Origin of the sequence: Pseudescherichia sp., from assembly GCF_031998825.1 — a bacterium.
In the GTDB taxonomy this organism is placed as follows: domain Bacteria; phylum Pseudomonadota; class Gammaproteobacteria; order Enterobacterales; family Enterobacteriaceae; genus Pseudescherichia.
Genome location: NZ_DAMACX010000001.1, coordinates 96,032 through 144,225, shown reverse-complemented (window position 1 = coordinate 144,225; position 48,194 = coordinate 96,032). Strand labels below are relative to the sequence as shown.

The window sequence follows — 48,194 nt, the reverse complement described above, 5'->3', positions numbered from 1 at the left end:
CGCAACCCGCCGATCCGCGAGCGTAAATCTATTCCTACCGCCTGGCTGAAAATCACCCTCTATGAAGGGCGTAACCGCCAGGTCAGACGCATGACCGCACACGTTGGTTTTCCCACGCTGCGCCTAATCCGTTACGCTATGGGGAATTACACGCTGGAAAATCTCGCTAACGGTGAGTGGCGAGATATTGCTGAATAAGGAAGAGAGTATGTTTAAACCGCACGTAACCGTTGCCTGCGTAGTGCATGCCCAGGGCAAGTTTCTCGTGGTTGAAGAGACCATTAACGACAAGGCGCTTTGGAACCAGCCTGCCGGACACCTGGAAGCAAATGAAACGCTGGTACAGGCCGCCGCACGCGAGCTGTGGGAAGAGACCGGCATCGATGCCGTACCCCAGCACTTTATCCGCATGCACCAGTGGATTGCCCCGGATAATACTCCCTTCCTGCGCTTTCTGTTTGCTATCGAGCTTAACGAAACGTGCGCTACCTGGCCTAACGATGGCGATATCGATCGCTGTCTGTGGGTCAGCGCCGATGAGATTTTAACCGCCTCCAACCTGCGCTCGCCGCTGGTGGCGGAGAGTATCCGCTGCTACCAGAGCGGACAGCGCTATCCTCTGGCGCTGATCGGCGAATTTAACTGGCCTTTTACAAGTGATGCCTGAGGCGCGCTTGCGTGATAGAATACGCCGCCTTGAAGTTTAATGTCGCGAGTATTCTATGTCTGAAAGCCCAAAAAAAGTGATCGTCGGGATGTCCGGCGGTGTCGACTCTTCCGTCTCTGCCTACCTGCTGCAACAGCAGGGCTATAAGGTGGAAGGCCTGTTCATGAAGAACTGGGAAGAGGATGACGGCGAGGAATACTGCACCGCCGCCGCCGATCTTGCCGATGCGCAAGCGGTGTGCGACAAGCTCGGCATTGAGCTGCACACCGTTAACTTTGCCGCAGAGTACTGGGATAACGTCTTTGAGCACTTCCTCGAAGAGTACAAGGCCGGACGCACGCCAAACCCGGATATCCTCTGCAACAAAGAGATCAAATTCAAAGCCTTCCTCGAGTTCGCCGCCGAAGATCTCGGCGCGGACTACATCGCCACCGGCCACTACGTGCGCCGGGCGGACGTTGACGGCAAAAGCCGCCTGCTGCGCGGGCTGGACGGCAACAAAGACCAGAGCTACTTCCTCTATACCCTCGGCCACGAGCAGATCGCCCAGAGCCTCTTCCCGGTCGGCGAGCTGGAGAAGCCCGAGGTGCGTAAAATTGCTGAAGAGCTGGGTCTGATTACCGCCAAGAAGAAAGACTCCACCGGGATCTGCTTTATCGGCGAGCGTAAATTCCGCGAGTTCCTGGGGCGCTACCTGCCTGCCCAGCCGGGTAAAATCATCACCGTTGACGGCGACGAGATTGGCGAGCACCAGGGGCTGATGTATCACACCCTCGGCCAGCGTAAAGGCCTTGGCATTGGCGGCACCAAAGAGGGCAGCGAAGATCCGTGGTACGTGGTCGATAAAGACGTTGAAAATAATATCCTGATCGTCGCTCAGGGTCACGATCACCCGCGTCTGATGTCAGTGGGCCTGATTGCCCAGCAGCTGCACTGGGTCGATCGCGAAACCTTTACCGGCACGCTGCACTGCACGGTGAAAACGCGCTATCGCCAGACCGATATTCCCTGCACGGTCACCGCGCTGGATGACGAGCGTATCGAGGTTCGTTTTGACGAGCCGGTGGCGGCCGTCACGCCGGGCCAGTCCGCTGTCTTCTACAGCGGTGAGGTTTGCCTGGGCGGCGGCATTATTGAGCAGCGTCTGCCGCTGCCGGTTTAACGTAGACATTCTCCCCGTTGCATGTAAGGCGGCGGGGAAACAAGGAGTGAGTGTGGCGAAGAACTATTATGATATCACCATCGCGCTGGCAGGGATCTGCCAGTCGGCCCGCCTGGTGCAGCAGCTGGCGCACCAGGGCACCTGCGATTCCGACGCGCTGCATGTCTCGCTGAACAGCGTGATTGACCAGAACCCGGACTCAACGCTGGCGGTATTTGGCGGGAGTGAAGCTAACCTGCGCATGGGGCTTGAAACTCTGCTCGGCGTGCTCAACGCCAGCAGCCGCCAGGGGCTGAACGCCGAGCTGACCCGCTACACCTTAAGCCTGATGGTGCTGGAGCGTAAGCTCGCCGCAGGTAAAGGCGCAATGAATGAGCTGGGAAGCCGCATCGCCGGGCTACAGCGCCAGCTTGAGCACTTCGACCTGCACTCCGACACCCTGCTAAGCGCGATGGCCGCGATCTATGTTGATGTCATAAGCCCCCTGGGTCCGCGTATTCAGGTAACCGGCACCCCGGCGGTGCTGCAAAGCGCCCAGGTGCAGGCTAAAGTTCGCGCCTCGCTGCTCGCTGGCATCCGCGCCGCCGTGCTCTGGCACCAGGTCGGCGGTGGCCGTCTGCAGCTGATGTTTTCCCGTAATCGTCTGTCCACGCAGGCGAAACAAATTCTTGCCCATTGTTAACGTCCCGGAGTTTTGTCTTATGGAATTATCCTCACTGACCGCCGTTTCCCCTGTCGATGGACGCTACGGCGATAAAGTCAGCGCGCTGCGCGAGATCTTCAGCGAATACGGCCTGCTGAAGTTTCGTGTTCAGGTAGAAGTACGCTGGCTGCAAAAGCTGGCGGCACATGCAGCTATCAAGGAAGTTCCTGCTTTTGCTGCCGACGCAAACGGTTACCTCGATAAGATTGTTGCGGAATTCAGCGAAGAAGACGCCGCGCGTATCAAAACTATTGAGCGCACCACCAACCATGACGTGAAAGCGGTCGAGTATTTTCTGAAAGAGAAAGTAGCCGACGTTCCGGCCCTGCACGCGGTCTCTGAGTTCATTCACTTTGCCTGCACCTCAGAAGATATCAACAACCTCTCCCACGCCCTGATGCTGCATACCGCGCGGGAAGAGGTGGTTCTGCCCTACTGGCGCAAGATTATCGATGCGGTAAAAGATCTGGCGGTGCAGTATCGCGATATCCCCCTGCTCTCCCGCACTCACGGCCAGCCGGCCACGCCGTCAACCATGGGTAAAGAGATGGCCAACGTGGCCTACCGCATGGAGCGTCAGTTCCGCCAGCTCGCCCAGGTGGAGATCCTCGGTAAAATCAACGGCGCGGTAGGTAACTATAACGCCCACATCGCGGCCTACCCGAAAGTGGACTGGCACCAGTTCAGCGAGGAGTTTGTCACCTCTCTGGGCATCCAGTGGAACCCGTACACCACCCAGATTGAACCGCACGACTATATTGCCGAGCTGTTTGACTGCATGGCACGCTTTAACACCATTCTGATCGACTTCGACCGCGACGTCTGGGGCTACATCGCCCTGAACCACTTCAAGCAGAAGACGATCGCCGGTGAGATTGGCTCCTCGACTATGCCGCACAAGGTTAACCCGATTGACTTCGAAAACTCCGAAGGCAACCTGGGCCTCTCTAACGCGGTGCTGCAGCACCTGGCGGCTAAGCTGCCGGTCTCCCGCTGGCAGCGCGACCTCACCGACTCCACGGTGCTGCGTAACCTCGGCGTCGGCATCGGCTACGCGCTGATCGCCTACCAGTCGACGCTGAAAGGCGTGAGCAAGCTGGAAGTGAACCGCGATCGTCTGCTCGACGAGCTGGATCACAACTGGGAAGTGCTGGCGGAGCCGATCCAGACGGTGATGCGCCGCTACGGTATCGAAAAGCCGTACGAGAAACTGAAAGAGCTGACTCGCGGCAAACGCGTCGACGCTGAAGGTATGAAGCAGTTTATCGATAGCCTTGCGCTGCCGGAAGAGGAGAAAACCCGCCTCAAAGCCATGACCCCTGCCAACTATATCGGTCGGGCCATTACCATGGTTGATGAGCTGAAATAATCTCCTGGCTTTTAGCCTGCTCTCGCAATGGGAGCAGGCTGCTTCCCGCTGGTTTACTCTCTGTTGATTCCGATCGCCTCATAATCACGAATTCGCGTTAAACTATTCACAATAAGAATACATGGGAGTTCGGACAATGCGCGTACTCGTCGTAGAGGACAACCCTTTGCTGCGCCACCACCTGAAAGTGCAGCTTCAGGAGCTGGGACATCAGGTTGACGCCGCCGAAGATGCAAAGGAAGCGGATTACTATTTAAATGAACACCTTCCCGATATCGCCATTGTCGATCTCGGCCTGCCGGATGAGGATGGACTGTCGCTGATCCGCCGCTGGCGCAGCCATGATGTTACCCTCCCCGTGCTGGTGCTCACCGCCCGCGAAGGGTGGCAGGATAAGGTCGAGGTGCTGAGCGCCGGGGCCGATGATTACGTCACCAAACCGTTCCATATTGAAGAGGTGGCCGCCCGTATGCAGGCCCTGATGCGCCGCAACGGGGGCCACGCCTCACAGGTTATCTCTATGCCACCTTTTCAGGTCGATCTTTCGCGCCGGGAGCTCTCTATCAATGACGAGGTGATCAAGCTGACCGCTTTCGAGTACACCATTATGGAGACGCTGATCCGCAACAGCGGCAAGGTTGTCAGCAAAGATGCCCTGATGCTACAGCTCTATCCGGACGCCGAGCTGCGTGAGAGCCATACCATCGACGTACTGATGGGCCGCCTGCGGAAAAAGATCCAGGCGCAGTATCCTCATGACGTGATTAATACCGTGCGCGGCCAGGGCTATCTGTTCGAACTGCATTCATGAAAAAGCTCCGGCGGCACCTGCTGCCGCTCTCCCTGCGGGTCCGCTTTCTGCTTGCCACCGCCGCCGTGGTGCTGGTGCTCTCCCTTTCCTACGGCCTGGTGGCGCTGGTGGGCTACAGCGTCAGCTTTGACAAGACTACCTTTCGCCTGCTGCGCGGTGAGAGCAATCTCTTCTATACCCTGTCGAGGTGGGATAACCAGCGCTTCAGCATTGAGCTGCCGGAAAATCTGAATCTGCACGGCCCTACCGTGGCGCTGATCTATGACCAGCAGGGTCAGCTGCTGTGGTCCCAGCGCAGCGTGCCGTGGCTGGTGCAGCGCATCCGCCCCGAGTGGTTAAAAGTCGACGGTTTTCATGAGATTGAGGCCGATGCCGACGCCACCAGCGTCTTAATCAGCGGCGATCCCTCAGCGCAGAAAGCCCTTAGCGATCTACGTGCCAACGATCACGATAGTGAAACCACCCACTCGGTGGCGGTGAACTATTACCCCGCAACGGCCCACATGCCACCGATGACTATCGTGGTGATCGACACCGTGCCCGACGAGCTCAAGCAGGCGCATCAAGTGTGGAACTGGTTTATCTACGTGGTGATCGCCAACCTGCTGCTGGTTATTCCCCTGCTGTGGATGGCGGCGCGCTGGAGCCTGCGTCCTATCGAAGCGCTGGCAAGAGAGGTACGCGAGCTGGAGGATCACCACCGCGAGCGCCTGAATCCGGAGACCTCCCGCGAGCTGGTCAGTCTGGTACGTAACCTCAATCGCCTGGTGAAAAGCGAACGTGAGCGCTACGATAAGTACCGCACTACCCTCACCGATCTCACCCATAGCCTGAAAACCCCGCTGGCGGTGCTGCAAAGCACGCTGCGATCGCTGCGCAGCAACAGATTAAGCGTTAGCGACGCCGAGCCGGTGATGCTGGAGCAGATCAGCCGTATCTCCCAGCAGATTGGCTACTATCTGCATCGAGCCAGCATGCGCGGCGGCAGCATCATGCTCAGTCGCGAACTGCATCCGGTTGCAGCGCTGCTGGATAGCCTGACCTCAGCGCTGAATAAGGTCTATCAGCGTAAAGGGGTGGCCATCACCCTCGATATCTCCCCGGAGATCAGCTTTGTCGGCGAGAAAAATGATTTAATGGAGGTGATGGGTAACCTGCTGGATAACGCCTGCAAATACTGCCTGGAGTTTGTTGAGGTGTCCGCCCGGCAGTCCGACGATCGGCTGCATATTATCATTGACGATGATGGCCCCGGTATTCCGGTCAGCCTGCGGGAGACCATTTTCGACCGCGGTCAACGGGCCGATACCCTGCGACCCGGCCAGGGCGTAGGCTTAGCCGTCGCCCGCGAGATCGTGGAGCAGTACGGGGGAGAGATCGTTGCTGGCGAAAGTCCGCTCGGCGGCGCACGGATGGAAGCGATTTTCGCCCGTCAGCAGGAGAGCGCCGGGGATAATTAACGAATTAAACACCCAGGCGTGTTGCCATCCGTTATAATCCGAGTCAGACACAAGACCAGGAAACTTATATGGAATACCAACTAACACTCGACTGGGCCGATTTTATTCAGCGTTACTGGCAAAAACGCCCGGTGGTGCTGAAACGAGGCATCGCCAACTTTATCGATCCCCTCTCGCCGGACGAGCTGGCTGGGTTGGCGATGGAGAGCGAAGTCGACAGCCGCCTGGTCAGTCATCAGGATGGTAAATGGAACGTCAGCCACGGCCCCTTTGAAAGCTACGATCACCTGGGTGAAACCAACTGGTCGCTGCTGGTGCAGGCGGTGGATCACTGGCACGAGCAGAGCGCCGCGCTGATGCGTCCCTTCCGGGCGCTGCCAGACTGGCGTATTGACGATCTGATGATCTCTTTCTCCGTACCGGGGGGCGGCGTAGGCCCGCATCTCGATCAGTACGACGTGTTTATCATTCAGGGTACCGGCCGTCGCCGCTGGCGCGTGGGCGATAAGGTGCCGATGAAGCAGCACTGCCCACACCCGGATCTGCTACAGGTCGATCCTTTTGAGGCGATCATTGATGAAGAGCTGGAGCCGGGTGATATCCTCTATATTCCCCCTGCCTTCCCGCACGAGGGCTACTCTCTTGAAAACTCAATGAACTACTCGGTGGGCTTCCGCGCACCAAGCGGTCGGGAGATGATCAGCGGTTTCGCGGACTATGTATTGCAGCGCGAGTTGGGCAGCCACCGCTATAGCGATCCGGACGTGCCGTCGCGGGAGCACCCGGCGGATATTCTGCCCCAGGAGCTGGATAAGCTGCGCGGCATGATGCTTGAGCTGATTAACCAGCCAGCGCAGTTCCAGCAGTGGTTTGGTGAGTTTATCTCCCAGTCGCGTCACGAGCTGGACGTCTCTCCGCCGGAGCCGCCCTATCAGCCGGATGAGATCTACGACGCGCTGAAGCAGGGTGACAAGCTGGTACGCCTTGGTGGTCTTCGCGTGCTGCGCGTCGGCGAGGAGGTATTTGTCAACGGTGAGAAGATCGACTCTCCGCACCGCCCGGCCCTTGCCGCGCTGGCAAACCACATTGTGCTGACAGCAGACACGCTTGGCGACGCGCTGGATGACCCGTCGTTCCTCGCCATGCTCGCCGCGCTGGTCAACAGCGGCTACTGGTTCTTCGAGGATTAAACCAGTTAGCACTGTACCACCGTAGGCCGGGCAAACGCAGTGCCGCCCGGCGTTGCGGTGCCAACGCATCCTCGCCCGATGACGCAAAGCTTGCCGGGCCTACAAAGTCTGGCATGTATGATTAACGCCGCTCTCCGGCGGTGAAATCGGTATAATCCCCGGCCCACTCCAGCGGATACAAGCCGTTTTGCACGTCTCGATGGAAGGTTGAATAGGGCCAATCCTGCACTCGCTTTACCCAGCCATGCTTAACCGGGTTGATATAGATGTAATCCATATGCCGCCGGTAATCCTCTTCATTGCGCAGGGTATGCTCCCAAAATCGGGGCTGCCAGATACCCTTCGTTTGCAGCGTCCGGGTGAAATGCTTTTTGATGTCGCGCCAGCGGCCCGAGTAATCACTGTCTTCAGCCGGCAGCGTCCAGATACAGTGCATATGTTCGGGCAAAACAACCCAGCCGTTAATCATAAATGGCTTACGGCGCTTCACCTGCGCCGTTGCCGAACGCAATGCATCAACGTGCCTGACCAGCAGATCGCTATAGCGGTTGCGCAGATTAACGGTGAAAAACCAGCTCCCGCCAGGAACGTAATGACGACGATAGTGTGACAAGCGCTATTAACCCCGTTTGGCGGTCAGCTCTGCAATCCGCACGATCACGCGCACCGCTTTCTCCATCCCTTCCAGGGTCACAAACTCATGCTTGCCGTGGTAGTTGTAGCCGCCGGTAAAGATATTCGGGCACGGCAGCCCCATAAAGGAGAGTTGAGCGCCATCGGTACCGCCGCGAATCGGCTTGAGCTGGGGTTCAATATCGCAGTCGCGCATCGCCTGCTGGGCGATGTCGATAATATGCGGATGCTCAGCCACCTTCTCGTGCATGTTGTAGTAGCTGTCCTCGATCGTCAGTTCGATATAGCAGTCCGGATGCAGGCCCTTGCCAACCTTTTTGGCAATCTCCATGATCTTGCGTTTGCGCGCCTCGAAGTTTTTTCGGTCGAAATCACGGATGATGTAGTGCATCTCTGCGCGATCCACCGCCCCTTTGATGCTGGTCAGGTGATAAAAACCTTCGTAGCCTTCCGTGGTCTCTGGACTTTCATCGGCAGGGACCAGGGCATGAATGCGCGTCGCAAGGGTCAGGGCGTTAACCATTACCCCTTTCGCCGTGCCGGGGTGCACGTTATTGCCGACGATTTTGATGGTCACCGAGGCCGCGTTGAAGTTCTCAAACTCCAGCTCGCCCACGCCGCCGCCGTCCACGGTATAGGCCCACTGTGCACCAAATGCCGCTACGTCGAAGTGCTTCGCCCCTTTCCCTACCTCTTCATCCGGGGTAAAGGCCACGCGGATCTCGCCGTGGGGCACGTTCTGCTCAATTAGCACTGCCAGCGCGGTCATGATCTCCGCCACGCCAGCTTTGTCATCCGCGCCGAGCAGGGTTTTGCCATCGGTCGTGATCAGCGTCTGCCCCAGCAGCTGATGGAGTACCGGGAACATCACCGGAGAGAGGATCTCATCGCCTACGCCCAGGGCGATATCGCCCCCGCGGTAGTTCTCGACGATCTGTGGATTGACGTTCTTGCCGGTAAAATCCGGGGAGGTATCGACGTGGGAGATAAAGCCAATGGTGGGAATATCGCCCTCTACGTTGGCGGGGAGCGTCGCCATCACCGTGCCTTTGTCACTCAGCGTCACGTTGACGAGGCCCATCTCGTTAAGCCGATCGCGAAGCAGCTCTAATAGCTTCCACTGTCCCTCTGTGCTTGGAACCTGTCTGACACCCGGTTTCGACTGGGTATCCAACGAAACATAGTGTAAAAAACGCTCAAGTAATTTTTCCATGCGGCCACCCTCACTTTTTGTCACGTCATTATCAAGAAGCGCGACAGGATATGTATTGCGTCAGGTCACTTTTAACTTGTAAACCCTGTATTTTATTACACCCTTAATAGTGGCTGAGATATTACCTGGCTGGGTAAGAAATAAGAACAAGGTTTGGCGATTTCAGTGGTTTGCCGTAGAATGCCAGGCCTTATTAATGTGCCAAAACCCAAGGTGGTTACTCACAAACCCCGCATCGGTAAGCCAGCCGCTGCGTCTACATGGGACAGAGTCAAAAATTGAATACACAATTACGTTCGCTTTCACCGCTGGTACAAATGGCGGGAATTCGAAAAAGTTTTGATGGGAAAACCGTTATCTCCGATCTTAATCTCACCATCAATAACGGCGAATTCCTGACGCTGCTTGGCCCCTCTGGCTGCGGTAAGACCACCGTCCTGCGCCTGATTGCAGGCCTGGAGAGCGTCGACACCGGCCGTATCACCCTCGATAGCGATGATATAACGAACGTTCCGGCAGAACATCGCCATGTTAACACCGTCTTTCAAAGCTACGCCCTCTTCCCGCACATGACGGTATTTGAAAACGTCGCCTTTGGCCTACGCATGCAGAAGACCCCGGCGGATCAGATTGCTCCTCGCGTTACCGATGCCCTGCGGATGGTGCAGCTAGAAGAGTTTGCCCAGCGTAAGCCGCACCAGCTCTCCGGCGGCCAGCAGCAGCGCGTTGCCATCGCCCGGGCGGTGGTCAACAAGCCGCGCATGCTGCTGCTGGACGAGTCCCTCTCGGCCCTCGACTACAAGCTGCGCAAGCAGATGCAGAACGAGCTGAAGGCGCTGCAGCGCAAGCTCGGCATCACCTTTGTCTTTGTCACCCACGATCAGGAGGAGGCACTGACCATGTCCGATCGCATCGTGGTGATGCAGAATGGTAAAATCGAGCAGGACGGCACCCCGCGTGAGATTTACGAGGAGCCGAAGAATCTATTCGTCGCCAGCTTTATCGGTGAGATCAACATCTTTAGCGCGACGGTGATCGAGCGCCTGGATGCACAGCGCGTGCGGGCCAGCGTCGAAGGCCGCGAGTGCAATATCTATGTCAATTTTGCCGTCACGCCAGGCCAGAAGCTGAACGTGCTGCTGCGTCCCGAAGATCTACGCGTCGATGAGATCAACGACGACAATGAGATCGAAGGCCTGATTGGCTACGTGCGCGAGCGTAACTACAAGGGCATGACCCTGGAGTCGGTGGTCGAGCTGGAGAACGGCAAGATTGTGATGGTCAGCGAGTTCTTTAACGAAGACGATCCTGACTTCGACCACTCGCTGGATCAGAAGATGGCGATCAACTGGGTAGAGAGCTGGGAGGTCGTACTGGCTGATGAAGAGCACAAGTAAATTCCAGAACGTGGTGATCGCCACTATCGTCGGTTGGCTTGTGCTGTTTGTCTTTCTGCCCAACCTGATGATTGTGGTGACCAGCTTTTTGACCCGCGACGACGTCTCCTTCGTTAAGCTGGTCTTTACGCTGGACAACTACACGCGACTGCTCGACCCGCTCTATTTTGAGGTGCTGCTGCACTCTCTCAATATGGCGCTGATTGCCACCCTCGCCTGTCTGGCGCTGGGCTATCCGTTCGCCTGGTTCCTGGCGAAGCTGCCGCAGAAGGTGCGCCCGCTGCTGCTCTTCCTGCTGATCGTGCCGTTCTGGACCAACTCGCTGATCCGCATTTATGGCCTGAAGCTTTTTCTTAGCACCAAGGGCTACCTCAATGCCTTCCTGCTTGAGCTGGGAGTTATCGATACCCCACTGCGCATTATGTTTACCCCCAGCGCGGTCATCATCGGTCTGGTCTATATTCTGCTGCCCTTTATGGTGATGCCGCTCTACTCCAGCATTGAAAAACTGGACAAGCCGCTGCTGGAGGCGGCGCGGGATCTCGGCGCGAGCAAGCTGCAAACCTTTATTCGCATCATCCTGCCGCTGACCATGCCGGGCATTATCGCCGGCTGCCTGCTGGTAATGCTTCCGGCGATGGGGCTGTTCTACGTCTCGGATCTGATGGGCGGTGCAAAAAATCTGCTGATCGGCAACGTGATTAAGAGCCAGTTCCTCAACATTCGCGACTGGCCGTTCGGCGCGGCGACTAGCATCACCCTGACGGTGGTGATGGGTCTGATGCTGCTGGTCTACTGGCGCGCGATGCGCCTGCTGAACAAAAAGGTGGAGCTGGAGTAATGGGTCGACTGCTACGCGGCGGTTTTATGACCGCTATCTACGCTTATCTCTATATTCCGATCGTTATTCTGATCGTCAACTCCTTTAACCAGGCGCGCTTTGGCATCAACTGGCAGGGCTTTACTACCCAGTGGTATAGCCTGCTGATGAACAACGACAGCCTGTTACAGGCAGCACAGCACTCGCTGACCATGGCGGTGCTGTCGGCGACCTTCGCCACGCTAATTGGCTCCCTGACCGCGGTGGCGCTCTACCGCTACCGTTTCCGCGGCAAGCCGTTCGTCAGCGGAATGCTGTTCGTCGTGATGATGTCCCCGGATATCGTCATGGCGATCTCGCTGCTGGTGCTGTTTATGCTGCTCGGCATCCAGCTGGGCTTCTGGTCGCTGCTCTTCTCGCATATCACCTTCTGCCTGCCCTTTGTGGTCGTGACGGTCTATTCCCGGCTGAAAGGCTTTGACGTGCGCATGCTGGAGGCGGCGAAGGATCTGGGGGCCAGCGAAATCACTATCCTGCGCAAGATCATTCTGCCGCTGGCGATGCCCGCCGTGGCCGCCGGCTGGGTACTGAGCTTTACCCTGTCGATGGATGACGTCGTTGTCTCGTCGTTCGTGACCGGGCCAGGGTATGAAATTCTACCGTTGAAGATCTACTCGATGGTGAAAGTCGGCGTATCACCCGAGGTGAACGCGCTGGCGACCATTCTGTTGGTACTCTCGCTGGGTCTGGTCATTGCCAGCCAGCTTATTGGCCGCGATAAAACCAGGGGCCTGAAGACAGGCTCCGCAATCAGGGGACGTTAAAATGAAAAACTGGTCACGCCACCTGCTCGCCGCAGGAGCCCTGGCGCTCAGCGTGAGTGCCGCCCATGCCGAGGATAATAAGACCCTCTACTTCTATAACTGGACCGAGTATGTGCCGCCAGGCCTGCTGGAGCAGTTTACCAGGGAGACCGGCATCAAGGTGATCTATTCGACCTATGAGTCGAACGAGACCATGTATGCCAAGCTCAAAACCTATAAGGACGGTGCTTACGATCTGGTTGTGCCCTCCACCTACTTTGTTGATAAGATGCGCAAAGAGGGGATGATCCAGAAGATCGATAAGAGCAAGCTGACCAACTTCAGCAATCTTGATCCCGAGGTGCTGAACAAGCCGTTCGATCCGAGCAACGACTACTCTATCCCCTATATCTGGGGCGCGACGGCAATCGGAGTCAACAGCGAAGCGATCGATCCGAAAAGCATTACCCGCTGGGCCGATCTGTGGAAGCCGGAGTATAAGAGCAGCCTGGTGCTGACCGACGATGCCCGAGAAGTGTTCCAGATGGCGCTGCGCAAGCTGGGCTACTCCGGTAACACCACCGACCCAAAAGAGATTGAGGCGGCCTACCACGAGCTGCAAAAGCTGATGCCAAACGTCGCAGCCTTCAACTCCGATAATCCGGCCAACCCCTACATGGAGGGTGAGGTAAACCTGGGGATGGTCTGGAACGGCTCTGCCTATGTGGCGCGCCAGAACGGTACGCCGCTGACGGTGGTGTGGCCTGAAGAGGGCGGCATCTTCTGGATGGATAGTCTGGCGATCCCGGCCAACGCGAAAAACGTTGATGGTGCGCTTAAGCTAATCAACTTCCTGCTGCGCCCGGACGTGGCAAAACAGGTAGCGGAGACTATTGGCTATCCGACGCCTAACCTCGCGGCGCGCAAGCTGCTCACCCCGGCGGTAGCCAACGATAAGTCGCTCTATCCGGATGCCGAGACCGTCAGTAAAGGCGAGTGGCAGAATGATGTTGGCCAGGCCAGCGCCATCTATGAGAGCTACTACCAGAAGCTAAAGGCGGGTCGTTAAGCCTGAAATGCCCGGCGCGTACTCTGTGCCGGGCTTTATCGCATTACAGCATCTGCCGGATCTGGTTTTCTAGCTTGATCTGATCTCTGGCAAAGAGGCGGATCCCCTCGGCCAGCTTATCAACCGCCATCGGATCCTGATGGTGCTGCCACAGGAACTCGGCCTGGGTCATTGGGCTGGGGCGCGTTTCGCTGACGCAGCCCGGCTCCAGCGCCCGGCTCAGCGGTGCATTGCAGGCCGCCAGCTCGTCGAGCAGTGCCGGAGAGATAGTCAGGCGGTCGCAGCCCGCCAGAGCCTGGACCTGCTCAATACGACGGAAGCTGGCCCCCATCACCACCGTCTCGTAGCCGTGGGCCTTATAGTATTGATAAATAGCCTGCACCGACTTAACTCCCGGATCGCTGTGCGCCGCATACTCATCCTGTGGCTCATGCTGCTGATACCAGTCATAGATGCGACCGACGAAAGGTGAAATCAGATAGACTCCCGCCTCCGCACAGGCCCGCGCCTGGGCAAAGGAGAAGAGCAGCGTCAGGTTACAGTTAATGCCGGTTCGCTCCAGCTCCTCGGCGGCGCGGATCCCCTCCCAGGTTGCCGCCAGCTTGATCAAAATACGCGATGGATCGACACCGTTCTGCTGATAGAGTTGGATCAGCTTGCGCGCCCGGGAGACGCACATCCCACGGTCCCAGGCAAAGCGGGCGTCCACCTCGGTGGAGATACGCCCCGGCACGTGACGCAGCACCTCGGTGCCAATATCCACCGCCACCTGGTCGCAGGCGTTAATCAGCTGGGTGTCGCTGTTACCGCCCTGACGGCGGGCTTTGCCGATGGCATCGGCAATCAGCCCCTGGTACTGGGGCAGCTGCGCCGCCTTCAGCACCAGCGACGGGTTAGTGGTCGCATCCTGTGGCGCAAATCTTTTAATCGAGTCGATGTCGCCGGTATCCGCCACGACGACCGTAAACTGTTTTAAGGCTTCTAGCTGGTTCATACCTTTTCCCCACTGTGGCGCAAAATGTCAGTCTCTGGCATGCTGGTTCTGGTAATAATCGATACGTTCCACCTTCGCGGCCGATCCGCCCCCTTCATATTCCGAATCCAGCCAGGCCTGAACGATCTTTTTACCCAGCTCCGGGCCAATCACTCGCGCGCCAAGGGTAATAACCTGTGCGTTATTGCTTTTGCGGGCGCGCTCGGCAGAGAAAGTGTCGTGGCACTGGGCCGCCCGTACGCCGGGAACTTTATTTGCCACAATGCTCATGCCAATCCCGGTACCGCAAATTAAAATGGCGCGATCGTGTTCGCCCTGTTTCACCGCCATTGCCACCTGATGAGCAACGTCGGGATAGTAGTCGGCGTCCTGACGTTTATCGCTGCTGTAATCTGCAACGGTCATCCCCTGCTCGGCTAAATAATTTACGATGGCATCGCGAAATGCATAGGCGGCATCATCCGCGCCAATAGCGATAGTTTTCATAACGTTTCCTTAAATTGCGATAATAAAAAGAGAAGCTGACGTTAGCTATAAAAAGCGATTCGATCTCCAGGACAAATAGTCTGCGGTCGCTGGCCACAAAGATGTACCGTACCGGGTAACTCTGGACGCTTCGCACCATCAAAACTTAATGTAATATGACCCAGCTGTTTTAAATTTGCCGTTGCGACGCTGCCTACGGCGCTAATACGATAGTCAATGTTATCTATTTTCACCGTCTGGCCGGGGAGCAGAACACCATTAAATTTACCCGGTCGATGCACGGCACAATAGTCGGCAATATCCTCGGGGACCGGCTCAGCAAATAAAATCAGCTTATTCTCTTGCAGATATCCGGCGACAAATTTACCCACCGACACCACCTCAAGCTGATAAAAGGGTAATGACATGCTATTTATTCCCCTTTGTCACCTGGGAAGCGAGCGGGAGCGTGGCCTCTTTTCTCTCCGGCACGGCTTCCGGCTGCGGTGTACGGGCCTTCAGCCGCTTATCAAACCAGGCCACCAGCACCGGGGCGGTAAGCATGGTGATAATGCTGGCGGTGGCCAACTGGGCAGTGGCCGCATCGACATAGATGGCTAAAGAGGGATCGGCCTGGGCCACCATCGCCGGGGTCAGCGCCGAGCTGGCGGCGGTGGTGCCCAGCGCGGCCCCCAGCGCGGTTTTCTTCTTCAGGAACAGGTTATAGAGGAAGTAGAAGATAATCCCGCTCACGGCAGAGATAACGCCGAGCACAATCCCGGACAGACCGGCGGTAAACACGGTATCAATACTGGAATTAGCCCCAATGGCGAACGACATAATAATAATGATCAGCGGCTGGGCGGCGGCGCAAAGCTGCTTAAAGCGCTCGTCAAGGTTGCCCCACAGCATGCCGATCAGCAGCGGAATAAGCATCGACATCAGGGCGGCAAAGGGAATATTCGCCAGGCCGCTGACCCCCAGCACCATCATAGTGACGAAGGGACCATCTTTGATACAGAACACTGAGATGGCACCGGCATCGCTGGCGTCGCCGTAGTTGCTGCACAGCGCAATATAGAGCGAGCTATTGGAGCTGGTGAGGCAGGCGACAAACGCCAGGGTAGAGATACCGAGGAAGCCTGCCGGGCCAAACCACGATCCCATCACCCACACGGCCAACGCCCCGGCGATGCACTTCAGGATCAGCAGCACCGCGCCCTTGTAGAGTGGCAGCCCAGCCTGGCGAATATTAATCGAGGTGCCGCAAATAAGCAGAAATATGCCCATCATCGCGCTGGATCCGACTTTAAACAGCGCGGTGGTCGGCCCGCCGATGGTTAACGCCTGTGGAACGAAAGTATTAAGTAGAATAGCGGCAACGAGCGGAATAATAATCAGTCCGCCAGGGACCTTATTCATCTTTTCAAGAATATTAATATTCATAGGGTTACTCGCACACGGATACAGAAGGTTTATATGTTACGACGCAACGGTATTGGCCAACCCATTACGTCGTGCCTTACGATCGTTTTTTTATTATTTTTGTAATGCTTCTTTATAAATATGTTCAACGATGGTGCTAATAATATCTTCCGGGCCGGTTAAACCACCTTTGCCAACGCATACCAGGCCCGCATAGTCGCCGCCGATAATTCTCACCATATCGGTTTGCGGAATAACGTAGTCGATCATCTCGATTCCCGTGGCCCCCAGCTCTTTCAGGACGTTAACCATGGTATCGCCGCCGGTCATGTACAGACCTTTGATCTCCTGCGGTGCACAGTTGAGTACCTCCTTCACCACGCTGCCCAGACCACAGTTGATATTCTCTGCCGCCTGGCCGTGGGGCAGATCGAAGCGCTTCTCCTCCTCCTTAAGATCCAGCAGCCTGCCGGTGAGGGCGGACTCAAAGACAAACAGCGCGTTGCGGTGGCCGGTCACGCACTCCCTGGCCTGGCGTACGATGCGGCTTACCTCAATCTCTGCCGCGTTCTGCCTGTCGACCAGCAGTTCGGCATCAACAGGGATATGACAAACGCGATCGTCATTGGCGATCAGGTGGCCGAGCTGCCTTTTAGTTACCGGCGTGGCGCTGCCTGCAACTATCACGATCGAACCCTGCTGCTCGTCGCGGGTAAGTGGGCGCTGGGAGACACGCTTCTGCTCGCGCATCAGGCCGCGATGCACCGCCAGCCGTTCAGTGAAGGGGCCGGGATCGACTGCCAACACGTTCCAGTTCAGGGAAACTACCGCCCGGGCAATAGCATCGACGTCGTCAAGGGTGATGGCATCGACCACGATCACCCGGGAGCCGTCCTGCTCCCGGCTCCGCAGCGCCTGCTGAACGGAGGTCTCGCCTTTCATCACCTGGGCCAGATCGATATGGCCCACCTGATGTCGGGTCTGGGCAGCCAGCAGGCCGGGCACCCAGGACTCAGTCACCGGCGTGCGCACGTCGCGGGCCACGTCGGTGCAGGAGAGCGCCACCGAGTCAATCACCGAGTAGCCGCCCACCAGAATGCGGCGGGACTGTGGCATCGCCGGGACAACCACCGCCACCGTCTTCTGGGGCAGCAGATCGAGCATGGCGTCGATCTCATAGCCGATCCCGCCGCGCAGGGTGGTATCGATGCGCTTGGTAAAGTACTGCGCCCCGCGCGCCTTCAGCTCCGTCACCGCGGCGCTAACGCGCTGCTGCGCCTCGGCTTTCGGCAGCGGGCGGCTGTCGCTGCTCACTACCATTGCCGGATACTCAACGTCGTTGCGTGCAAAGGAGTCGGTATCAAAGAAGGCCGCCGTCTTCAGGCCGCTGCGGGCCAGCAGAACGCCGACCGTGGTCGCCCCGGTGAGATCGTCGGCGACGATCCCCAGCTTGCCGCCCTCGCCTGCCGGATAGACCATCTCGATGCAGGCCGGGGTCACGCCGGAGACGTAGATCGCCTCGTGAATATACTCCGCCAGCGGCCCGCTTTTACCCGTCGGAAGCAGGTTGATGGTGGGAATGCCGCGCTTCGGATAGAGACCGCAGCGCAGGGTGCCGCCGCAGTCGATAACCATAATCCCGATCTCATCTTCCGCCGGTTCGCCGTGCTTAAAGACGTCTACCGAAGGCCAGCCGGTCAGCTCGCTCAGCCTGTCAACAACCGGGGGACGGATCCCGCCGGTGATATAGGCAATCTTCTTCGGCTGCGAAATCTCGACGGTAAGCGGACCACCCCACCCCTTACTGCCTTTGCTGATTAACAGATGTTTATCCATCTCTCTGCCTCTCGTTGCCCGGTTGCCCGGAGGTTTACTGTTGTTTCATTTTCCAGTAACGCGCGGCGACCACCGTGGATTCGAGCATACTCACCGTCCCGGCTTTGCCGGTGCCGGCGATATCAAACGCCGTACCGTGGTCAACCGAGCTGCGCATAAACGGCAGACCGAAGGTGATGGTAATGGAGCGCTCAAAGTCGAGGGTTTTACAGGCGATATGGCCCTGATCGTGGTACAGGGAGAGGATCGCGTCATATTTACCCTGTTTCCCGAGGTGGAAAACGGAGTCAGCCGGGATTGGACCGACGGCGTTGATACCCATCTCCTGAGCCGCTTTTACTGCCGGGATCAGGTTGTCGGCCTCTTCATGCCCAAACAGGCCGTTGTCCGAGCCGTGCGGGTTGAGGGCGGCAACGGCAATGAGCGGGTTTTTGATGTTCAGGGCGTTGAACTCGTGGTGGATCTGCTGGACGCAGGCCAGGACGCGCTCTTTGTTGGCGTAATCGCAGGCATCTTTTAGCGCCATATGACGGCTAACAAAGAAGACGCGCAGCTTCTGCACGTGGAACATAGTCAGGCCGTAGTCGGAGCGGGTCTCAACCTGGTAGATTTCGGTGTGGCCTGGTAGCTTACAGCCCGCCAGCTTGATGGCCTCTTTATGGATTGGTGCGGTAGAGACCACATCGATCGCTCCGGCCATGCCCAGCTCGATAGACTTCATCACGTAGTCCAGCGACATCTGGCCCGCCAGCTGCTGGACCTTGCCCCACTCGATGCTCTCATAGTCGTAGTCACCGGTCTCCAGCACGTCGAGAGTCCCCCACTGGAATTTGGCCTGATCCGGATGAGCGATCTTATTGATCGGGAAGTCACAGCCCTGGATCTTCATGGCGCGCTCAATGATAGGTACAGAGCCAATCAGGAAAGGTTTGCACTCTTCATAGAGGTCTTTATCCATTAAGGTGGCAACGGTGATTTCCGGACCAATCCCGGCAGGATCGCCAATGGTAACGGCAACAACAGGTTTTTTCTCTACGGACATCTTTAACCTCGCATGACAGGGAAAGCGGTTAACGTTCATATGTTCAGGTACAAATCATATGAACATAACGTTAACTGATGTTTCGGAAGTTAATAGTGATGTCCGTCACAGATTGTTTTCTGCGCAATGAATCAACGCAAAAGTGTGATCTAACATATGTTCATAGTATGAGTATATGTTCATTTGCAGTAAAAAGGCGCATAACATGACAACTATCAAGCTGATTGCTAAGGAGATAGCCCATGTCCGTTAAACCCATCATGATCGGTACCAGTTGGAAAATGAACAAGCCTCTTTCAGAGGCGATGGCCTACTGCGATACGCTGGCGACGCAGCTGCAAGCGGTGCTGCACCCGGCGATCCAGCCCTTTTTTATCCCGCCTTTTACCGCAATCCAGCCGGTGACCGACTTTTTCCGCAAGCATAATTTGCCGTGCCTAACGGGAGCACAGAATATACATGAACAGACGTGCGGGGCCTGGACAGGTGAAATCTCGGCCAGCATGATTGTCGAAACCGGAGCGGCACTGGTAGAGCTGGGGCACTCGGAGCGGCGGGCGGCGTTTAACGAAACGGATGGGGCAATTAATAACAAGGTGCACGCCGCGCTGCGTCACGGCCTGCGCCCGCTGGTCTGCGTTGGCGACAGCGCCGATGAGAAACGCTGGCAGGTCTCAGCCGAGACGGTGATCCGCCAGATGAAAATTGCTCTGCATGGGCTTACGCCGGACGAGGCGCTGCGCACCATTGTGGCCTACGAGCCGGTATGGGCCATTGGTGAACAGGGCACCCCCGCTTCACCGGCAGAGGCAGCGGCTATTCATCAGCTGCTGCGCCACGCCCTGTGCGGGCTATTTGGCGAGGAGGTCGGGCAGCAGATCGTTCTGCTCTATGGCGGCAGCGTCAATCTCGATAACGCCGTGCCGCTGCTCTCCCAGCCGGACATTGACGGTCTTTTTATTGGCCGTGCCGCCTGGGACGCCGCAGGATATTGTGCAATTGTTCAACGCGTTGTGCAGGATTTTGTGATAAAAGCGCAGTAGTATTAGCGAGGTTGAGGCAAAGGAAACAGAACGCGATGGTTGAGCAAGACTCTGATTACGAACTCCTGACTGAGATTGCCGTTGCTTATTACGAGCAGGAACAGACCCAGGAGGAGATCGCCCAGCGCTTTGGTATTTCGCGCATTAAGGTGGGCCGACTGCTGAAGAGAGCACGTCTGGAAGGCATCGTTGAGATCAATGTTAAGTACCATCCGGTCTTCAGTTCACAAATTGAACAGCAGTTTATCCAGCACTTTGGCATTAAGCGGGCGCTGGTGGCCCTCGATCACCACGATGAGGACGAGCAGCGCCAGCAGGTTGCAGCCCTGGTCAGTAACTATCTGGCGAGTATTTTAAAGAACGATATGACCGTCACCGTCGGTCAGGGGCGCAACGTCGCCGCCGTCGCCAACCACGTGGGGATCTTCCCTGAGCGCCAGTGCCGCTTTATCTGCGGCATCGGCGGCACCAAGCGTGATGGACAGCTGATCGACGCCGACCACATTAGCCGTAACCTGGCGCGCAAGTTTAACGGCTTCGCGGAGACGCTCTACGCCCCGGCCTACGTCGAGACGCCGGATCTCCGCGCCGCCTTTATGCAGAACCGGCTGATTAAGGCCACCCTCGAGCAGGCCAGCAAGGCCGACGTGGCGCTGATCGGTCTGGGCGATATGAATGAAAACAGCTTCATGGTGCAGCTGGGGTGGTTTACGCCACAGGAGATCGTTAATGCGCGTCAACAGCAGGGGGTAGTGGGCGATCTGGCAGGCTACAGCTTCTTTAATATTCAAGGCACGCCGGTGGATACGGTAATGAATGACCGGGTCATCGGTCTCAGCCTTGAGCAGCTGCGGGCCATCCCCTGCGTAATCGCTATTGCCTCGGAAAGTACCAAGGCGACGGCGATCCTCGGGGCGCTGCGCACCGGGGTAATAGACGTGCTGGCTACCAGCGCCTCAAACGCGCGCACGGTGATCAATCTGCACAAGGCGCTGTAGAAGAGACGATGCTGCGATCCCACAGGGGATCACAGCCCTTTCAGCAGCCGATCAACAAACTCCGGCACCACCTGGCTCGCCAGCCCGTAGTGCTTCTCTTCGAACTCGCTGCCTACCTGGCTCGGTTCGAGGTTAAGCTCGACGGTATGCGCCCCCTGTAGCTTCGCCTCATGCACAAAACCGGCGGCGGGATAGACGTGTCCGGAGGTGCCGATGGCGATAAACAGATCCGCCAGCGCCAGCGCGCTGTAGATCTCGTCCATGCCCAGGGGCATCTCACCAAACCAGACCACATGCGGGCGCAGCGCCGACGGGAACTGGCAGCAGTGACATTTGTCTTCCTGCGTAACATCGCCCGTCCACTCCAGCACCTGGCCACTTGAGGCGCAGCGCACCTTCAGCAGCTCGCCGTGCATATGCAGCACATTGTTATTACCTGCCCGCTCGTGCAGGTTATCGATATTCTGGGTGATCAGCAGAAAGCGATCTCCAAGCGCCTCTTCCAGCTTAGCCAGCGCCAGATGCGCGGCGTTAGGCGCAATCTCCGGCTGCTGGAGCTGGCGGCGGCGCGCGTTATAGAACGACTGCACCAGCTCTGGGTTACGGGCAAACCCCTCCGGCGTGGCAACGTCCTCTACATGGTGCTCCTCCCACAGCCCGTCGGCGGCGCGGAAGGTACGAATGCCCGATTCGGCGGAGATCCCCGCCCCGGTCAAAACGACCACTCTTGGTTTTTCCATCACTTCGGGTACCACTCTGTCTCTGAAAAAGATGCGCTGGCGTAGACGCTCGCGCAAACGGCGTTTGTTGCGGCGAAAACGGCTTAGTCGGCTAAAACGACGCGACTGCATATCGGCCTCTTGTGCTTAATCGGTGAGATGGAGGAAGGCTGCGCCACGCATGCCGCCCGCGTCGCCGTACCGGGCCCGTTCAATGCGCGGTACCCGGGCAACCGGCAGCAGACGCAGCGGCAAACGGTCGGACAACAGCGTGGTCAGCGCGGCGAAGTTTGACAGCCCGCCGCCGATCACCAGCAGATCCGGATCTACGATGGTCAAAATCGTCCCCAGGCTGGTGGCCAGCAGCTCAACGTAGCGAGCCACATGCGCCAGCGCCCTCTCATCACCCTGTTCCCATAGAGCGACTATTTCAGGTGCGTTCAGAGATTGATCGTAGAAGTGATTGTAGAGCCATGCAAAGCCGTGGCCTGAAAGATAGTTTTCAATGCAGCCCAGCTGGCCGCAGCCGCAGCGGATAAGCGGAATATCACGCCCGAGGATCTCAAGGGCATCGACGGGTAGGCGAATATGACCAAACTCACCGGTAATATAGCTGTGACCGGGAATCGTTCTGCCGTTAAACACCAGCCCACCGCCGACGCCGGTGCCGAGGATCAGACCCATCACCAGCGGATAGCGGGCGAACTCATCGTCCCAGGCCTCCGAGAGAGCAAAGCAGTTGGCGTCGTTATCGAGGCGTACCTCGCGTCCCAGCAGGGCGCAGAGATCGGCCCGCAGCGCCCTGCCGCTGGCGGCAGGAAGATTTGCCGCGTAGAGCGTGCCGTTAGCGGTAACCGGCACGCCAGGAGTGCCGATGCCCACCGAACCTTTTTCACCCGTGCGGGCGTCGGCGTCGTGTACCAGCCCGGCGATGGCGTCTAAAAAGGCGCTGTAGCTCTCATGGGGCGTGGCGATGCGCCGCTCCCACTGTAGCTTTCGCTCGCTGTCGAATACACCCAGCGCAATTTTACTCCCGCCAATGTCCAGCCCGTAATACATCGCCACTCCTTGTTACTGGCCGCTCAAACGATTACCTGCTCAAACTACTGCCTGCTCAAACTACTGCCCGCTTAAAACTCGGGCCGGATCGATATTGCTGGCGCGTCTGGCGGGATACCAGCTCGCCAGCAGGCTCAGCACCAGAGCGGTCACCAGCACGTAGACCACGTCGAGCGCGTGCAGCTCTGACGGCAGGAAATCGATAAAGTAGATATCCCCTGACAGGAACTGATGGCCGATCAGCGTCTCAAGGCCGTTGATAATCGGCGTCAGCTGGAGAGCAACTACGACGCCGATTACCACGCCCGCCACGCTGCCGAACAGTCCGGCCAGCAGACCATACCAGACGAAGACCGCGCGGATAAGTCCATCTTTCGCCCCGAGGGTACGCAGCACGGCGATATCGCCGCTCTTGTCCTTCACCGCCATTACCAGGGTGGAGACAATGTTAAAGCAGGCCACGCCGATCACCAGCACCATCGCCAGATACATAATGGCGCGGATCATCTGGATATCGCGATACATGTAGCCGTAGGTGCCAATCCAGCTCTTGATGTAGACGTAGCTGTCGGTCACGCTGCCGGCATCGCGCACCAGCTTATTGGCGTTAAAGACGTCGTTGACCTTGATGGCAATCCCGGTCACGCCGTCGTTCATCTCCAGATACTGCTGAGCATCCTGCATTGGGATCATGGCAAAACTGTGATCGAGCTGGCCGCTAAGCTGCAAAATTCCGCTGACGTGCAGCCTGACGCGCTTCGGCTGCTGTAGCTTATGGTCAGCGCTGGCGTTAGGGATCATGACCGACACCCAGTCGCCCTGCTTGACCTTCAGCGCCTCGGCGACGCCTTTGCCGAGGATCACCTGCTGCTCGCCCGCCTTGAAGCTGGCCCAGGCATTATTCTGCACATAGTGCGGCAGCGCGCTCAGGCGGGTCTCCTGCTGCGGATCGACCCCTTTCACCTGGATAGCGCGCAGGTTTACCCCGCTCTCTACCAGTCCGGTGAAGTTGATATAGGGCGCGGCGGCTTCAATCCCCGCCACCTTCTCAACCTTGCTCAGCGCCTCGCGCCAGTTGCTCCACGGCTGGTTGACCGGCTCGATCTCGCCGTGAGGCACTACCGCGAGGATGCGGTTATTCAACTCGCGCTCAAAGCCGTTCATGGCGCTCAGGCCGACGATCAGCACCGCCACCCCTAGCGCAATGCCGATGGTAGAGATCACCGAGATCAGCGATACCATGCCGCCGCGCCGACGGCCACGGCTAAAGCGCAGGGCAAGAAGTAACGACAGAGGTGAAGCCATTACTGCGCCCCCATCAGCGTCATCTCCGCGCTCAGGTGGCCGTCGCGCATCTCCATCTGGCGGCTCATGCGTTTTGCCAGCTGCAGATCGTGGGTGACCACCAGAAACGCCGTTCCCTGGGACGCGTTCAGCTCGCCGAGCAGGGCAAAGATCGCGTCGGCGTTGCGCGCGTCGAGGTTACCGGTGGGCTCATCCGCCAGCACCAGGCGTGGGTTGTTCACCAGCGCCCGGGCAATGGCCACGCGCTGCCGCTCGCCGCCGGAGAGCTCTGACGGACGGTGATTCGCCCGGTGCAGCAGGCCCACCGCCTGAAGCATATCCCGCGCCCGCTGGGTAATCTCCGCCGGTTTATGCTTGCCAATCAGCAGCGGCATGGCGACGTTCTCCTGGGCGGTAAAGTCCGGCAGCAGGTGGTGGAACTGGTAGATAAAGCCCAGCTCGCGGTTGCGCAGTTCGGCTTTCGCCGTCGAGGAGAGCTGGCTTAGATGGCGATCGCCAAAAATCACATCGCCGGAGGTGGGCGTATCCAGCCCCCCCAGCAGGTGCAGCAGCGTACTCTTACCGGAGCCGGAGCTGCCGACAATCGCCACGGTTTCGCCTTCGTTCACGCTAAAGCTGACATCGTGCAGCACGTCGGTCTGCACGTTCCCTTCCTGATAGCGTTTGCACAGGTTGTCGCATTGCAACAGGATCTTATTCATAACGTAAAGCCTCAGCGGGTTGGGTGGCGGCGGCGCGCCATGAGGGATAGAGCGTAGAGAGCAGCGCGATGGCCATCGCCACCAGCGCAATAATAATGACCTGCAGCGGCTCAATGGCCACCGGCAGCGCCGCGCCGTCCAGCAGCGCGCCAATGATCGGCATCAGATTGTTAAGCTGGCTCGCCAGCAGCGCCCCCAGAACGGCCCCGAGCAGCGCGCCGATAATCCCCGCGCTGGCCCCCTGCACCATAAAGACCGCCATGATCTGGCGCGGCGTCAGCCCCTGGGTTTGCAGGATCGCCACTTCGCCCTGCTTCTCCATCACCATCAGCCCCAGCGAGGTGATGATGTTGAAGGCGGCCACGGCGACGATCAGGCTCAGCAGCAGGCCCATCATGTTCTTCTCCATGCGCACGGCCTGGAACAGCTCGCCTTTGCGATCGCGCCAGTCCTGCCACCTGGTGCCGTCCGGCAGCGCTTGCTGGCTGAGTTCGTCCACCTTCAGCGGCTCGTTGAGCCATAGCCGCCAGCCGGTAATGTTGCCCGCCGGGTAGCGCATCAGGCGTGACGCGTCCTGAATGTTGACCAGCATCTGGTAGCCATCGACTTCGCTGTTGGCGGCAAAGGTGCCGATCACGGTAAAGAGTCGCTGGCTCGGCAGGCGGCCCATTGGCGTGAACTGGCTGGCGGAGGGCACCATCACCCGCAGCCGATCGCCGCGGTTAACGCCCAGCTGCCCGGCCAGCTGCTCGCCGAGGATCACGTTATATTTGCCCGGCTGCAGATCGGTCTGCTTGACGTTCACCAGGTACGGCGTGAGCGGATCCTTTTGGGCGGGATCGATGCCGAGCATCACCCCCACCGAGACGCTGCGCGCGCTCTGTAACACCACGTCGCCGGTGGTCAACGGCGCAACGCGGCTGACGCCCTGGAGTTTCGCGGCGCTGGCTGGCAGCTGCTGTGGGTTGAGTGAGCCATTGGCCGAGGAGAGAACCGCCTGCGGCATCAGCCCCAGAATGTTGTTTTGCAGCTCGCGCTCGAAGCCGTTCATCACCGACAGCACGGTCACCAGCGCCATCACGCCGAGCGTAATGCCAATGGTGGAGAGCCAGGAGACAAAGCGACCGAAGCGGTCCGCTGCACGCCCGCGCATATAGCGCAGGCCTATGAATAGTGCGACAGGTTGATACATAACATCCGTCTGGTTGCGATGAGCAGACTCACGAGTATATAAGCGAAACCGGGGATGGTAAATCGCTTATGCGCTAAGAATTATCGGGGATTAGGATAAAAAATTGTTCAAAATCAACTTGCTAAAGCAGAGTTTATCGACCATGCCGCGCATGGCGGGCATCGCCTTTTTCCGAAAACTTCCGATAACGGGGCAAATCCAGAGCGTTACCGATTACAGCCTCGCCCACTCTCACCACTATTAACGCCGAAATTTATTGCAACACGGGCGTATTAATAATGAAGCAAAAAGCATTGTGGATTAACCAGATCAAAGGGTTATGCATTTGCCTGGTCGTTATCTACCACTCGGTGATCACCTTTTATCCCCATCTTGAAGGGCTGCAACACCCGCTCTCCGGCCTGCTTGCCAAATGCTGGCTCTATATGAATCTCTACCTTGCTCCTTTCCGCATGCCGGTCTTTTTCTTTATCTCCGGCTACCTGATCCGCCGCTATATTAACGAGGTCGAGTGGAAAAGCTGCATCGACAAACGGCTATGGTCGATCTTCTACGTGCTGGCCCTGTGGGGCGTTTTACAGTGGCAGGGGATCGGTCTTCTCAACCGCTGGCTGGCTCCGGAGCGCGACCTGAGCCAGTCGGCTAACGCCGCCTACGCCGACTCGTTGAGCGAGTTTCTGCACGGCATGCTGACCGCCAGCACCAGCCTGTGGTACCTCTACGCCCTGCTGATCTACTTCGTGGTATGCAAACTCCTCAGCCGCTGGAAGCGTCCCGCACTGGTGCTGATGCTGCTGGCTTCGGTGGCAATCAACTTCCTGCCGCTCCCCTGGTGGGGGATGAACAGCGTGGTGCGTAACGTCATCTACTACGCTCTCGGCGCCTGGTGCGGCGTGACCATTATGGGCTGGCTGCAAAACATTCCCCTGCGCCGGCAAATTTTACCCCTGGTGCCTGCCCTGCTGGTGGCGGTGGCCCTCTGGTTCTGTAACGTGCCGGTGCTGCTCTCGCTGCTGTCGGCTTGGCTGATCATGTCCCTCTTCTGGCGGCTGGAGCAGCGCTTTACCCCCGGCGAGGATCGGCTCCTGAACGTGATTGGCTCCAACACTATCGCCATCTACACCACTCACCGCATTTTGATCGAAGGCAGCAGCCTTGCCCTGCTGCCGCTGTTTCGCCAGGGCGTGCTCTCGCCAACGCTGGAGCTGGGCCTGCTGCTGGTCTACCCCATTCTGAGTCTGCTGGTCTGTACCCTGGTGGGCCTGGCCATCCGCCGCCTCTCCGTGCGCCTGTTTGGCGACGTGCTTTTTTCACCGCCGGAGAAGCTGCGTCTGGACCCTGCCACCCGCTAATGGCGCAACTTTGCTACTATTGAAGGATTAAGGATAATAAACTGCATTGTGTATCAGTGATATGCCCCCATATTAGGGGGCATAAACCCATGAGATCCCGATATTCGCTATGCCTGAACAATACCGTTACTCCCTTCCCGCCAAAGCGGGTGACCAGCGCCAACTGGGTGAGCTTACAGGCAGCGCCTGTGCCACAGAAGTGGCAGAAATCGTTGAGCGTCACGCAGGCCCGGTGGTGCTGATTGCACCTGATATGCAAAACGCGCTGCGCCTGCATGATGAGATCCGTCAGTTTACCGACAGTATGGTGATGAACCTCGCCGACTGGGAGACGCTGCCCTACGACAGCTTCTCCCCGCACCAGGAGATCATCTCCTCCCGGCTCTCGACGCTCTACCAGCTGCCCGCTATGCAGCGCGGCGTGCTGATCATGCCGGTGAACACGCTGATGCAGCGCGTCTGCCCGCACAGCTATCTGCACGGCCACGCGCTGGTGATGAAAAAGGGTCAGCGCCTCTCCCGTGACGCCCTGCGCGCCCAGCTGGATACCGCAGGCTACCGCCACGTTGACCAGGTCATGGAGCATGGCGAATACGCAACCCGCGGCGCGCTGCTGGATCTCTACCCAATGGGTAGCGCCCAGCCCTACCGCATCGACTTCTTTGATGATGAAATCGACAGCCTGCGGCTATTCGATCCCGATACCCAGCGCACCCTGGAAGAGGTAGACGCAATCAACCTCCTGCCTGCTCACGAGTTCCCTACCGACAAGGCGGCCATTGAGCTGTTCCGCAGCCAGTGGCGCGATACCTTTGAGGTGAAGCGCGACGCCGAACATATCTACCAGCAGGTGAGCAAAGGCACCCTGCCGGCCGGGATCGAGTACTGGCAGCCGCTGTTTTTCAGCGAGCCGCTGCCGCCGCTGTTTAGCTACTTCCCGGCCAATACGCTGGTGATTAATACCGGCGATCTCGATGCCAGCGCGGTGCGTTTCCAGAGCGAAACTCAGGCCCGTTACGAGAATCGCGGCGTCGATCCAATGCGTCCCCTGCTGCCGCCGGAGACGCTGTGGCTGCGCAGCGATGAGCTGTTTGCCGAGCTGAAGCGCTGGCCGCGCATTCAGCTGAAAACCGAACAGCTGGCGGAGAAGGCCGCCAATACCAACCTTGGCTACCAGACGCTGCCGGATCTGGCCATCCAGGCCCAGCAGAAAGCGCCTCTGGATAGCCTGCGTAAGTTCCTGGAGTCCTTCACAGGCCCGGTGGTCTTCTCCGTGGAGAGTGAGGGTCGCCGTGAGGCGCTGGGTGAGCTGCTGGCCCGTATTAAGGTTGCTCCGAAGCGGATCCTACGCCTTGATGAAGCCACCGCCAGCGGGCGCTACCTGCTGATCGGCGCGGCCGAGCGTGGATTTGTCGATACCCTGCGCAACCGGGCGCTGATCTGCGAGAGCGATCTGCTGGGCGAGCGCGTTGCCCGTCGTCGTCAGGACAACCGCCGGACCATTAACCCGGATACGCTGATCCGCAACCTTGCCGAGCTGCACCCTGGCCAGCCGGTGGTGCATCTGGAACACGGGGTTGGGCGCTACGCGGGCATGACCACCCTCGAAGCGGGCGGCATTAAGGGTGAATACCTGATGCTGACCTACGCCAACGATGCCAAGCTCTACGTGCCGGTGTCGTCCCTGCACCTGATTAGCCGCTACGCGGGCGGTGCAGAGGAGAATGCGCCGCTGCATAAGCTGGGCAGCGACGCCTGGACGCGGGCGCGACAGAAGGCGGCGGAAAAAGTGCGCGACGTGGCCGCCGAGCTGCTGGACGTCTACGCCCAGCGCGCGGCCAAAACCGGCTTCGCCTTTAAGCATGACAAAGAGCAATATCAGCTCTTCTGCGACGCCTTCCCGTTTGAAACTACGCCGGACCAGGCCCAGGCGATCAATGCCGTCCTCAGCGACATGTGCCAGCCGCTGGCGATGGATCGTTTGGTGTGCGGCGACGTGGGCTTCGGTAAAACCGAAGTGGCGATGCGCGCCGCCTTCCTGGCGGTGGAGAACCATAAGCAGGTCGCAGTGCTGGTGCCTACTACTCTGCTGGCCCAGCAGCACTACGACAACTTCCGCGATCGCTTCGCCAACTGGCCGATACGCATCGAGCTACTGTCACGCTTCCGCAGCGCTAAAGAGCAGACGCAGGTGCTCGCCGATGCGGCAGAGGGCAAGGTTGATATTCTGATCGGCACCCATAAGCTGCTGCAAAGCGATCTGAAGTGGCGCGATCTCGGCCTGCTGATCGTCGATGAGGAGCACCGCTTTGGGGTGCGCCACAAAGAGCGCATCAAGGCAATGCGTGCCGACGTCGATATCCTGACGCTCACCGCCACGCCAATCCCGCGGACCCTGAACATGGCGATGAGCGGCATGCGCGATCTGTCGATTATCGCCACGCCGCCCGCCCGTCGTCTGGCAGTGAAAACCTTCGTGCGCGAGTACGATAGCCTGGTCGTACGCGAGGCGATGCTGCGTGAGATCCTGCGCGGGGGCCAGGTCTACTACCTCTATAACGACGTGGAGAACATCCAGAAGGCAGCTCAGCGGCTGGCAGAGCTGGTTCCGGAGGCACGGATCGCCATCGGCCACGGCCAGATGCGCGAGCGCGAGCTGGAGCGGGTGATGAACGACTTCCATCACCAGCGCTTTAACGTGCTAGTCTGTACCACCATTATTGAAACCGGGATCGACATTCCCACCGCCAACACCATTATCATTGAGCGGGCGGATCACTTTGGCCTTGCCCAGCTGCACCAGCTCCGTGGTCGTGTCGGACGCTCCCATCACCAGGCCTACGCCTGGCTGCTGACCCCGCATCCGAAAGCGATGACCACCGACGCGCAGAAGCGTCTGGAAGCTATCGCCTCCCTGGAGGATCTGGGGGCAGGCTTTGCGCTGGCAACCCACGACCTGGAGATCCGCGGCGCGGGCGAGCTGCTTGGGGAGGATCAGAGCGGCTCTATGGAGACCATCGGCTTCTCGCTCTATATGGAGCTGCTGGAGAACGCCGTCGACGCGCTGAAGGCCGGGCGCGAGCCGTCGCTGGAGGATCTTACCAACCAGCAGACCGAGGTAGAGCTACGGATGCCTGCCCTGCTGCCGGATGATTATATTCCTGACGTCAATACTCGCCTGTCATTCTACAAGCGCGTCGCCAGCGCCAAAAGCAGCAGCGAGCTGGAGGAGATTAAGGTTGAGCTGATCGATCGCTTTGGCCTGCTTCCCGATCCTGCCCGAACGCTGCTTGAGGTGGCCCGACTGCGTCAGCAGGCGCAGAAGCTGGGCATCCGCAAGCTGGAGAGCAATGACAAAGGCGGTGCGATTGAGTTTGCCGAGAAGAATCATGTTAATCCGGCCTGGCTTATCGGTCTGCTGCAAAAGCAGCCGCAGAACTTCCGCCTCGATGGCCCTACCCGGCTGAAGTTTATGCAGGAGCTGGGCGAGCGTAAAACCCGTATGGAGTGGGTGAGTAACTTTATGAAGGAGCTGGCGGAGAACGCCATCGCCTGATCCCCTGGCGCACGCTGTCAGGGCGTGCGCCACACTTTACAAATCCTTGCGTTTCACGAAACATCCAGACACATTTTCCGTCCATACTTTCCATTTACTATTGCATAACAATAAATTGCATAACAATGAGTTGTGTAACTACAACCTAAAAGCACGGTGGATTAATGATGAAACAGATGCGCATCGCTCGCTGGATAATGCTGCTGGCCCTTGCGGCGACGGCGGCTCTCTCCCTCCCCGCCCATGCCAACACCTGGCCGCTTCCCGCTAACGGCAGTCGCCTGGTGGGCGAGAACCGTTTTCACCTTGTTGAGAACGATGGCGGCTCGCTGGAGGCCATCGCGAAGAAGTACAACGTCGGCTTTCTGGCGCTGTTACAGGCCAACCCCGGCGTAGATCCCTACGTACCTCGCGCTGGCAGCGTCCTGACCATCCCGCTTCAGACTCTGCTGCCGGACGTGCCGCGCCAGGGAATTGTCATCAATCTCTCTGAGCTGCGTCTCTACTGGTTCCAGCCAGGCAAGAACGAGGTGACTATCTACCCTATCGGCATTGGCCAACTGGGGGGCGATACCTTAACACCAACGATGGTGACTCGCGTCTCCGATAAACGCGCTAACCCAACCTGGACGCCGACGGCTAATATTCGTGCGCGCTATAAGGCACAGGGCGTTGATCTGCCTGCGGTGGTGCCCGCCGGGCCAAATAACCCGATGGGTCACCACGCGATCCGCCTGGCTGCCCACGGTGGCGTCTATCTGATTCACGGTACCAATGCCGACTTTGGCATCGGGATGCGCGTCAGCTCGGGCTGTATTCGCCTGCGCGATAACGATATTGCCACGCTGTTCCGCCAGGTGACCCCTGGGACGCCGGTGAACATTATCAACGCGCCGGTAAAAGCCTCGGTGGAGCCGGACGGCACGCGGCTGGTTGAAGTGCATCAACCCCTGTCGAAATCGATTAATGACGATCCGAAAACGCAGCCGCTGGTGCTGAATGCGAGCATGGAGAGCTTTAAATCCGCTGCCGAGACCGATGCCGCGCTGATGGATGAGGTTATGGTGGTGCGTTCGGGCATGCCGGTGGACGTCACGCAGCATGAGGCAGCGTCCGTGCAGTCGCTGTAAGCCCTAAACCGTTAAAAATCATTACGATATAACATAATTATTTTTAACCATTCCCTGCTGGCCTTCGGTGGCAATTATTTTTATAATGATTGCTCAATAATTCAACATCAGGTGAGGAGCCACTATGACCACCGACGTCAGCAGCTGTACAAAAAAAAGCCGTGGCCGACCGAAAGTTTTCGACAGGGAAGCGGCGCTTGATAAAGCCATGACGCTCTTCTGGCAGCATGGCTATGAGGCCACGTCGCTGTCCCATCTTGTTGAGGCCACCGGTGCAAAAGCGCCGACGCTCTACGCGGAGTTTACCAACAAAGAGGGGCTGTTCCGCGCCGTGCTCGACCGCTACATTTCGCAGTTTGCGACCAAATACCAGGCGGAGCTGTTTTGTGATGAGAAGCGCGTTGAGCAGGCGCTGCTGGACTACTTTACCGCCGTCGCTAACTGCTTTACCAGCAAAGAGACGCCCTCGGGCTGCTTCTTAATCAGCACCTCTGCGGCGCTAGCGGCATCGTCAAATGAGATTGCCGAGACGCTGAAGTCGCGTCACGCCATGCAGGAAGCGGCTCTGCTGCACTTTTTGGAGCAACGCCAGCAGCGCGGTGATATTCCCGCCACCACTTCCTTGCGCCCGGTGGCGCAGTTTCTTAACTGTGTTATTCAGGGGATGTCGGTCAGCGCGCGTGAAGGGGCATCGCAGGAGATGCTGCTCCAGATTACCCGCACCACCCTCGCTCTTTGGCCCGAACTCATCAAATCATAGTTCGTTAAATCGTCGTATCGCTTTGGCCTATCTCAACGATAGGCCAAATCTTTCTCACACTTTTGCATGACCCTTTGCTACGCTTACTCAGTGATTATTCCCCTGCTAATGATTAGCAGGTTTTTCAGGACAATTTTACGACTATTCACATGCAGAAGGATAACGGTCATGGTTTTGCTATTACCATTATTTAAAGTGTTAATAGTAATTACATTGTTATTTAGTCTCTGGGTAGTATGTGGTGGTTCGATCCTGTTTGCTTTCATCTCTGTATTGATTACAGGGTGCCTGCTGATCCGCCAACAAAGTATGATTTGACACTGAGCGATAATAAAAGCCTTGCGTAAGCAAGGCTTTTTTATATCCATAAAAAAGGCTCCCCAGCCTGAGCGAATGAGGAGCCAAATCGGGGGTACTGCTTTTTTATGCTTTGTTATTCAAAACCAGCTGCCCGTTACCGTCCAACGGGATCTGGGTGCCGGGATCGTTCTCCATGCGAATTTTTCCCTGCTGATCGCCAATTTTATAGGTCACGTCATAGCCGAGCATTTTCTCTGATTTGTCGTAGACGGTTTTGCAGCGCTGCTGAGTACTGGTATAGGTATCACGCTCCTGCATGGCCCCCTGCACCTGGTTGCCGGCGTAGCCGCCGCCCAGTGCCCCGACGACCGTAGCGACATCTTTTCGGCGTCCGCCGCCGAACTGATGGCCAATCACGCCACCCGCTACTGCGCCCAGCACCGAGCCGGTCAACCGATTCTCATCCTGAACCGGACGTCGGTGGGTTACCGTCACGTTGCGGCACTCCTTACGCGGCGTTTTTACCGTCTCTTTGATGGGTGTAGCAGAAACCACCTGTGCATACTGAGGGCCGCGATTGAAAACGTCCAGGCCCGCCACCGCAGCAACGCCCAGTGCAGCGGCCACACCAATTCCGATACCCGCTAACATGGATTTATTCATTGAATAGTCCCTCTGGTTGGCTCTGATAGTCATAATTCTGCAATCAGAGCGGACAGAAGCCAATCAGAAAGGCGGTAAATAACGGGGGGTTATGTGGCAAATCACAATGATTCAGAGAAATCTGAGCCACCTGATGGAAATCAGCAGAAGGATATGCTAAAGCCCCGCCGGAAGACGACGGGGCGATGGGCTTAGTGCAGTTTCAGGCGCGGACGGATCACGCGGTTGATGCTGCCTACCAGCATCATTAGCCCTGTTTTGAAATAACCGTGCAGGGCGACCTGGTGCATACGGTAGAGCGAGATGTAGACGAAGCGGGCCAGACGCCCCTCGACCATCATTGAGCCGCGCATCAGGTTACCCATCAGGCTGCCCACGGTGGAGAAGTTCGACAGCGATACCAGCGAGCCGTGATCTTTGTAGACGTAAGCTTTCAGCGGCTTGCCTTTGATCTGCGCGATAATGTTGTGCAGTGCGCAGGTCGCCATCTGGTGCGCAGCCTGCGCGCGCGGCGGCACGAAGCCCCCTTCCGGACGAGAGCAGGAGGCGCAGTCGCCAATCGCATAGATATCCGCATCGCGGGTCGTCTGCAACGTTGGCTCCACCGCCAGCTGGTTGATACGGTTGGTCTCAAGACCACCAATCTCTTTCATAAAGTCAGGCGCTTTGATCCCTGCCGCCCACACCATCAGATCGGCCTGGATATATTCGCCATCCTTGGTATGCAAACCGCCTTCGTCGGCGCTGGTGACCATAGTCTGAGTCAGCACGCGCACGCCCATCTTGGTCAGCTCGCTATGAGCCGCCCCGGAGATGCGCGGCGGCAGCGCAGGCAGAATACGCTCGCCCGCCTCGACCAGCGTTACGTTCAGCGCCTCGTTGGTGAGGCCCTTATAGCCGTAGCTGTGCAGCTGCTTCACCGCGTTATGCAGCTCGGCTGACAGCTCAACGCCGGTGGCACCGCCGCCAACGATAGCGATGTTGACTTTACCGCTGGCACCCAGGTTAGCGGAGTATTTCAGGAACAGGTTCAGCATCTCCTGATGGAAACGGCGCGCCTGGTGCGGGTTGTCGAGGAAAATACAGTGCTCTTTCACGCCCGGCGTGTTGAAGTCGTTGGAGGTACTCCCCAGCGCCATCACCAGCGTGTCGTAAGGCAGCTTGCGCTCAGGTACCAGCAGCTCACCTTTCTCATCCCGCAGCTCGGCCAGGGTGATGGTTTTGCCTTCGCGATTGATATCCACAACCGAACCAAGCTGGAACTGGAAATCATGATTGCGCGCGTGGGCCAGATAGCTCAGCGCATCCACGCCCTCATCCAGCGAGCCGGTGGCGACCTCATGCAGCAGCGGCTTCCACAGATGGCTGTGGTTGCGATCGACGAGGGTAATTTTGGCTTTTTTACCCCGACCCAGCTTCTTACCCAGCTGGGTGGCCAGCTCTAGTCCGCCAGCTCCACCGCCAACAATCACAATCTTTTTCAATGGTGTAGTCAACACGACCCCCTAAAATATTAACCAATTGTTAACTAAAAGTTATGTAAATAGCTTTTAATTAACAACAAGTTAGCCGCACAAATGTTCAAATACACCCTGAGAATAGCATGAACGGTGCATTGGTCATACCAAAATTGATATATATCAAGTTTTGATGCATAAAAGATAACCAGGTTTCAGCCGAAGGGCGAAAAAAAGTATGTTTACGACATGTTGTCGACATCGGAACGACGCTGGAGGTTCTATGACGCCCGGCATCTTCCGGGCGTTTTGAAGGTAAGCTAGAGGGGGTCAGCTCTGAGGCGCAATGTACGTCATCGTCAGGAAACGCTGTTTATCCGCAGGGATTTTGGCATGCATTGCCTCCAGGGTAATATTATTAAAGTTGCTGCTGGCAACAACTTCGGTTGTTGTATCGGTATAGAGGTTGCTGGATTGAGTAATGTAAAAATTACTACTCCTGTTTCTTTCCGTTCGGGTGATTCTGGCGAGAGTCATGTCCGCGGCGGAGAAAATATTACTGAACACAAGATAGTCTTCAACCTCAATGCTCTTTTCATCACTATCATCAAAATTCTGCCAGAACGTCACCTTACCCTCATGTACATAGTTATTAAATATATATGTATTCCGCATAAATAATTTTGGGCTGTGATTATAAGGGCGAGCATCAAAGTTTGTTGTATCAAGGTAGTTAGCAGCAAAAACGAGGTTTTCAGCGTTGCGGAACTTGAGCTGCCCCGCCGCTGTCGTAGGCCATCCGGTAAAATAGTTTTGATAAACATCAACGTTATCATATTGTTTGATATAAATGATATGATCGCGCTGAATATCTTCTAGCTGAGTTTGAGGGTTAAACAGCATTTGCTGAATATTACCAGCAAAAAAGTTTCTGAAAAATGAAGAGTTCCTGAGTTCATCGGTTGCATACCATCCGCTAACATAATTTCCCTGATCGTCATCCATGACAAGCTGGCCAGCATTTTTCGCATTGACCAGTTTAGTTATCAAATTGCGGGTACGGGTATCGATATAGGTGCTCGCTCTGTCTTTATTGCTGGCGGATCCCAAAAAGTTATAGCTTATTGTAGAATTATTACTTTTGTAAGTGCTAAGGCCGACGCCAGGATAATTTCTGCCGCGCATAAAAACGTTGCCTTTAACAACATAATTCCCATGCGCTACGGAAAGTTGGGGTTGAGTATGTAGCGTTTTTGTATTAATAAAAGCATTGTATCTAACAGTAATATTTCTCTTTGCATTACCATAAAAAGAGACTGCAATATTATCAAAAATAATATCACTAATCATGAGATTTTCAACCACGTTGCCATAGACATCATCGCCAATAAAACGTGCCGCAGGAAGCGTAGAGTAAAAAAGAGTCGTTCCTGTTCGGGATCCAACCAGAGAGCCTTTCGTCGGCACAATGATGTTGTCATCAACCCGATATTTACCTGCGGGGAAAAATAACCCTTTGTTATTCGCAGCCGCCGTAGCAAGCTCGGTGTTAATTTTGGCACTTTGGTCTACATCCGTATTGCGCTCGATACCTACCGAGAGAGCACAAACCAAAGGTATATTTGTCGGCAAGCTTTCATCGCCACACAATTCAGCATCATTCATCATATTTCTTCCTTTTATATATTTATATAGGGTAAGATAAATCTGGCGTGAATCTAAAAAGTAGATAGTCGCGCTTTTTATAGGATGACAAATGAGAGGCGTAGAAGTAATTTATTATCGCTAAATAACTGATAAAATTTGATAAGTGAAAAAAGTGCATGCTGATAATAAAAAACCGCACCTGGGGCCCAGGTACGGCTCATACTCATTTAACCGAGGGTTTTAAAGGCCTTGATGCGCTGAAGGTGCGGAGAGATATTCTTAAACTTATGCGTCTGCTCTTCGTCCCAGACAATCTCATAAAAGTCGTGCAGTACTTCGGCGGTACGCTGGCTGTTTAGCGCCTCATCGTGGCGGGAGAGGATCGCCAGGCAGCGGTCGCGGTTCTTCTCGCGGAAGTTGGTCACGCACTTGGTGGCGATATCTGCATACTCTTCCGGCCTGTCGATTTTGCCCTCCATATTCTCTTGCGGATAGAGATTAGGATTAAAAATCACCTGCCGGATGTCGCAGAGAAAACCGATCCGCTCGGCCCAGTATCCGCCTAAGCCTACGCCACAAATCAGCGGTCGCTCATCGACGTTGAGCTGCAGCATCTTATCGACCTCTTTCAGCAGATGCTGCATATCATGCTTCGGATGGCGCGTGCTGTAGCTCAGCAGGCGCACGTCGGGATCGATAAACTGCAGCTGCAGTACCTTCTCGTGATTGCCCGGACTGTTTGAATCAAAACCATGTAAGTAGATGATCATCTGTCCTCACCCTGTGCTCTCTCCCTTTCAGGGAGGGTTAATGGGCCGCTGACCGCTCCAGCCAGCGGGCCTGGAGCTGTTCCAGTTTGCTGCTCACCGCTTTCCATTCGGCGGACGCAACCAGCTCCTGACGCGTAAACGAACCTTTATGATACAACTCCGTAACACGCGCTGCATTGATCGGCGACAGGTTATCCAGCACGCTCACCGCCCCCTGGCGATTGTTACAGACCAGAACCATATCGCAGCCGGCATCCAGCGAGGCCTGAGCGCGTTCGGCATAGCTGCCCATGATCGCCGCCCCCTCCATGGAGAGATCGTCAGAGAAGATCACGCCATTAAAGCCTAACTCACCGCGCAGAACCGTTTTTAACCAGTGCGGCGAGCCGCTGGCCGGGCGCGGGTCGACTTCACTGTAGATGACGTGCGCGGGCATAATGGCATCCAGCTTGCCGTCACGGATCAGCGAGCTAAAGATCGACATGTCATGCTCGCGGATCAGCGCCTCCGGCCGCGGATCGCGTGGCGTCTCTTTATGGGAGTCCGCCGTTACCGCCCCATGGCCTGGAAAGTGCTTGCCGGTAGTCTTCATGCCTGCCCGGTGCATGCCGTCAATCACGCGGGTAGCAATAGCCAGCGCCTTGTGCGGATCGGCATGGTACGAGCGCTCGCCGATGGCCGCGCTGATGTGGCCGACGTCGAGCACCGGAGCAAAGCTGATATCGATATCCATGGCGATCATCTCGCAGGCCATCAGCCAGCCCGCCTCCTCGGCCAGCCTGCCCCCCTCCTCCATACCGAGCAGCGCAGCGAACGACTGGGCCGCAGGCAGGCGCGTAAAGCCGTCGCGAAAACGCTGCACCCGACCCCCCTCCTGATCCACCGCCACCACCAGGCGATGATGCGAGGCGGCGCGGATCTGCCGCACCAGCTCGCGCAGCTGCGCCGGATCGTGATAATTTCGCGTAAAGAGGATCAGGCCCCCTACCAGCGGATGCGCCAGAATCTCGCGCTCTTCCGCATCCAGCTCATAGCCTGCCACATCTAACATTACCGGACCCACACTGACCTCTCTTATCCTTTTGTCTCTAGCTGACACCATGTTTCATTTGCCAGCATAATAAATTGCTGCTCCCTGGTCTGCTGCCAGCGGCACTCGTACCAGCCTGCCATCAGCATCAGCACCCAGGGCCGCCAGCGCTGCACCTGCTGCGCCAGCTGGGTATTCTCTATATTTGCCATGCAGGCGTAAGCGCGAATAAGCCGCTGGCGCTCGGCCTCATCCGCCGTCCAGACCGAGGCCAGCTCGAGGGCGATATCGCCATCACCGGCATACTCCCAGTCAATCAGCCGCAGGCCCGAGGCGGTATGTACCAGATTACCTGCATGCACATCCATATGTAACGGAGCCAGTCTGATAACCCCCGGCTCGCGCTCACGCTTAAGATGCTTTAGCCGCGCCAGCCAGCGCGGCGTTCGACGCGCAGGATCGCAGGCCTGCCAGTAGCGCTCCAGCAGCGGCAGCAGGGTTATCCGCCAGCCCAAACGGGGCTGCTGATGCAGATGATACAGCAAGTCGGCGAGGGGATGGGGATCCGGAAGCGTGGCTTTCACCTCGCCTGCAAGATAGTCAACGGCCATCCAGCCCTGGCCCAGCCACCGTGGACGGGGTGCAAGGGTGTCCGGAAGGCGCTTCAGGGCGCGGTACTGACGGAGAAACGGCGCTGGCGTGGTGGCTGCATGCTGCTGACGCAGCACCAGCCGCTGCTGGCCGTTGGCAATAACGCAGCTCCCGCCGCTCAGCCCCGTATGGTCAGGGCTGGCGACGAGCGCGGCGTGAGGGAAAAAGCGTGACAGGATCTCGTCACGCTCAGGATTACTGTTGTTGAACCGCACCTTTACCTGACCAGACGATCTCGCCCGTCTGCACCAGCATCAGCTGCATCTGTAGCGCGGGGGAATTGACGTTGCCGGAGGCGCTGGTGTAGAGCACATACTGCGCCCCAACGTTGCGGGCGATACCGATCGCTTTACTGCGCGTGCCGAGGCTATCCTGCGGCGACAGGCCGAGCTGCTGCTTAGCCATGGAGAGCTGCTGGGCAGAGACCAGCGTAAACTTACCGTTATTCGCCAGCGCGCCGCGCAGTACTTCTGTGGCTTCAGCGGTGTTCAACGAGCCATTGGTACGGTTATTAACGCTGTCGACCAGCAGCACGCTACCACCGGAAGCACCGCTCGCCTGCAGCATCTTGCTGACCATCGGCGAGACCGCCCCGCTCCAGTCAAAATGACGCTCGCGCGGAGTAGGCTGCGCCGTTTCATCCTGATGCTCAATAGGACCCGGCTGGGATGGAACCGTCGGCACGGACGGCACCTCCGGAACCGGCTGCGGCTGCGGCTGTTCAATTGGCTGCTGCGGCTGCGGCTTGGCTTCTTCCACGGGCGCGGGCTGCTGCTCGCCCCGCATAATACATCCCGAAAGGATCATCGCTACGGTCGTGAGTAGCGCATAACGCCCCAGTTTATTGATCAAGATTCACCCCTTACAAATAGAGATAGAGTCTCACTTTACGCGCGCCCAGATAGTTGGCGCTGCCGTAGAGCGTTACCGATGAATGCGCAGGAATAGTGATGCGCCGGGGCGCTTCCAGCGGATGCATCTCGAGACCTCTGGCGTCATACCAGAAAAAACGATAGTTTACGGTGGCGGTTTCGCCCCGTTCGTTATAGAGCGTTGAGGACGCAGAGGGCTGGATCTCAGCGTTATTCAGCACCGGTTTTTCTGCGTTTATGCCGGCCGCCAGCACGTTGGCTTCCATCACCAGCGTCTGATCGTCACTCACCGGAATCGCCGGACGTGAGCTACAGCCGGTCAATGCAGCCAGCGCCAGCAGCGCGGCCAGGCCTCCTCTCAGCATAGACTTAACCTTTATGTGTCAGCATTGGGCCCAGCGCGCGGCCACCCAGCAGATGCAGATGAATATGGTACACCTCCTGGCCGCCGTGGCGGTTGCAGTTCATGATCACCCGGTAACCATCTTCGGCAATCCCCTCCTGCGCGGCGAGCTTCGCGGCCACGGTGAGCATACGCCCCAGCGCCTGCTCGTGCGCTTCGGAGACGTCGTTTAGCGTTGGGATCAGCAGGTTAGGCACAATCAGGATATGCGTTGGCGCTTGCGGCGAGATATCACGGAATGCCGTGACCAGCTCATCCTGCCAGACGATATCCGACGGAATTTCGCGGCGGATAATTTTACTGAAAATCGTTTCTTCGGCCATGACGTCTTCCTTAATGAATAACTGCGGGACTCAACAAGAGAGTATGATCGAGAATCTCCTGATGTTTCAACTATTACGCCGCTTTTCTTCACGCATTAGGATTATGCGCCGCCGTTACGCCTGATTTTTCACCGTTAACAGTGCTCCGCTAATTTACTTAATAAATATTACATCTGTTTACAGCGATAAGATGAATGCGTATATTTCGCATTTGCATTTTCATGCGCAATTGCACCATGAAAACAAACACAGCACGCTCGGCATCGGCAACGTATCGGTCAGAGCACACTATTAAACTTGCGAAAAGGGTTCACCATGTCTTTCACCGTTCACGCCAGGGATGGACAATGTCCTGCCGCCGCTCCGTCACTGCTGGCAGTCTGTATTGCCTTTGCACTTGCGCCAGCTACAGGCTTTGCCGCCACGCCGGACACTACCAGCGGCGATACCGTTATCGTTGATGGCTCCGCAGCCAGCAGCTATGCCGATGAAGAGAGCCAGGACTACAGCGTTAAAACCACTACCTCAGGCACCAAAATGCTGCTGGTTCCGCGTGATATCCCACAGTCCGTGAGCATCATCAGCAAACAGCGTATGCAGGATCAGAAGCTGGAGTCCCTCGGCGACGTGCTGAAAAACACCACCGGTATTACCCAAAGCGCGACGGACTCTGAGCGCACCAACTTCTACTCCCGTGGTTTTGAGATAGATAACTTTATGGTCGACGGCATTCCGACCCTGTTTGAGACCCGCTGGAATATGGGTGATGCCCTCTCCGATACCGCCCTGTATGAACGTATTGAAGTGGTTCGCGGCGCTAACGGCCTGACCACCGGCTCCGGTAACCCTTCCGCCGCCATTAACATGGTGCGCAAGCACGCCGACAGCCGTGAATTTGTTGGCAACGTCTCCGCCGAGTACGGCAGCTGGAACAAACAGCGCTACGTGGCTGACCTCTCTACCCCGCTGACCGACGACGGTCGCATCCGGGGCCGCATGGTGTCAGGCTACCAGCACAATGACAGCTGGCTGGACCGCTATAGCCAGGAGAAAAAATTCTTCTACGGCGTGCTGGATGTGGATCTGACCGACGCGACGACCTTCTCCGTCGGCTATGACTACCAGGATACCAACTCCAACAGCCCTACCTGGGGCGGCATTCCACGCTGGTATACTGACGGCACCCGCGTTAACTCGGATCGCAGCTTCAGCACCGCGCCAGAGTGGGCCTATGTTGATAAAAAGTCTGAGCGTACCTTCGCAACCCTGAAACAGAAGCTGGGCGACAACTGGCAGCTGACCGTCAACGGTACTCATACTGAGCAGGAGCTCGACAGCAAGCAGCTCTATCTGGATGGCCAGGTTGACCGCACCACGGGTCTGATGGTCAGCCCGTATGGTGCATCCTACCCTTACGTGGGCGGCACCGGCTACAACACCGGCAAGCGTAAAGTGGACGCCATCGATACCTTTGCTAACGGCTCTTACGATCTGTTTGGCCGCCAGCACGAGCTGATGATTGGTACTAACTACTCGCGCCAGAACAACATCTACTACAGCTCCTGGGAGAACATTGGTGATACCCAGTTGGGCAACTACGCGAGTTACAACGGCAACTTCCCGGAGACCAACTGGAACCCGCTGAGCCTGGCCCAGGATGACACCGTCCACCAGAAATCAGTCTATGCGGCGACCCGCATCTCCCTGGCCGATCCGCTGCATGTGATCCTCGGTGCGCGCTATACCAAGTACAACCTGGATACGCTGAACCAGCAGATGGAGAAGAACAACACCTCTCCTTACGCGGGCGTGGTATTTGATATCAACGACAGCTGGTCTACCTACGCCAGCTATACCTCGATCTTCAAGCCGCAGACCGAGCGCGACGCACAACGTAAGTACCTGTCGCCGATCACTGGCAACAACTATGAGGCGGGCGTGAAGGCCGACTGGATGAACAGCCGTCTGACCACCTCCCTTGCCGTGTTCCGCATTGAGCAGGATCACCTGGCGCAGTCTACCGGTCTGGTCATACCTGGCAGCAACGGTGAGACTGCCTATCGCGAAGCGGACGGCACGGTGAGCAAAGGCGTTGAGTTTGAGATCAACGGTGCGCTGACCGATAACTGGCAGATGACCTTTGGCGCAACCCGCTACGTGGCGAACGATGGCGAAGGCGATGCGGTTAACCCGAACCTGCCGCGTACCAGCGTGAAGATGTTTACCAGCTACCGTTTGCCAGCCATTCAGGATCTGACCGTTGGCGGCGGCGTCAACTGGCAGAACCGCGTCTGGTCTAACGTTGCCGTTGCGGACGGCACCCTGCGCGCTGAGCAAGGCAGCTACGCCCTGGTGGATCTGTTTGCCCGTTATCAGGTCACTAAAGCGTTCTCCCTGCAGGCGAACGTCGACAACCTGTTCGACAAAACCTATGAGACCGACATCGACAGCCGCACCGTTGTCTATGGTGAGCCGCGTAACTTCTCTGTCAGCGCTAACTACAGCTTCTAATCGCGCCTGAATGACTGAGGGAGCCGAAAGGCTCCCTTTTTTATTTGCTTGCAACCCGACGGGGGAACTAACAGACTTTAATTCCCTCCCAGGTGAAGATGAAAACGATATATGAGCCAGACGAAGGCGATCGAAATTGGGCTGCTACTCTACCCCGGTGTCCAGCAGGCAGCCGTTTTAGGGTTAACTGACCTTTTCAGCGTCGCCAACAGCATTGCCGCAGCGTATCAACAGCACACCATCTTACGTGTAACCCACTGGCAGTCGCCGACACCGGAGCAGGACCCGACACCTACGTGGGACGCGTGCACCCGCAATTCATGTACGCTGTCGGCGTTGATCCTACCTCCTACCCTGTCTACGCCAGTGGTGCCCGACAGAAGTGACAGGCTGACACAGTGGTTACGCGATCGGCATGCACAAGGTGTGGTGCTGGGGTCGATCTGTGCAGGCGCTTTCTTGCTGGGGGCGACGGGGCTGATGGCGGGACGGCGCATGACCACCCACTGGAAATATGCCGAGCTATTACAGCAGCGCTTTCCTGATATTACTGTCGATGCGGATCGGCTCATTATTGACGACGGGGATATTATCTCTGCAGGTGGGCTTATGTCCTGGACGGATCTTGGACTCAGGCTGGTTGATCGTCTGCTGGGCCCAACCATCATGATACACACTGCCCGCATGCTGTTGGTTGACCCACCTGGTCGTGAACAACGTTATTACAGCGTATTCTCCCCTCGCCTTGATCACGGCGACGCGGCGATACTGAAAGTACAACACTGGTTACAAGCTACTCAGGCAAAGGATATCTCACTTAGCGCTCTGGCTCTTCAGGCAAGCCTGGAAGAGCGTACCTTCCTGCGGCGCTTTCAAAAAGCGACGGGAATGACCAGCACTGAATATTGCCAGCGGCTGCGCGTAGGCCGGGCGCGGGAGCTGTTACAGTTTAGCACTGCGCCGGTTGACAGCGTGGCCTGGGAGGTTGGCTATAATGACACTGGGGCCTTCCGCAAGGTATTTACCCGTATCGTGGGCCTGACGCCAGGAGAGTACCGCCGCCGCTTTAGCGCTGGGGCAGCTGTATAATGTTCCTGAGGCAGCAACGTTGTGTCGTTATTGCCTCTAATAATGTCGCTGAAGCCACTTAGCAGCAGTGCTTAGCCGGGACACAATAGAGCCTCACGATATCATTGAGCGAGAGGATATATGAAAAAGCGTGGCCTTATTGTCATCGATCTGCAAAACGAATATCTATCCAGCGGTAAGCTTCCCTTAACCAATATTGACGCTGCTGCAGCCAATGCCGCACGCGTGATTGCTGATTTTCGCCTGCATGGACATCCTGTGTTCCACATTCGCCATGAGTCTGTTAGCGAAGATGCACCGATATTTACCCCTGGGACCGAGGGCGTACAGATCCAGCCATCTGTTTACCCAACGGAAAACGAGCCGGTTATTGTTAAAAACCATATAAATGCGTTTCGCGATACCGACCTTAAAGCGCAGCTTGATGCGCAAGGCGTTGAAGAGGTCATTATCGTCGGTGCAATGAGTCATATGTGTGTGGATGCTTGCGTGCGCGCTGCCGTTGACATGGGCTACCCCGTCACCATTCTGCACGATGCCTGTGCCACGTTGAATCTCACCTTTAACAACGTCACCGTGCCAGCCGCCCATGTGCATGCTGCAATGATGGCTGCCTTTGAATTTGGCTATGGCAAAGTGATATCCACGGAAGATTACCTCCGCGGCTAATGTTCAGACCGTACCTGTAAAAAACCTGCGCCGCTTAGCGGATCGCAGGTTTTATGAGCTGCTGATTGTGCTGCTTTGGCTAAAGATCGGCAAAAACCAACACTTAACAGCATGTTTAAGTAAGCTGGTGATGCTATTTAAACTCACCTACAGCCCTCTAAAGCGGCGACACTGCGGCCACCTCATGCTGAAAAACGTAGGGATCTGAGAGCAGTTCAAACTGTTCATCGTCCGGATAGGTCACTGCCACATGATAATCCTCCCCGGCAAACGCCTTTATCGCTGTCAAATCTTGCCAATATGTAGCAAGAAAAAAGTGCTCCCAGTCACCTTGCGCCTCTCGGCGAACAAGCGCCCCCAGGTTTCCCGCCACGCTTTTTGAGTGATCGACACCGGTTTTATTGAGGTGTGCTGCAAAACCTTCAGCATGCTTCAGTGGAACGCAGCCGTGCCATGTGCGGACGATCATGATTTATCTCCTTTTAGCGTTAGCGTATAACCCTATCATTAATGGCGTCAAAAAGAGAAGCATAATCAATGGCTTTCCACCCTTATAGAAAAGGGCCACTGGTCTGAACCAGCAACCCTTAAAAGGCGCTAGCAATGCTCAGACACATCATTCCTGAAAAGGCGGGGTTACCCCCGCCTCCAGGTTGCTACTTACCGGATTCGTAAGCCATTGAAGCAGCCACCTCCCTGCTCCCGTCTCTGTAGCGAATTTCACACAGCGATTTTCGCGTCAGCCAGGTGAATATCAATAGCGTTAAACACACGATTAATACGCACCAGATGAGAGCGCTCCGTGGCAGCTTCATAGCCTTCTTCTCCCCTGTCAACGCAAAGCAGAAGTGGCACCTTTCCCGCCATTCAGAAATGTCATTACGGCTGTGAAGGCTGCAGCCAGATTGGTAAGTATGCCCTGTTCCCGTAGAAAATTACTCTTTCTCTGTAGAGCATTTGATATACGATGGCGCTTAGATATGTATACGAATTGCTATACGCAAGAGGAATTATGAACTCTGATGTTCAGCTTAACATTCGGGCGAAAAAAGCCCAGCGGACCCTGATTGATACTGCCGCCGAGATTCTCCATAAATCACGTACCGATTTTATACTGGAGACAGCCTGCCAGGCAGCGGAAAACGTTATCCTTGACCGCCGAATGTTTAATCTTAATGATGAACAGTACGCCGAGTTTATCGACATGCTGGATGCGCCGGTCACCGCTAATCCGGCGATGGAGAAACTCCTGGCGAGAAAACCGCAGTGGAAAAAGTAACGGCTCCGGCACCACTTGGTACGTCACACACCCTCGCTGAGTTTCACTGTGGTGAGCCTGTACTTGACGAATGGATAAAGCACCGGAAACTAAAAAATCAGTCCATGGGACAGCCAGGGCGTTTGTGGTATGCCGGGAAAACGCTTCACAGGTGGTTGGCTTCTACTCACTTGCGACCAACAGCGTCACCCATGCCATTGCCCCGGGAAGCCTGCGAAGGAATATGCCCGATCCGGTACCCGTCATCATCCTGGCCCGTCTTGCTGTCGATACGAGTTATCACGGTCAGGGACTGGGGGCTGATTTACTGCATGATGCCGTGTTACGTTGTTGTCGGGTGGCTGAGAATATTGGCGTGCGGGCCGTTATGGTTCATGCACTCTCTGACAGTGCCAGACAGTTCTACATACATCACGGATTTATCCCTTCACAAACGCAGGAAAAAACCCTTTTTTTGCGGTTGCCGGGCATTACTTAGGCAACGACCATAAGGTCATGCCCTGCTTTACTGAAAGCAAAGGGCCAAATATCTAAGACCAGTAGAACATTATGCGGCCATTAATCACCCAAGGCGAAATCGAGATGCTCAAACGCGATCTGGATATGCCGGGAGAGCAAAACCTTGTTGGCATCGATGTATATGAAACGCTCCACCTGCTGGAAATGCGCCGCCAGACAGCGAAACTCGAATTAACCAAACGGGCTCTGGAAAATAAAGACTAGTTTAACATTATCCGACTCAGTCGCCGGGCTTTCAGAATGAGCAGCGAGCCTCAGGAAAATAACTAGGGCCATTCTCTCCGTTCGCATCCATTAAAATTTATGCGCAAAGGTCAGAAAACGGAAGTGTTGCTGAAGATAATTTTGCTGAGATTATAGTAATCTGACCAGCTGCTTCCGGCACCCTTTATTTATTAAGGAATGACTCAACCACGCTGGAGAACCGTTCTGGCTGATCAAGCATAACAAAGTGAAAACTATCATCGATCCGCGTGAAATGAATATCTGGTGCAGAGGTATAGGCGTGGCGGTACATTGTATCTACGCTGGCTGCCGGTACCCCAAATAAGGCATCATACGCGTAGACAACCTCAACCGGCGCTTTGATGTGGCCAAGCTCAGGTCGCAAATCGGTAGTCATTAGTTCATACACTGCATCCGCAACTGTTTTGCGATCGGAACGGTTTCCCGCAGCCACCAGAGCAGGCCTCACTGCCTCGGTCCTGGCTAAACGGGCGATGGATGTTTTCTGAAACTTTATGATTTGCTCCGGTGACTGTGCCATTACCCCGTCCCGCATAGCAGTGGCCTGCCGGACAGCCGTTTCGCTGGTCGCCGCAGGGTCAATCATCAACGTATAGAACGGTAAGGCATCGACGACCATCAGGCGACCGACCTGGTCGGGATGACGAGCTCCCAGCATCAGTGCAATCTCCCCCCCAAGAGAGTGGCCAATGATCACCGGTGCTTTTATGTGCCTGGTGCGGATGTATTCAGCAATAGCGTCAGCAGCCGGAGCAATGACCTTCCCGTCCAGGCTGGAAACGGCTGGTGTATCTGCAAAGCCCGCAAGTTCGACAAGATGAATGCGGTGGCGGGTACGCAAACCTGCTGCTAAATCGGTCCAGATTTCGCGAGACGACGCCAGCCCCGGAA

At 56.8% G+C, this 48,194-nt stretch carries 48 protein-coding genes and 2 pseudogenes (1 of these 50 cut by a window edge); 24 read left to right on the top strand and 26 right to left on the bottom strand.

The genetic code is table 11. From position 1 onward, the window contains the following. From RTP97_RS00735 to RTP97_RS00700, 8 genes and pseudogenes are all read left to right on the top strand, one after another. Positions 1-198 (top strand): annotated as a pseudogene (locus RTP97_RS00735) (23S rRNA pseudouridylate synthase); the annotation flags it as partial. Positions 199-208: 10 nt separating this feature from the next. After that, positions 209-667: an NUDIX hydrolase gene (locus RTP97_RS00730; protein WP_312409925.1), complete on the top strand. Its 459-nt coding sequence runs from the start codon at positions 209-211 to the stop codon at positions 665-667. A 55-nt stretch (positions 668-722) separates the two neighbouring features. After that, a complete protein-coding gene (gene mnmA, locus RTP97_RS00725; protein ID WP_312409923.1) occupies positions 723-1,829 on the top strand; it encodes a tRNA 2-thiouridine(34) synthase MnmA in 1,107 nt (368 codons plus the stop codon). A gap of 52 nt (positions 1,830-1,881) precedes the next feature. Continuing rightward, a complete protein-coding gene (hflD, locus tag RTP97_RS00720) occupies positions 1,882-2,511 on the top strand; it encodes a high frequency lysogenization protein HflD (RefSeq protein WP_312409922.1) in 630 nt (209 codons plus the stop codon). A 19-nt stretch (positions 2,512-2,530) separates the two neighbouring features. Continuing rightward, on the top strand, positions 2,531-3,901 hold the full coding sequence (gene purB, locus RTP97_RS00715; protein ID WP_312409921.1) for an adenylosuccinate lyase: 1,371 nt from the start codon (positions 2,531-2,533) through the stop codon (positions 3,899-3,901). Between the two features lie 136 nt (positions 3,902-4,037). Further along, entirely contained in the window at positions 4,038-4,712 is a 675-nt protein-coding gene (gene phoP / locus RTP97_RS00710; RefSeq protein WP_312210855.1) for a two-component system response regulator PhoP, read from the top strand. Further along, positions 4,709-6,172 (top strand): two-component system sensor histidine kinase PhoQ, encoded by a 1,464-nt coding sequence (gene phoQ, locus RTP97_RS00705; protein WP_312409919.1) that lies wholly within the window; start codon positions 4,709-4,711, stop codon positions 6,170-6,172. The genes phoP and phoQ overlap by 4 nt, the downstream gene beginning before the upstream one ends. A gap of 68 nt (positions 6,173-6,240) precedes the next feature. Further along, a complete protein-coding gene (locus tag RTP97_RS00700) occupies positions 6,241-7,362 on the top strand; it encodes a cupin domain-containing protein (RefSeq protein ID WP_312409918.1) in 1,122 nt (373 codons plus the stop codon). A 121-nt stretch (positions 7,363-7,483) separates the two neighbouring features. Here the strand turns inward: RTP97_RS00700 and RTP97_RS00695 are convergent, their stop codons facing one another. Together RTP97_RS00695 and pepT are read right to left on the bottom strand one after the other, a co-directional pair. Continuing rightward, positions 7,484-7,975: an REP-associated tyrosine transposase gene (locus RTP97_RS00695; protein WP_312409916.1), complete on the bottom strand. Its 492-nt coding sequence runs from the start codon at positions 7,973-7,975 to the stop codon at positions 7,484-7,486. Between the two features lie 6 nt (positions 7,976-7,981). Beyond that, entirely contained in the window at positions 7,982-9,208 is a 1,227-nt protein-coding gene (gene pepT, locus RTP97_RS00690) for a peptidase T (RefSeq protein ID WP_312409914.1), read from the bottom strand. 260 nt (positions 9,209-9,468) lie between these two features. On the opposite strand from pepT, the gene potA reads away from it, so the two are divergent. From potA to potD, 4 genes are read left to right on the top strand one after another with little or no spacing between them, the layout of a single operon-like run. Next, positions 9,469-10,605: a spermidine/putrescine ABC transporter ATP-binding protein PotA gene (gene potA, locus RTP97_RS00685; RefSeq protein ID WP_312409912.1), complete on the top strand. Its 1,137-nt coding sequence runs from the start codon at positions 9,469-9,471 to the stop codon at positions 10,603-10,605. Continuing rightward, complete coding sequence (gene potB, locus RTP97_RS00680; RefSeq protein ID WP_312409909.1) at positions 10,589-11,446, top strand: spermidine/putrescine ABC transporter permease PotB; 858 nt, start codon at positions 10,589-10,591, stop codon at positions 11,444-11,446. Before potA ends, potB begins: the two co-directional genes overlap by 17 nt. Further along, the gene (gene potC, locus RTP97_RS00675; RefSeq protein ID WP_312409907.1) at positions 11,446-12,249 is read left to right on the top strand and encodes a spermidine/putrescine ABC transporter permease PotC; all 804 of its coding nucleotides are present in this window, start codon (positions 11,446-11,448) and stop codon (positions 12,247-12,249) included. Before potB ends, potC begins: the two co-directional genes overlap by 1 nt. A 1-nt stretch (position 12,250) precedes the next feature. After that, positions 12,251-13,297 (top strand): spermidine/putrescine ABC transporter substrate-binding protein PotD, encoded by a 1,047-nt coding sequence (gene potD, locus RTP97_RS00670; protein ID WP_312409904.1) that lies wholly within the window; start codon positions 12,251-12,253, stop codon positions 13,295-13,297. Positions 13,298-13,340: 43 nt separating this feature from the next. On the opposite strand, the gene tal is transcribed toward potD, so the two are convergent. From tal to pdxA, 6 genes are all read right to left on the bottom strand, one after another. Beyond that, positions 13,341-14,291, bottom strand: coding sequence for a transaldolase (gene tal, locus RTP97_RS00665; RefSeq protein WP_312409901.1), 951 nt, complete (start codon positions 14,289-14,291; stop codon positions 13,341-13,343). 27 nt (positions 14,292-14,318) lie between these two features. Continuing rightward, a complete protein-coding gene (gene rpiB / locus RTP97_RS00660; RefSeq protein ID WP_312409900.1) occupies positions 14,319-14,777 on the bottom strand; it encodes a ribose 5-phosphate isomerase B in 459 nt (152 codons plus the stop codon). Positions 14,778-14,818: 41 nt separating this feature from the next. Continuing rightward, positions 14,819-15,184: a PTS glucitol/sorbitol transporter subunit IIA gene (locus tag RTP97_RS00655; RefSeq protein WP_312409899.1), complete on the bottom strand. Its 366-nt coding sequence runs from the start codon at positions 15,182-15,184 to the stop codon at positions 14,819-14,821. Position 15,185: 1 nt separating this feature from the next. Beyond that, positions 15,186-16,202 (bottom strand): 2-keto-3-deoxygluconate permease, encoded by a 1,017-nt coding sequence (locus RTP97_RS00650; protein ID WP_312409898.1) that lies wholly within the window; start codon positions 16,200-16,202, stop codon positions 15,186-15,188. A 93-nt stretch (positions 16,203-16,295) separates the two neighbouring features. Beyond that, positions 16,296-18,017: a four-carbon acid sugar kinase family protein gene (locus tag RTP97_RS00645; protein WP_312409896.1), complete on the bottom strand. Its 1,722-nt coding sequence runs from the start codon at positions 18,015-18,017 to the stop codon at positions 16,296-16,298. Between the two features lie 34 nt (positions 18,018-18,051). Then, on the bottom strand, positions 18,052-19,059 hold the full coding sequence (gene pdxA, locus RTP97_RS00640; RefSeq protein ID WP_312409895.1) for a 4-hydroxythreonine-4-phosphate dehydrogenase PdxA: 1,008 nt from the start codon (positions 19,057-19,059) through the stop codon (positions 18,052-18,054). A gap of 242 nt (positions 19,060-19,301) precedes the next feature. Between pdxA and RTP97_RS00635 the strand changes: the two genes are divergently transcribed. Together RTP97_RS00635 and RTP97_RS00630 are read left to right on the top strand one after the other, a co-directional pair. Continuing rightward, positions 19,302-20,102, top strand: a complete 801-nt coding sequence (locus RTP97_RS00635) for a triose-phosphate isomerase (RefSeq protein ID WP_312409894.1) — start codon at positions 19,302-19,304, stop codon at positions 20,100-20,102. Between the two features lie 35 nt (positions 20,103-20,137). Beyond that, positions 20,138-21,100 (top strand): sugar-binding transcriptional regulator, encoded by a 963-nt coding sequence (locus tag RTP97_RS00630; RefSeq protein WP_312409893.1) that lies wholly within the window; start codon positions 20,138-20,140, stop codon positions 21,098-21,100. A 29-nt stretch (positions 21,101-21,129) separates the two neighbouring features. Here RTP97_RS00630 and cobB read toward each other — a convergent pair whose 3' ends face one another. From cobB to lolC, 5 genes are read right to left on the bottom strand one after another with little or no spacing between them, the layout of a single operon-like run. Beyond that, positions 21,130-21,951 (bottom strand): Sir2 family NAD+-dependent deacetylase, encoded by an 822-nt coding sequence (gene cobB / locus RTP97_RS00625; protein WP_312409892.1) that lies wholly within the window; start codon positions 21,949-21,951, stop codon positions 21,130-21,132. Positions 21,952-21,966: 15 nt separating this feature from the next. Continuing rightward, positions 21,967-22,878 (bottom strand): N-acetylglucosamine kinase, encoded by a 912-nt coding sequence (nagK, locus tag RTP97_RS00620; RefSeq protein WP_312409891.1) that lies wholly within the window; start codon positions 22,876-22,878, stop codon positions 21,967-21,969. Between the two features lie 60 nt (positions 22,879-22,938). Then, on the bottom strand, positions 22,939-24,183 hold the full coding sequence (lolE, locus tag RTP97_RS00615) for a lipoprotein-releasing ABC transporter permease subunit LolE (protein ID WP_312409890.1): 1,245 nt from the start codon (positions 24,181-24,183) through the stop codon (positions 22,939-22,941). Further along, on the bottom strand, positions 24,183-24,884 hold the full coding sequence (lolD, locus tag RTP97_RS00610; RefSeq protein ID WP_144812314.1) for a lipoprotein-releasing ABC transporter ATP-binding protein LolD: 702 nt from the start codon (positions 24,882-24,884) through the stop codon (positions 24,183-24,185). The genes lolE and lolD overlap by 1 nt, the downstream gene beginning before the upstream one ends. Then, positions 24,877-26,076, bottom strand: coding sequence for a lipoprotein-releasing ABC transporter permease subunit LolC (gene lolC / locus RTP97_RS00605; protein WP_312409889.1), 1,200 nt, complete (start codon positions 26,074-26,076; stop codon positions 24,877-24,879). The genes lolD and lolC overlap by 8 nt, the downstream gene beginning before the upstream one ends. 278 nt (positions 26,077-26,354) lie before the next feature. Here lolC and RTP97_RS00600 point away from each other — a divergent pair, with 278 nt between their 5' ends. From RTP97_RS00600 to RTP97_RS00585, 4 genes are all read left to right on the top strand, one after another. Beyond that, positions 26,355-27,428: an acyltransferase family protein gene (locus RTP97_RS00600; protein WP_312409888.1), complete on the top strand. Its 1,074-nt coding sequence runs from the start codon at positions 26,355-26,357 to the stop codon at positions 27,426-27,428. A 109-nt stretch (positions 27,429-27,537) separates the two neighbouring features. Next, positions 27,538-30,984 carry a transcription-repair coupling factor gene (gene mfd, locus RTP97_RS00595; protein ID WP_312409887.1) on the top strand — a complete coding sequence of 1,149 codons (3,447 nt, stop codon included), beginning with the start codon at positions 27,538-27,540 and terminating at the stop codon, positions 30,982-30,984. Positions 30,985-31,148: 164 nt separating this feature from the next. Then, positions 31,149-32,114: a L,D-transpeptidase family protein gene (locus RTP97_RS00590; protein WP_312409886.1), complete on the top strand. Its 966-nt coding sequence runs from the start codon at positions 31,149-31,151 to the stop codon at positions 32,112-32,114. Positions 32,115-32,238: 124 nt separating this feature from the next. After that, positions 32,239-32,874: a TetR/AcrR family transcriptional regulator gene (locus RTP97_RS00585; RefSeq protein ID WP_312409885.1), complete on the top strand. Its 636-nt coding sequence runs from the start codon at positions 32,239-32,241 to the stop codon at positions 32,872-32,874. Positions 32,875-33,297: 423 nt separating this feature from the next. Here RTP97_RS00585 and RTP97_RS00580 read toward each other — a convergent pair whose 3' ends face one another. The 9 genes from RTP97_RS00580 to hinT all read right to left on the bottom strand — a co-directional run bounded on the left by RTP97_RS00580 (position 33,298) and on the right by hinT (position 40,990). Further along, a complete protein-coding gene (locus RTP97_RS00580; protein ID WP_312409883.1) occupies positions 33,298-33,837 on the bottom strand; it encodes a glycine zipper 2TM domain-containing protein in 540 nt (179 codons plus the stop codon). Between the two features lie 191 nt (positions 33,838-34,028). Beyond that, the gene (locus RTP97_RS00575; protein ID WP_312409882.1) at positions 34,029-35,333 is read right to left on the bottom strand and encodes an NAD(P)/FAD-dependent oxidoreductase; all 1,305 of its coding nucleotides are present in this window, start codon (positions 35,331-35,333) and stop codon (positions 34,029-34,031) included. Positions 35,334-35,624: 291 nt separating this feature from the next. Further along, a complete protein-coding gene (locus RTP97_RS00570) occupies positions 35,625-36,962 on the bottom strand; it encodes a hypothetical protein (protein ID WP_312409881.1) in 1,338 nt (445 codons plus the stop codon). A gap of 206 nt (positions 36,963-37,168) precedes the next feature. Next, the gene (ycfP, locus tag RTP97_RS00565; protein ID WP_103821192.1) at positions 37,169-37,711 is read right to left on the bottom strand and encodes an alpha/beta hydrolase YcfP; all 543 of its coding nucleotides are present in this window, start codon (positions 37,709-37,711) and stop codon (positions 37,169-37,171) included. A gap of 37 nt (positions 37,712-37,748) precedes the next feature. Further along, positions 37,749-38,774, bottom strand: coding sequence for a beta-N-acetylhexosaminidase (gene nagZ, locus RTP97_RS00560; RefSeq protein WP_312409880.1), 1,026 nt, complete (start codon positions 38,772-38,774; stop codon positions 37,749-37,751). 11 nt (positions 38,775-38,785) lie between these two features. Beyond that, on the bottom strand, positions 38,786-39,607 hold the full coding sequence (gene thiK / locus RTP97_RS00555; RefSeq protein WP_312409879.1) for a thiamine kinase: 822 nt from the start codon (positions 39,605-39,607) through the stop codon (positions 38,786-38,788). After that, entirely contained in the window at positions 39,588-40,241 is a 654-nt protein-coding gene (gene lpoB / locus RTP97_RS00550) for a penicillin-binding protein activator LpoB (protein ID WP_312410085.1), read from the bottom strand. The genes thiK and lpoB overlap by 20 nt, the downstream gene beginning before the upstream one ends. A 13-nt stretch (positions 40,242-40,254) precedes the next feature. Further along, entirely contained in the window at positions 40,255-40,629 is a 375-nt protein-coding gene (locus RTP97_RS00545) for a YcfL family protein (protein ID WP_312409877.1), read from the bottom strand. A gap of 4 nt (positions 40,630-40,633) precedes the next feature. Next, the gene (gene hinT, locus RTP97_RS00540) at positions 40,634-40,990 is read right to left on the bottom strand and encodes a purine nucleoside phosphoramidase (protein ID WP_042392832.1); all 357 of its coding nucleotides are present in this window, start codon (positions 40,988-40,990) and stop codon (positions 40,634-40,636) included. A 315-nt stretch (positions 40,991-41,305) separates the two neighbouring features. Here hinT and fhuE point away from each other — a divergent pair, with 315 nt between their 5' ends. From fhuE to RTP97_RS00525, 3 genes are all read left to right on the top strand, one after another. Continuing rightward, positions 41,306-43,501 carry a ferric-rhodotorulic acid/ferric-coprogen receptor FhuE gene (gene fhuE, locus RTP97_RS00535; protein ID WP_312409875.1) on the top strand — a complete coding sequence of 732 codons (2,196 nt, stop codon included), beginning with the start codon at positions 41,306-41,308 and terminating at the stop codon, positions 43,499-43,501. 111 nt (positions 43,502-43,612) lie between these two features. Continuing rightward, positions 43,613-44,590, top strand: coding sequence for a GlxA family transcriptional regulator (locus RTP97_RS00530; RefSeq protein WP_312409874.1), 978 nt, complete (start codon positions 43,613-43,615; stop codon positions 44,588-44,590). Between the two features lie 120 nt (positions 44,591-44,710). Then, on the top strand, positions 44,711-45,259 hold the full coding sequence (locus RTP97_RS00525; protein WP_312409872.1) for a cysteine hydrolase family protein: 549 nt from the start codon (positions 44,711-44,713) through the stop codon (positions 45,257-45,259). Between the two features lie 157 nt (positions 45,260-45,416). Here RTP97_RS00525 and RTP97_RS00520 read toward each other — a convergent pair whose 3' ends face one another. The 3 genes from RTP97_RS00520 to RTP97_RS00510 all read right to left on the bottom strand — a co-directional run bounded on the left by RTP97_RS00520 (position 45,417) and on the right by RTP97_RS00510 (position 46,126). Beyond that, the gene (locus RTP97_RS00520) at positions 45,417-45,728 is read right to left on the bottom strand and encodes a hypothetical protein (RefSeq protein ID WP_312409870.1); all 312 of its coding nucleotides are present in this window, start codon (positions 45,726-45,728) and stop codon (positions 45,417-45,419) included. A 187-nt stretch (positions 45,729-45,915) separates the two neighbouring features. Beyond that, positions 45,916-46,035, bottom strand: a complete 120-nt coding sequence (locus RTP97_RS00515) for a type I toxin-antitoxin system Hok family toxin (RefSeq protein ID WP_255211695.1) — start codon at positions 46,033-46,035, stop codon at positions 45,916-45,918. Beyond that, positions 45,980-46,126, bottom strand: a complete 147-nt coding sequence (locus RTP97_RS00510) for a DUF5431 family protein (protein ID WP_312409868.1) — start codon at positions 46,124-46,126, stop codon at positions 45,980-45,982. Before RTP97_RS00510 ends, RTP97_RS00515 begins: the two co-directional genes overlap by 56 nt. A gap of 145 nt (positions 46,127-46,271) precedes the next feature. Here RTP97_RS00510 and RTP97_RS00505 point away from each other — a divergent pair, with 145 nt between their 5' ends. The 3 genes and pseudogenes from RTP97_RS00505 to RTP97_RS00495 all read left to right on the top strand — a co-directional run bounded on the left by RTP97_RS00505 (position 46,272) and on the right by RTP97_RS00495 (position 47,261). After that, positions 46,272-46,538: a DUF1778 domain-containing protein gene (locus RTP97_RS00505; RefSeq protein WP_409455917.1), complete on the top strand. Its 267-nt coding sequence runs from the start codon at positions 46,272-46,274 to the stop codon at positions 46,536-46,538. Beyond that, positions 46,526-47,016 (top strand): annotated as a pseudogene (locus RTP97_RS00500) (GNAT family N-acetyltransferase). The gene RTP97_RS00505 and the pseudogene RTP97_RS00500 overlap by 13 nt, the downstream one beginning before the upstream one ends. 71 nt (positions 47,017-47,087) lie before the next feature. Next, on the top strand, positions 47,088-47,261 hold the full coding sequence (locus RTP97_RS00495) for a hypothetical protein (RefSeq protein WP_312409862.1): 174 nt from the start codon (positions 47,088-47,090) through the stop codon (positions 47,259-47,261). A 184-nt stretch (positions 47,262-47,445) separates the two neighbouring features. On the opposite strand, the gene RTP97_RS00490 is transcribed toward RTP97_RS00495, so the two are convergent. Further along, positions 47,446-48,194, bottom strand: the 3' portion of a protein-coding gene (locus tag RTP97_RS00490) for an alpha/beta hydrolase (RefSeq protein ID WP_312409860.1). The gene runs 163 nt beyond the window's last position; the window shows 749 of its 912 coding nt (coding positions 164-912); the start codon falls outside the window, past its right edge; its stop codon occupies positions 47,446-47,448.

Excerpts from the sequence above, each read along its gene's own strand:
- RTP97_RS00730 (WP_312409925.1), top strand. The coding sequence starts at position 209 with ATGTTTAAACCGCACGTAACCGTTGCCTGCGTAGTGCATGCCCAGGGC.
- mnmA (WP_312409923.1), top strand. The coding sequence starts at position 723 with ATGTCTGAAAGCCCAAAAAAAGTGATCGTCGGGATGTCCGGCGGTGTC.
- purB (WP_312409921.1), top strand. The coding sequence starts at position 2,531 with ATGGAATTATCCTCACTGACCGCCGTTTCCCCTGTCGATGGACGCTAC.
- phoP (WP_312210855.1), top strand. The coding sequence starts at position 4,038 with ATGCGCGTACTCGTCGTAGAGGACAACCCTTTGCTGCGCCACCACCTG.
- phoQ (WP_312409919.1), top strand. The coding sequence starts at position 4,709 with ATGAAAAAGCTCCGGCGGCACCTGCTGCCGCTCTCCCTGCGGGTCCGC.
- RTP97_RS00700 (WP_312409918.1), top strand. The coding sequence starts at position 6,241 with ATGGAATACCAACTAACACTCGACTGGGCCGATTTTATTCAGCGTTAC.
- pepT (WP_312409914.1), bottom strand. The coding sequence starts at position 9,208 with ATGGAAAAATTACTTGAGCGTTTTTTACACTATGTTTCGTTGGATACC.
- potA (WP_312409912.1), top strand. The coding sequence starts at position 9,469 with ATGGGACAGAGTCAAAAATTGAATACACAATTACGTTCGCTTTCACCG.
- potB (WP_312409909.1), top strand. The coding sequence starts at position 10,589 with ATGAAGAGCACAAGTAAATTCCAGAACGTGGTGATCGCCACTATCGTC.
- potC (WP_312409907.1), top strand. The coding sequence starts at position 11,446 with ATGGGTCGACTGCTACGCGGCGGTTTTATGACCGCTATCTACGCTTAT.
- potD (WP_312409904.1), top strand. The coding sequence starts at position 12,251 with ATGAAAAACTGGTCACGCCACCTGCTCGCCGCAGGAGCCCTGGCGCTC.
- tal (WP_312409901.1), bottom strand. The coding sequence starts at position 14,291 with ATGAACCAGCTAGAAGCCTTAAAACAGTTTACGGTCGTCGTGGCGGAT.
- rpiB (WP_312409900.1), bottom strand. The coding sequence starts at position 14,777 with ATGAAAACTATCGCTATTGGCGCGGATGATGCCGCCTATGCATTTCGC.
- RTP97_RS00655 (WP_312409899.1), bottom strand. The coding sequence starts at position 15,184 with ATGTCATTACCCTTTTATCAGCTTGAGGTGGTGTCGGTGGGTAAATTT.
- RTP97_RS00650 (WP_312409898.1), bottom strand. The coding sequence starts at position 16,202 with ATGAATATTAATATTCTTGAAAAGATGAATAAGGTCCCTGGCGGACTG.
- RTP97_RS00645 (WP_312409896.1), bottom strand. The coding sequence starts at position 18,017 with ATGGATAAACATCTGTTAATCAGCAAAGGCAGTAAGGGGTGGGGTGGT.
- pdxA (WP_312409895.1), bottom strand. The coding sequence starts at position 19,059 with ATGTCCGTAGAGAAAAAACCTGTTGTTGCCGTTACCATTGGCGATCCT.
- RTP97_RS00635 (WP_312409894.1), top strand. The coding sequence starts at position 19,302 with ATGTCCGTTAAACCCATCATGATCGGTACCAGTTGGAAAATGAACAAG.
- RTP97_RS00630 (WP_312409893.1), top strand. The coding sequence starts at position 20,138 with ATGGTTGAGCAAGACTCTGATTACGAACTCCTGACTGAGATTGCCGTT.
- cobB (WP_312409892.1), bottom strand. The coding sequence starts at position 21,951 with ATGCAGTCGCGTCGTTTTAGCCGACTAAGCCGTTTTCGCCGCAACAAA.
- nagK (WP_312409891.1), bottom strand. The coding sequence starts at position 22,878 with ATGTATTACGGGCTGGACATTGGCGGGAGTAAAATTGCGCTGGGTGTA.
- lolE (WP_312409890.1), bottom strand. The coding sequence starts at position 24,183 with ATGGCTTCACCTCTGTCGTTACTTCTTGCCCTGCGCTTTAGCCGTGGC.
- lolD (WP_144812314.1), bottom strand. The coding sequence starts at position 24,884 with ATGAATAAGATCCTGTTGCAATGCGACAACCTGTGCAAACGCTATCAG.
- lolC (WP_312409889.1), bottom strand. The coding sequence starts at position 26,076 with ATGTATCAACCTGTCGCACTATTCATAGGCCTGCGCTATATGCGCGGG.
- RTP97_RS00600 (WP_312409888.1), top strand. The coding sequence starts at position 26,355 with ATGAAGCAAAAAGCATTGTGGATTAACCAGATCAAAGGGTTATGCATT.
- mfd (WP_312409887.1), top strand. The coding sequence starts at position 27,538 with ATGCCTGAACAATACCGTTACTCCCTTCCCGCCAAAGCGGGTGACCAG.
- RTP97_RS00590 (WP_312409886.1), top strand. The coding sequence starts at position 31,149 with ATGATGAAACAGATGCGCATCGCTCGCTGGATAATGCTGCTGGCCCTT.
- RTP97_RS00585 (WP_312409885.1), top strand. The coding sequence starts at position 32,239 with ATGACCACCGACGTCAGCAGCTGTACAAAAAAAAGCCGTGGCCGACCG.
- RTP97_RS00580 (WP_312409883.1), bottom strand. The coding sequence starts at position 33,837 with ATGAATAAATCCATGTTAGCGGGTATCGGAATTGGTGTGGCCGCTGCA.
- RTP97_RS00570 (WP_312409881.1), bottom strand. The coding sequence starts at position 36,962 with ATGATGAATGATGCTGAATTGTGTGGCGATGAAAGCTTGCCGACAAAT.
- ycfP (WP_103821192.1), bottom strand. The coding sequence starts at position 37,711 with ATGATCATCTACTTACATGGTTTTGATTCAAACAGTCCGGGCAATCAC.
- RTP97_RS00545 (WP_312409877.1), bottom strand. The coding sequence starts at position 40,629 with ATGCTGAGAGGAGGCCTGGCCGCGCTGCTGGCGCTGGCTGCATTGACC.
- hinT (WP_042392832.1), bottom strand. The coding sequence starts at position 40,990 with ATGGCCGAAGAAACGATTTTCAGTAAAATTATCCGCCGCGAAATTCCG.
- fhuE (WP_312409875.1), top strand. The coding sequence starts at position 41,306 with ATGTCTTTCACCGTTCACGCCAGGGATGGACAATGTCCTGCCGCCGCT.
- RTP97_RS00530 (WP_312409874.1), top strand. The coding sequence starts at position 43,613 with ATGAGCCAGACGAAGGCGATCGAAATTGGGCTGCTACTCTACCCCGGT.
- RTP97_RS00525 (WP_312409872.1), top strand. The coding sequence starts at position 44,711 with ATGAAAAAGCGTGGCCTTATTGTCATCGATCTGCAAAACGAATATCTA.
- RTP97_RS00520 (WP_312409870.1), bottom strand. The coding sequence starts at position 45,728 with ATGATCGTCCGCACATGGCACGGCTGCGTTCCACTGAAGCATGCTGAA.
- RTP97_RS00510 (WP_312409868.1), bottom strand. The coding sequence starts at position 46,126 with ATGGCGGGAAAGGTGCCACTTCTGCTTTGCGTTGACAGGGGAGAAGAA.
- RTP97_RS00505 (WP_409455917.1), top strand. The coding sequence starts at position 46,272 with ATGAACTCTGATGTTCAGCTTAACATTCGGGCGAAAAAAGCCCAGCGG.
- RTP97_RS00495 (WP_312409862.1), top strand. The coding sequence starts at position 47,088 with ATGCGGCCATTAATCACCCAAGGCGAAATCGAGATGCTCAAACGCGAT.